59 protein-coding genes, 1 tRNA gene and 1 riboswitch (1 of these 61 running past the window's edge) are annotated in these 57,671 nt (G+C 31.5%); of the genes, 31 read left to right on the top strand and 29 right to left on the bottom strand.

Annotated features, from left to right (window positions below; translation table 11 throughout):
- From B4L98_RS00655 to B4L98_RS00675, 5 genes are all read right to left on the bottom strand, one after another.
- Positions 1–221 (bottom strand): hypothetical protein (locus B4L98_RS00655; protein ID WP_291060620.1); only part of this gene is annotated, 221 nt, incomplete at its 3' end.
- 25 nt (positions 222–246) lie between these two features.
- Entirely contained in the window at positions 247–1,497 is a 1,251-nt protein-coding gene (locus B4L98_RS00660) for a hypothetical protein (RefSeq protein WP_286495714.1), read from the bottom strand.
- Between the two features lie 178 nt (positions 1,498–1,675).
- Positions 1,676–2,770: an LptF/LptG family permease gene (locus tag B4L98_RS00665; protein WP_286495713.1), complete on the bottom strand. Its 1,095-nt coding sequence runs from the start codon at positions 2,768–2,770 to the stop codon at positions 1,676–1,678.
- 1 nt (position 2,771) lies between these two features.
- Positions 2,772–3,902, bottom strand: a complete 1,131-nt coding sequence (gene tgt, locus B4L98_RS00670) for a tRNA guanosine(34) transglycosylase Tgt (protein WP_286495712.1) — start codon at positions 3,900–3,902, stop codon at positions 2,772–2,774.
- 111 nt (positions 3,903–4,013) lie between these two features.
- Positions 4,014–5,315, bottom strand: coding sequence for an OmpA family protein (locus B4L98_RS00675; RefSeq protein ID WP_291077304.1), 1,302 nt, complete (start codon positions 5,313–5,315; stop codon positions 4,014–4,016).
- A gap of 178 nt (positions 5,316–5,493) precedes the next feature.
- Here B4L98_RS00675 and B4L98_RS00680 point away from each other — a divergent pair, with 178 nt between their 5' ends.
- Complete coding sequence (locus B4L98_RS00680) at positions 5,494–6,396, top strand: mechanosensitive ion channel family protein (RefSeq protein ID WP_291077306.1); 903 nt, start codon at positions 5,494–5,496, stop codon at positions 6,394–6,396.
- Entirely contained in the window at positions 6,396–7,652 is a 1,257-nt protein-coding gene (locus B4L98_RS00685; protein WP_291077308.1) for a D-alanyl-D-alanine carboxypeptidase, read from the top strand. The genes B4L98_RS00680 and B4L98_RS00685 overlap by 1 nt, the downstream gene beginning before the upstream one ends.
- Positions 7,653–7,701: 49 nt before the next feature.
- On the opposite strand, the gene B4L98_RS00690 is transcribed toward B4L98_RS00685, so the two are convergent.
- Positions 7,702–8,175 (bottom strand): DUF6702 family protein, encoded by a 474-nt coding sequence (locus B4L98_RS00690; RefSeq protein ID WP_291077311.1) that lies wholly within the window; start codon positions 8,173–8,175, stop codon positions 7,702–7,704.
- Positions 8,176–8,355: 180 nt separating this feature from the next.
- The gene (locus B4L98_RS00695) at positions 8,356–8,769 is read right to left on the bottom strand and encodes a hypothetical protein (protein WP_291077313.1); all 414 of its coding nucleotides are present in this window, start codon (positions 8,767–8,769) and stop codon (positions 8,356–8,358) included.
- Positions 8,770–8,904: 135 nt separating this feature from the next.
- Here B4L98_RS00695 and trmB point away from each other — a divergent pair, with 135 nt between their 5' ends.
- Both trmB and B4L98_RS00705 read left to right on the top strand, forming a co-directional pair.
- On the top strand, positions 8,905–9,582 hold the full coding sequence (gene trmB, locus B4L98_RS00700; RefSeq protein WP_286495708.1) for a tRNA (guanosine(46)-N7)-methyltransferase TrmB: 678 nt from the start codon (positions 8,905–8,907) through the stop codon (positions 9,580–9,582).
- Between the two features lie 95 nt (positions 9,583–9,677).
- Positions 9,678–11,129: a M20/M25/M40 family metallo-hydrolase gene (locus B4L98_RS00705; RefSeq protein ID WP_291071855.1), complete on the top strand. Its 1,452-nt coding sequence runs from the start codon at positions 9,678–9,680 to the stop codon at positions 11,127–11,129.
- Positions 11,130–11,202: 73 nt separating this feature from the next.
- Here the strand turns inward: B4L98_RS00705 and pyrF are convergent, their stop codons facing one another.
- Both pyrF and B4L98_RS00715 read right to left on the bottom strand, forming a co-directional pair.
- Positions 11,203–12,558: an orotidine-5'-phosphate decarboxylase gene (gene pyrF / locus B4L98_RS00710; protein WP_291071857.1), complete on the bottom strand. Its 1,356-nt coding sequence runs from the start codon at positions 12,556–12,558 to the stop codon at positions 11,203–11,205.
- Between the two features lie 159 nt (positions 12,559–12,717).
- Positions 12,718–13,182: a hypothetical protein gene (locus B4L98_RS00715; protein ID WP_291059309.1), complete on the bottom strand. Its 465-nt coding sequence runs from the start codon at positions 13,180–13,182 to the stop codon at positions 12,718–12,720.
- Between the two features lie 125 nt (positions 13,183–13,307).
- Between B4L98_RS00715 and B4L98_RS00720 the strand changes: the two genes are divergently transcribed.
- The 14 genes from B4L98_RS00720 to B4L98_RS00785 all read left to right on the top strand — a co-directional run bounded on the left by B4L98_RS00720 (position 13,308) and on the right by B4L98_RS00785 (position 27,495).
- Positions 13,308–14,426 carry a C1 family peptidase gene (locus tag B4L98_RS00720; protein WP_291059307.1) on the top strand — a complete coding sequence of 373 codons (1,119 nt, stop codon included), beginning with the start codon at positions 13,308–13,310 and terminating at the stop codon, positions 14,424–14,426.
- Between the two features lie 12 nt (positions 14,427–14,438).
- Positions 14,439–15,443, top strand: a complete 1,005-nt coding sequence (gene nadA, locus B4L98_RS00725) for a quinolinate synthase NadA (protein WP_286495703.1) — start codon at positions 14,439–14,441, stop codon at positions 15,441–15,443.
- A complete protein-coding gene (nadB, locus tag B4L98_RS00730; protein ID WP_291047823.1) occupies positions 15,443–17,008 on the top strand; it encodes an L-aspartate oxidase in 1,566 nt (521 codons plus the stop codon). The genes nadA and nadB overlap by 1 nt, the downstream gene beginning before the upstream one ends.
- Positions 17,008–17,898 (top strand): hypothetical protein, encoded by an 891-nt coding sequence (locus B4L98_RS00735; RefSeq protein WP_291053071.1) that lies wholly within the window; start codon positions 17,008–17,010, stop codon positions 17,896–17,898. The genes nadB and B4L98_RS00735 overlap by 1 nt, the downstream gene beginning before the upstream one ends.
- Positions 17,898–18,761: a carboxylating nicotinate-nucleotide diphosphorylase gene (gene nadC, locus B4L98_RS00740; RefSeq protein WP_291047819.1), complete on the top strand. Its 864-nt coding sequence runs from the start codon at positions 17,898–17,900 to the stop codon at positions 18,759–18,761. Before B4L98_RS00735 ends, nadC begins: the two co-directional genes overlap by 1 nt.
- Positions 18,762–19,226: 465 nt before the next feature.
- On the top strand, positions 19,227–21,743 hold the full coding sequence (locus tag B4L98_RS00745) for a TonB-dependent receptor (RefSeq protein ID WP_291047817.1): 2,517 nt from the start codon (positions 19,227–19,229) through the stop codon (positions 21,741–21,743).
- 81 nt (positions 21,744–21,824) lie between these two features.
- Positions 21,825–22,781: a S66 peptidase family protein gene (locus tag B4L98_RS00750; protein WP_291047815.1), complete on the top strand. Its 957-nt coding sequence runs from the start codon at positions 21,825–21,827 to the stop codon at positions 22,779–22,781.
- Complete coding sequence (gene upp, locus B4L98_RS00755; RefSeq protein WP_180905396.1) at positions 22,768–23,403, top strand: uracil phosphoribosyltransferase; 636 nt, start codon at positions 22,768–22,770, stop codon at positions 23,401–23,403. The genes B4L98_RS00750 and upp overlap by 14 nt, the downstream gene beginning before the upstream one ends.
- 9 nt (positions 23,404–23,412) lie before the next feature.
- Positions 23,413–23,778 (top strand): YraN family protein, encoded by a 366-nt coding sequence (locus B4L98_RS00760; RefSeq protein ID WP_114998692.1) that lies wholly within the window; start codon positions 23,413–23,415, stop codon positions 23,776–23,778.
- A gap of 9 nt (positions 23,779–23,787) precedes the next feature.
- The gene (locus B4L98_RS00765) at positions 23,788–24,459 is read left to right on the top strand and encodes a DedA family protein (protein ID WP_180905395.1); all 672 of its coding nucleotides are present in this window, start codon (positions 23,788–23,790) and stop codon (positions 24,457–24,459) included.
- Positions 24,460–24,509: 50 nt separating this feature from the next.
- Positions 24,510–25,148 (top strand): VTT domain-containing protein, encoded by a 639-nt coding sequence (locus B4L98_RS00770; protein ID WP_291067021.1) that lies wholly within the window; start codon positions 24,510–24,512, stop codon positions 25,146–25,148.
- Positions 25,149–25,151: 3 nt separating this feature from the next.
- The gene (locus B4L98_RS00775) at positions 25,152–25,754 is read left to right on the top strand and encodes a hypothetical protein (protein ID WP_114998695.1); all 603 of its coding nucleotides are present in this window, start codon (positions 25,152–25,154) and stop codon (positions 25,752–25,754) included.
- Between the two features lie 48 nt (positions 25,755–25,802).
- Entirely contained in the window at positions 25,803–26,324 is a 522-nt protein-coding gene (locus B4L98_RS00780) for a DUF4833 domain-containing protein (RefSeq protein ID WP_286495691.1), read from the top strand.
- 46 nt (positions 26,325–26,370) lie between these two features.
- Complete coding sequence (locus B4L98_RS00785; protein ID WP_291077316.1) at positions 26,371–27,495, top strand: GNAT family N-acetyltransferase; 1,125 nt, start codon at positions 26,371–26,373, stop codon at positions 27,493–27,495.
- 45 nt (positions 27,496–27,540) lie between these two features.
- On the opposite strand, the gene B4L98_RS00790 is transcribed toward B4L98_RS00785, so the two are convergent.
- Both B4L98_RS00790 and B4L98_RS00795 read right to left on the bottom strand, forming a co-directional pair.
- On the bottom strand, positions 27,541–27,744 hold the full coding sequence (locus B4L98_RS00790) for a CsbD family protein (RefSeq protein ID WP_038336421.1): 204 nt from the start codon (positions 27,742–27,744) through the stop codon (positions 27,541–27,543).
- 334 nt (positions 27,745–28,078) lie between these two features.
- Positions 28,079–28,160, bottom strand: a tRNA-Leu gene (locus tag B4L98_RS00795).
- Positions 28,161–28,277: 117 nt separating this feature from the next.
- Between B4L98_RS00795 and B4L98_RS00800 the strand changes: the two genes are divergently transcribed.
- Both B4L98_RS00800 and aat read left to right on the top strand, forming a co-directional pair.
- A complete protein-coding gene (locus B4L98_RS00800) occupies positions 28,278–28,649 on the top strand; it encodes a DUF3127 domain-containing protein (RefSeq protein ID WP_019976879.1) in 372 nt (123 codons plus the stop codon).
- 82 nt (positions 28,650–28,731) lie between these two features.
- Positions 28,732–29,364 carry a leucyl/phenylalanyl-tRNA--protein transferase gene (gene aat / locus B4L98_RS00805; RefSeq protein WP_114998700.1) on the top strand — a complete coding sequence of 211 codons (633 nt, stop codon included), beginning with the start codon at positions 28,732–28,734 and terminating at the stop codon, positions 29,362–29,364.
- A gap of 40 nt (positions 29,365–29,404) precedes the next feature.
- On the opposite strand, the gene B4L98_RS00810 is transcribed toward aat, so the two are convergent.
- The 3 genes from B4L98_RS00810 to B4L98_RS00820 all read right to left on the bottom strand — a co-directional run bounded on the left by B4L98_RS00810 (position 29,405) and on the right by B4L98_RS00820 (position 31,691).
- Positions 29,405–30,175, bottom strand: a complete 771-nt coding sequence (locus B4L98_RS00810) for a DUF3108 domain-containing protein (RefSeq protein ID WP_291077318.1) — start codon at positions 30,173–30,175, stop codon at positions 29,405–29,407.
- A 109-nt stretch (positions 30,176–30,284) separates the two neighbouring features.
- Positions 30,285–30,575, bottom strand: a complete 291-nt coding sequence (locus tag B4L98_RS00815; protein WP_114998704.1) for a NifU family protein — start codon at positions 30,573–30,575, stop codon at positions 30,285–30,287.
- A 15-nt stretch (positions 30,576–30,590) separates the two neighbouring features.
- Complete coding sequence (locus B4L98_RS00820; RefSeq protein WP_114998705.1) at positions 30,591–31,691, bottom strand: Mrp/NBP35 family ATP-binding protein; 1,101 nt, start codon at positions 31,689–31,691, stop codon at positions 30,591–30,593.
- 134 nt (positions 31,692–31,825) lie between these two features.
- Between B4L98_RS00820 and B4L98_RS00825 the strand changes: the two genes are divergently transcribed.
- Together B4L98_RS00825 and B4L98_RS00830 are read left to right on the top strand one after the other, a co-directional pair.
- Complete coding sequence (locus B4L98_RS00825; protein WP_038336414.1) at positions 31,826–32,287, top strand: DinB family protein; 462 nt, start codon at positions 31,826–31,828, stop codon at positions 32,285–32,287.
- A gap of 32 nt (positions 32,288–32,319) precedes the next feature.
- The gene (locus B4L98_RS00830) at positions 32,320–32,817 is read left to right on the top strand and encodes a GNAT family N-acetyltransferase (protein WP_114998707.1); all 498 of its coding nucleotides are present in this window, start codon (positions 32,320–32,322) and stop codon (positions 32,815–32,817) included.
- A 50-nt stretch (positions 32,818–32,867) separates the two neighbouring features.
- Here B4L98_RS00830 and B4L98_RS00835 read toward each other — a convergent pair whose 3' ends face one another.
- Entirely contained in the window at positions 32,868–33,701 is an 834-nt protein-coding gene (locus tag B4L98_RS00835; RefSeq protein ID WP_291077320.1) for an alpha/beta hydrolase, read from the bottom strand.
- Between the two features lie 111 nt (positions 33,702–33,812).
- On the bottom strand, positions 33,813–34,385 hold the full coding sequence (locus B4L98_RS00840) for a nitroreductase family protein (protein WP_219033807.1): 573 nt from the start codon (positions 34,383–34,385) through the stop codon (positions 33,813–33,815).
- Between the two features lie 72 nt (positions 34,386–34,457).
- On the opposite strand from B4L98_RS00840, the gene B4L98_RS00845 reads away from it, so the two are divergent.
- The 5 genes from B4L98_RS00845 to B4L98_RS00865 all read left to right on the top strand — a co-directional run bounded on the left by B4L98_RS00845 (position 34,458) and on the right by B4L98_RS00865 (position 40,737).
- Complete coding sequence (locus B4L98_RS00845) at positions 34,458–35,219, top strand: hypothetical protein (RefSeq protein ID WP_291060486.1); 762 nt, start codon at positions 34,458–34,460, stop codon at positions 35,217–35,219.
- A 15-nt stretch (positions 35,220–35,234) separates the two neighbouring features.
- The gene (locus tag B4L98_RS00850; protein ID WP_291060488.1) at positions 35,235–36,194 is read left to right on the top strand and encodes an aminodeoxychorismate synthase component I; all 960 of its coding nucleotides are present in this window, start codon (positions 35,235–35,237) and stop codon (positions 36,192–36,194) included.
- The gene (locus B4L98_RS00855; RefSeq protein ID WP_291071890.1) at positions 36,178–36,777 is read left to right on the top strand and encodes an aminotransferase class IV; all 600 of its coding nucleotides are present in this window, start codon (positions 36,178–36,180) and stop codon (positions 36,775–36,777) included. Before B4L98_RS00850 ends, B4L98_RS00855 begins: the two co-directional genes overlap by 17 nt.
- Positions 36,778–36,835: 58 nt before the next feature.
- Positions 36,836–36,939, top strand: a riboswitch (SAM riboswitch).
- Positions 36,940–36,992: 53 nt separating this feature from the next.
- The gene (locus B4L98_RS00860; RefSeq protein ID WP_291060490.1) at positions 36,993–39,380 is read left to right on the top strand and encodes a TonB-dependent receptor plug domain-containing protein; all 2,388 of its coding nucleotides are present in this window, start codon (positions 36,993–36,995) and stop codon (positions 39,378–39,380) included.
- A gap of 70 nt (positions 39,381–39,450) precedes the next feature.
- Positions 39,451–40,737 (top strand): APC family permease, encoded by a 1,287-nt coding sequence (locus B4L98_RS00865; protein WP_291071894.1) that lies wholly within the window; start codon positions 39,451–39,453, stop codon positions 40,735–40,737.
- A gap of 38 nt (positions 40,738–40,775) precedes the next feature.
- Here B4L98_RS00865 and B4L98_RS00870 read toward each other — a convergent pair whose 3' ends face one another.
- The 3 genes from B4L98_RS00870 to B4L98_RS00880 form a co-directional block, all read right to left on the bottom strand.
- On the bottom strand, positions 40,776–42,782 hold the full coding sequence (locus tag B4L98_RS00870) for a flavohemoglobin expression-modulating QEGLA motif protein (RefSeq protein ID WP_221855628.1): 2,007 nt from the start codon (positions 42,780–42,782) through the stop codon (positions 40,776–40,778).
- A complete protein-coding gene (gene gshB, locus B4L98_RS00875) occupies positions 42,779–43,759 on the bottom strand; it encodes a glutathione synthase (RefSeq protein ID WP_291060495.1) in 981 nt (326 codons plus the stop codon). The genes B4L98_RS00870 and gshB overlap by 4 nt, the downstream gene beginning before the upstream one ends.
- A gap of 184 nt (positions 43,760–43,943) precedes the next feature.
- Positions 43,944–44,459, bottom strand: coding sequence for a TlpA family protein disulfide reductase (locus B4L98_RS00880; protein WP_221855624.1), 516 nt, complete (start codon positions 44,457–44,459; stop codon positions 43,944–43,946).
- A gap of 112 nt (positions 44,460–44,571) precedes the next feature.
- Here B4L98_RS00880 and pth point away from each other — a divergent pair, with 112 nt between their 5' ends.
- From pth to B4L98_RS00895, 3 genes are read left to right on the top strand one after another with little or no spacing between them, the layout of a single operon-like run.
- On the top strand, positions 44,572–45,138 hold the full coding sequence (gene pth, locus B4L98_RS00885; RefSeq protein WP_038336392.1) for an aminoacyl-tRNA hydrolase: 567 nt from the start codon (positions 44,572–44,574) through the stop codon (positions 45,136–45,138).
- A complete protein-coding gene (locus B4L98_RS00890; RefSeq protein ID WP_052217907.1) occupies positions 45,128–45,541 on the top strand; it encodes a rhodanese-like domain-containing protein in 414 nt (137 codons plus the stop codon). Before pth ends, B4L98_RS00890 begins: the two co-directional genes overlap by 11 nt.
- Positions 45,541–45,771 carry a DUF3820 family protein gene (locus tag B4L98_RS00895; protein WP_038336390.1) on the top strand — a complete coding sequence of 77 codons (231 nt, stop codon included), beginning with the start codon at positions 45,541–45,543 and terminating at the stop codon, positions 45,769–45,771. The genes B4L98_RS00890 and B4L98_RS00895 overlap by 1 nt, the downstream gene beginning before the upstream one ends.
- On the opposite strand, the gene B4L98_RS00900 is transcribed toward B4L98_RS00895, so the two are convergent.
- From B4L98_RS00900 to B4L98_RS00925, 6 genes are all read right to left on the bottom strand, one after another.
- Entirely contained in the window at positions 45,768–46,208 is a 441-nt protein-coding gene (locus tag B4L98_RS00900) for a GNAT family N-acetyltransferase (RefSeq protein WP_286495147.1), read from the bottom strand. The genes B4L98_RS00895 and B4L98_RS00900 overlap by 4 nt on opposite strands.
- Positions 46,183–46,686, bottom strand: a complete 504-nt coding sequence (locus B4L98_RS00905; protein ID WP_291077323.1) for a hypothetical protein — start codon at positions 46,684–46,686, stop codon at positions 46,183–46,185. Before B4L98_RS00905 ends, B4L98_RS00900 begins: the two co-directional genes overlap by 26 nt.
- A 63-nt stretch (positions 46,687–46,749) precedes the next feature.
- Positions 46,750–47,316, bottom strand: a complete 567-nt coding sequence (gene nadD, locus B4L98_RS00910; RefSeq protein WP_286495146.1) for a nicotinate (nicotinamide) nucleotide adenylyltransferase — start codon at positions 47,314–47,316, stop codon at positions 46,750–46,752.
- 75 nt (positions 47,317–47,391) lie between these two features.
- On the bottom strand, positions 47,392–47,976 hold the full coding sequence (locus tag B4L98_RS00915; RefSeq protein WP_038336384.1) for a Maf family nucleotide pyrophosphatase: 585 nt from the start codon (positions 47,974–47,976) through the stop codon (positions 47,392–47,394).
- 11 nt (positions 47,977–47,987) lie between these two features.
- Complete coding sequence (locus B4L98_RS00920; protein WP_114998734.1) at positions 47,988–48,512, bottom strand: KdsC family phosphatase; 525 nt, start codon at positions 48,510–48,512, stop codon at positions 47,988–47,990.
- Positions 48,509–49,273, bottom strand: coding sequence for a Rossmann-like and DUF2520 domain-containing protein (locus B4L98_RS00925; RefSeq protein ID WP_114998736.1), 765 nt, complete (start codon positions 49,271–49,273; stop codon positions 48,509–48,511). Before B4L98_RS00925 ends, B4L98_RS00920 begins: the two co-directional genes overlap by 4 nt.
- A gap of 300 nt (positions 49,274–49,573) precedes the next feature.
- Here B4L98_RS00925 and B4L98_RS00930 point away from each other — a divergent pair, with 300 nt between their 5' ends.
- Positions 49,574–51,982 carry a TonB-dependent receptor gene (locus tag B4L98_RS00930; RefSeq protein WP_280049370.1) on the top strand — a complete coding sequence of 803 codons (2,409 nt, stop codon included), beginning with the start codon at positions 49,574–49,576 and terminating at the stop codon, positions 51,980–51,982.
- A gap of 99 nt (positions 51,983–52,081) precedes the next feature.
- Here the strand turns inward: B4L98_RS00930 and B4L98_RS00935 are convergent, their stop codons facing one another.
- The 4 genes from B4L98_RS00935 to B4L98_RS00950 form a co-directional block, all read right to left on the bottom strand.
- Entirely contained in the window at positions 52,082–53,251 is a 1,170-nt protein-coding gene (locus tag B4L98_RS00935; protein ID WP_286495141.1) for a dicarboxylate/amino acid:cation symporter, read from the bottom strand.
- Positions 53,252–53,366: 115 nt separating this feature from the next.
- Positions 53,367–55,214 carry a LysM peptidoglycan-binding domain-containing protein gene (locus tag B4L98_RS00940; protein WP_114998740.1) on the bottom strand — a complete coding sequence of 616 codons (1,848 nt, stop codon included), beginning with the start codon at positions 55,212–55,214 and terminating at the stop codon, positions 53,367–53,369.
- A 42-nt stretch (positions 55,215–55,256) separates the two neighbouring features.
- Complete coding sequence (gene bshC, locus B4L98_RS00945) at positions 55,257–56,855, bottom strand: bacillithiol biosynthesis cysteine-adding enzyme BshC (protein WP_114998742.1); 1,599 nt, start codon at positions 56,853–56,855, stop codon at positions 55,257–55,259.
- A protein-coding gene (locus B4L98_RS00950; protein WP_260509597.1) for a glycerophosphodiester phosphodiesterase family protein crosses the window boundary here: on the bottom strand, positions 56,856–57,671 show its 3' portion. It continues 39 nt past the right edge of the window; only the last 816 of its 855 coding nucleotides appear in the window; its start codon lies beyond the right edge, outside the window; the stop codon is at positions 56,856–56,858.

Raw genomic sequence — 57,671 nt, forward strand, 5'->3', positions numbered from 1 at the left:
TATTTAAAATGCACAACGGGTACTTTATAATATTTTAAAACATAATGAGCATAATCATCACCTTTTTTGATATAAAATAGGGTTTTAAAATCTTTAGAATTTATATTTCTTTTTTCGAAAAATTTTTCACTTTCTTTAATTAAATTAGAGTGAATTATCTGTTCATTTTCACAAGAATTAAATAAGAGAAATGTAAAAAGTATCAGAATAAAATATTTCATATTGGATTTATTGTTTATAAAAATATTATTTTTTTATAAACTTTAAAATTTCGTTCGATTCTTTTGTTTTTATATAATAAATTCCAGAAGCTAAGCTTTGACAATCAATCGTTATATTTGATTGATTATTAATACGAACCGATTGTACACTTTGTCCAACTGAATTGTAAATGAAAAGTATATTATTTTGAGTATTTAATTGTGTTTTATCAATACCAATTATAATTTTATCATTCGTAATATTTGCTGATTTTAACCAGATAAAAGGTTTTGATTCAATTGATTTTGTGCTCAAATTCTCATGAATTTTAAATTGCATGACAACAGGTAAATGATCACTCATATTGTACAAATTAGTTCGTAGAGTTTGAGAGTAAATGCCCGTACAATCAGGATCTTTAACGTCTTTATTCAAACAATCTCCATTATTTCCATACGCTTTATAACTATCGTTTATAAAAGAAAAACGTGAGCTGTTTTTGAAATTTTCACTCATCACAATAAAATCAAAGCGATCGTCCAAACCGCCACTTGCCCCTGCATTAGTTCCGCTTCCAAAACCTATGTTAGAAACGCGTGTACTTTGTGTATGTAAATAACTAAAAGCTGGATTGTCTTGCCAATTTCCAAGTGCATTTAATGGATCAATCATCAAAATAGCATTTGCCGGATTGATAATTTCTTGATAAGCTGGTTCTGATGAATTATAAAAATTAAAATCTCCAGCAAAAAGAACATATGTATTAGGTTGCGTTAATTTTTTCAAGGATTTTGTGACTTCTTGCACCATTTCCAAACGCATTTGACGATTTGCAGGTCCTGTACTTGATTTTAGATGCGCAACAAAAACTTCTAAATGAATGGGATCGTTTGAAGTAATATTTAATTGAAAAGAATATTGATTGATGTCGCGATAAACTGTTGGGATTTTTTGTTGATTAACCAACGTCAATTTACGTGTATTATAAAAAACCATTGTTTGTAACGGATCATCTAATTTCGTTGTATCAGCCACAAAAAGTGCGCGAGCAAATTTATCAGGTTGATTTTGCAAAGATGTATTTAAGATTAAATCAGCGCCATTTTCTGTTACTAATTCACAAATCATAAATAAATCTGGTTTGTATTCGTCTAAAATATCTCTTAAGATCAATTGACGATTTTGAGGAAGTGAATTCGGAAATTTGAACACATTATAAAACATTGTATTTAATGTTTCTTGTGAAAAAATAGAAACCGAAAGGATTAAAAATAAAAGGAGTAAATTTTTTTTCATATCAATTGATTTTAGTTTTACACTTCAACTTTTTTTAAATCTAAGAAATTAATTTAGAATATTTTAAAGTTACTTATTATCAATTGAATAAAAAAAATATTCTTTTAATTAAAAATATAATTGGTTTAATATCAAATAAAAAATCCAGTTCTTTTCGAAACTGGATTTTTGAAATATTTTATGAACGAGCTCGTCTGAAATATAAAAACAAAGTTAGTAATCCGAAGACGATGTTTGGTATCCACGAGGCGACAAGTGGCGAAACATATCCTTTTTCGGAAAACGTAGACGTTGTTTGCGAGAAGAAAATGTAGACAAACGCTAACGAAATACCAACTGCAAGATTGATTCCGATTCCTCCACGACGTTTTTTAGATGAAAGCGATAGAGCCAAAAGTGTCAAAATAATAGTTGAAAATGGACCGCTCAAACGGTTATTTAATTCATTTTCGTATGTATTTACATTGGCAGAACCTTTTGCTTTTTGTTTCTGAATAAATTCATTTAATTCGAAGGTATTCATTGTTTCGGCAACATATTCTTCTGGTAAAATTTCGTCAGGAGAAGCTGGTAACTTCAAATTTGTATTGGCTTCGTAATTTAACTTTTCAGTTTTATCCTTGTTAATTTCGCGTGTGTAAACACTCATTAATGCATAAGTAGAATCTTTATCATTCCAATTAAAACTTGAAGCGATGATTTGTTTTTTCAACTCAGTCGAATCAAATTTTTGATACATAAAAGAACTTCCTAATTTTTCAGTTCTGTCATAACTATCCACAAAAACAAACTCATCAGGAGAAATTTGCGAACCGATACGTTGTCGTTTGTAATATTCTTCCTTGTCGTTATTACTCAATAAATGGGTATATTGGTATTTATTTTTTTTAATATTTGCCCAAGGTAAAACTACATTTCCTACTAATAAAGCGGAAATTGCTAAAAATATAGCCACCCAAACATATGGAAGTGTAAATCGATAAAAACTAATACCACCCGAAAGCACACCTACAATTTCGGTTTGCATCGTCAGTCGTGATGTAAAATAGATCACGGAGATGAAAACAGCAATCGGTAAAAAGGTGTTGATAATCCAAATTGACCAATAAGGGTAAAATTCGGTTAATGCAGAATATGCAGTAGAACCACTATCATTAATACGTCCTAATTTTTGACTAAGATCGACAATTACGGCGATAGTAGATAAAATCAAAACCATAAAGATGAAGGTTCCGATAAAGTTTCGGATGATGTATTTATCAATTATTTTCAAACTACAGACGTTGTTTTAATTGTGGAACAATTTGTTCTTTCCATTGAGCGAAATCTCCTGCTAAGATATGTTCTCTTGCCACTCTTACCAAATCTAAATAAAAGGCAAGGTTATGAACTGATGCAATTTGTTTTCCTAAAGCTTCGTTGGCATTGAACAAATGACGAACATAGGCTTTTGTGTAATAACTATCCACATAGCTAGTCCCGTTTTCGTCTAATGGTTCAAAACAATCTTTCCATTTTGCATTTTTCATATTCATAACACCATTCCACGTGAACAACATGGCGTTACGCGCATTACGAGTTGGCATAACACAGTCGAACATATCAACTCCTAAAGCAATACATTCGATGATATTCCAAGGTGTTCCAACTCCCATTAAATAGCGAGGTTTGTCTTGTGGAAGAATTTCTGTTACGATATCCGTCATTTCGTACATCACAGGTTCTGGTTCACCAACAGATAATCCACCAATTGCATTTCCTTCTGCACCGAAATCTGCAATATATTTTGCTGATTCTTGACGTAAATCTTTAAAATCGTTTCCTTGTACAATTGGGAACAGCGTTTGTTTGTGATCGTAATATTCAGGATTATTGTTTAACCAAGTTCTACAACGCTCCAACCAACGATGTGTAACATGCATGGCACGTTTCGCATCATGATATTTTGCAGGAATTCCTGTTAATTCATCAAAAGCCATAAAAATATCTGCTCCGATGTAACGTTGGATTTCCATTGATTTCTCTGGTGTAAACATATGGTAAGAACCATCGATATGCGATTTGAAACGCACACCTTCTTCAGATTTTTTACGACTTGTTGCTAAAGAATACACTTGGAATCCTCCAGAATCTGTTAAGATTGGTTTTTGCCAATTCATAAATTTATGTAATCCTTCCGCTCTGTGCAAAATATCAGTTCCTGGACGCAAATACAAATGATAAGTATTTCCAAGAATGATTTGGGCCTTAATATCTTCTTCTAACTCACGTTGGTGAACAGATTTTACTGTACCAACTGTACCAACAGGCATAAAAATAGGTGTTTCGATTCTACCATGATCGGTTTCTACAACACCAGCTCTTGCCTTAGAAAATTCGTCTTTTTTATCGATTGAAAATTTCATAGTGTGCAAAGATATTAATTGTTTAGCTTGTTGCGAGTTGGTTTCGAAAAAAATAACAAAAAAATAAGGATAAAGTAGCCTTTACCCTTATTTGGAAATTTTATGAAATGATTATTTTGTGAAACGTAATGACATTTTGCGATCAGAAGCTCTTTCTGAGTCAGAAGCTGTTTCAGCTACTTTTGCAAATTCTTCTCCGTAACCTTCGGCAGCAATAACTTGCGCACCAACACCACGTTTTGTTAATTCAGCTTTTAAGTAATCTGCTCTTTTTTGAGAGATTACTTTGTTTTTCGCATCATCACCAACTTTATCTGTGTATGCTCCAAGTTTAATTTTTGCAGTTGGATATTTTTTCAAAATTGCAGCAACATTATCTAATTGAACGTCAGAACCTGGCTCTAATTGATCTGTTTTACCAAAAACGAAGTTGACATTATCAAAGTTGAACCATTTTTCTTTCAATTGATCTTCTGTCATTGTTGCAAAATCTGGCGCTTTGATAAATTTGATAATTTGATCTTCTAATCCATTTGCGTATCCTTTCAAAGCAACACCATCTAAATCGATATCAGATAATTCTTTTGGCGCAGCGTTTAGAGAATCAGTATTCAATGAATCAACTACAATTTCAGTTTCTTCTGTAACAACTGTTTTTTCTTCGTCTTTATTACATTTTTTTAATAAGAAAAAGGCTGCTAAAGCAAGTAGGATCAATGGAATTAACCATTTCCAAAAACCTCCGCCACCATTGTTGTTATGAGTTTCTGCGTAAGCATCAACTGGCGCTACATAAGGTTTTTCTTCCGGTTCTACATCAACTACTTTTCTTGTTTCTGTAATAGTTTCAGTTACATGATCTTTTGCAACATCTATTGTTTCAGTGATTTTAGGCGCATCATTAAACATTGTTCCTAAACCTAAAGCTCCAAGTCCTAAACCAGTTGGAATTAATCCTAAAATTTTATCTTTAATTCCTCCTAAAGATGAAAAGAAATCAGCTTCTGTTACATTGTTAAATTCGGCTTCTTTTCCAATGGATCCAAAGGTTGTTAAAGCTGTTAAGTCTAATAATTTTGAAGATGAACCTGTCGAAATCCCTGCATATTCAGCAATTTTAGAAACGATTGGTTGCGCATTCGAACCAAAAATAACATTGATTAATTCTTTGATCGTGTCGGGCGTTTCTTGTTCTGTCGAGATATTTGCTAATCCACGAGAAGCACCAAAAGATTTGATGGTATGGAATAAACCTGTAGTAGAATTCTTTTTTTCTAAAACACCTCCCAAAATAATTGGAACAAATGCACTGATTGCTTTAGAAATCCCCGAGTCACTTTCACCTAATTCTGATGAAGTTTTCGAGATCAAATCTGGGGTAATATACCCTTTTACTAATTCAATAATGTCCATAGATTTTAATTTTTAATTATAGCCTTTTTTTAGTTGTAATTTATTCTTAATGAATATTGTATTAATATTCACATTCATTAAAATTAGTTAAAAAAAATGATAATTTTTCTATTTTTTTGAAAAGATGTAAGATTGGAGCTAATTTTATCCTCTGAATTACAATTAAAAAAGAATAATTATGCAAGAGCAAGACAAAGTAGATAGTTTGCAAGATGTAATAACAACGCCATTTAAAGATCTGGAGGTTTTTTCGAGATGGATTATGACAAAAGGTTCTGAGATTGGTTGGAGCTTGGTTTCTGCTTTACTAACCTTAACAATAGGTTTTTGGGTAACAGGTAAACTTGTCAAGTTAATCGAAAAAAGAATGGTAGCACGAAATGTTGATTTGTCTGTCCGATCATTTTTAATCCCAATTATTAATATAATTCTAAAAACGATAGTAATTATGTTTGTAGTGGATCGATTAGGTTTTAGTGCTTCTGGTTTTGTTGCAGCTTTAGGAGGTGTTGGTTTAGCAGTTGGTTTAGCTTTGCAAGGTTCCTTGTCAAATTTTGCAGCAGGAATTTTAATTATTCTATTCAAACCTTTCAAAGTTGGAGATTACATTGTTTCACAAGGAAATGAGGGAAGTGTAGAGTCGATAAATTTACTAAATACAGTAATTGCAACTGCAAAAGGACAGATTATTACTTTGCCAAACGGAAATTTATTTAACAATCCAATTACCAATTATTCTGTAAAAGAATATCGTCGATTAGATGTAAATGTTGGTATTTCTTATGATGATGATTTTGACAAAGCGCGTGAAGTTTTGTTGAATGTTTTAGAGAAAAATGAATTGGTTGATGATACACAATCTAAAACGGTTGAGATTCTAGAATTTGCTGCAAGTTCTGTGAATTTGGCTGTGCGTTGTTATGTGAAAAATAGCGATTATTGGACAGCTTATTGGCAATTGTATCGCGCGGTAAAATATGCGTTAGACGACAACAATATCTCGATGCCTTATCCACATACAGAAATGATTATTAAAAACGAATCGAACTCGTCAACAATTCCTTTCGAGAACAAAGATTAATGAAGTATTTACTTACCATATTATCAATTTTTTTGTCTGTGCATCTTTTTGCACAGACCGAATTAATTGAGAAACATCTCAATTCAGATTTCTATTCCACTCAATTCACGGGATTTTATTTATATGATCCAATTACGAAAGAAGAAATTTATAATTATAACGGGAATAAATTTTTTATTCCAGCATCAAACACCAAAATTTTTACGTTGTATACAGCGATGAAAATGTTAAATGATTCGATTCCTGCATTCAAATATCAATTGATTGGCGACGAATTTCATATCGAAGGAACTGGAGACCCAACTTTTTTGCATCCAAAATATAAAAATACACGAACGTTAGATTTTTTGAAAAATAATGGTTCTAAAATTGTTTTTCATTGGAATAATTTCGACGAAGAATCTTTTTTACCAGGTTGGACATGGGACGATTTTAGAAAAGATTATGCACCAGAAAGAAGTCAATTTCCAATTCATGAAAATTTAGTTTCGATTTCGAAAAAAGGAAGTTCAATCAAAACATTTCCAACATATTTTGAAGAATTTACAGAAATTAAAGAAATGCTAGAGCCGAGGAATTTCTATGATAATAAATTTTATATCAGTAATAAAAAACGAACAGAAAAAGTTCCTTTTATTGTGAATGAAACGGTGATAGAAAAATTGTTGTCGCAAATTTTAGGTAAACCTGTTGATATGGTCAAAACACCAATGGTTAATAATCCGAAAGTGTTTTATAGTCAGAAATCAGATGATGTTTACCGCGAAATGATGGAAAATAGCGATAATTTTTTGGCAGAACATTTATTGATTTTAGCTTCGAGTACTTTACCAGGAAAACTGAGCGCTTCTGAAACGATTACCTTTTCGAAAAGATATTTATTGAATGATTTGAAACAACAACCAGAATGGTTTGATGGTTCGGGATTATCGCGTTACAATTTGTTTACACCGCAAATTTTTGCTCAAGTTTTGGGGAAAATGTACAACGAATTTCCCGAGCAACGTTTGTTTTCTATTTTCCCAATAGGTGGTAAAACTGGAACAATCAAAAATAGATACAAAGATTCAGTGCAACCTTATATTTACGCCAAAACAGGAACGTTGAACAATAATGTAACGTTGAGTGGTTATTTGAAAACGAAATCTGGAAGAACGTTAATTTTTAGTTTGATGAATAATAATTCAATCAAAGATTTATCTTGGATTCGAAATGAGAATGAAAAGTTATTGCGAATTATTAGAGATAATTATTAAGCATATTTGAAATAAAAAAGCCTTCCAAAATCGGAAGGCTTTTGCTTTATTAGAAAGACATCTTTACGGTGTCGTTATTTCCTGTTAATACTTTTGTGTCTTTTTTATTTTTGACATCAAAGGTTACAATGTTTTGTTGATCATTAAAAATATCTGTCAACAAAGCTACTTTTAGTTCTATCGAGTTGATATTAGAAATTTTATCAAACTTAAAAAAAACTCGTGTCGATTTATCATTTACCTGATAACCATAATAAGAAGTTCCCAAAGCTTTACCATTTACTTTGACATCAACTTTACTATTTACATACGCTTTCAACTTGTTTTCGAAGTTAGATTTGTTCGAAACATCTGCACCAACGGCTTTTTCCAACTGATTGGTAAATGAACGTGCAGTGATATTTAAAGTTCCGGTTTCTTGTTCGTAATCAACCTTGATATTTGCTGTATGAAAATCTTGGGCACTTAGGTTAAAAGCTACTAAAACCAAAAGCAAAGAGAATAGATATTTTATATATTTCATTTTATTTCTTAGTTTGTACAAGTCTATTTCAAATGGAGTGCCAAAGATTCTTAAAATTTAAAAGAAAGCTTTAGCGACTTGTTAATAACGAAATTAGAATAAAAAAATTATAAATCACATAAAAATATAAAAAGAGTATTAATAACTTAATACTCTTTTCTATGAATTTATTCTAAATTTTTAAGCAAACCAAACATGGTAAGGAATTCTACTTAAAATACAAACTAAACCAATAATTGCAAAGACTGCAACGCTCATTGGTACAGTTGTAGATCGTTTTAATTTTGCATTAGCAATTGTCATAAAAACAACACCTGCAATCATCATCATAGGGTGTTCAACAAAAGTTAATCTTAAGCCAGAGTCTTTCATTATTCCTGATGGTTCCAAAGCAGAAAACATCATAATATAGTAGACTAATCCAAGTAATAATTGAACGTGAAAAGTAATGGTTGTAAATAACCCGATTTTTTTAATTGTTGCGTTTGTATCTTTTTTAGAAATCGCATAAATTAATGTTGAAATCACAAAGATAACGCCCATCAAAATCACAAGATAAGCCCAGCCATTATGAAATTGTTTGATAAAATCCATTTTTCTAATTTTAGTTTTTCAATACAAAAATAACAAACCTTTTTACATAAATACTATTTGATGATATTTATGTGTTTTCAGAACAGTTTTTTAGATTAAGCAAAATCTCGTAATTTCGCGCAAAATATATCCGAAATGGGAAAAGATAAAATCAGAAGATTTAACGAAAATAAAACTTTTCAGAATGTTGTGCAACCAACACGAGAAGAGGCGATTAACGAGTTTGCATTAAAAGGAAATTGGAACAAAGAATTTTTCAAGAACGATAATCCAATTGTGTTAGAACTTGGATGCGGAAAAGGAGAATATACAGTTGCAATGGCACGTCGTGACAAGGATCGTAATTTTATCGGAGTAGATATTAAAGGATCAAGATTTTGGCGTGGTGCTAAGACTTGTTTGGATGAAGGAATTGAAAATGCTGGATTTCTTCGAACTCAAATCGAAATTATCGATCATCTTTTTGCTGAAAATGAAGTGAGTGAAATTTGGATTACTTTCCCAGATCCACAAATCAAATACAGAAGAACAAAACATCGTTTAACAGATCCTGAATTTTTGAGACGTTATAATACTATCTTGAAACCAGAAGGAACAGTAAACTTAAAAACGGATTCTGAATTTTTACACGGATATACACATGGTGTTATTCACATCGAAGGGCACGAAGTGATTCGTTCTACACACGATGTTTATCACCCAGATCATTCGGATATTCCAGCAATTGTAACAGCTGTACAAACATATTATGAATCGAAATTTTTGGAAGAAGGTAAAAAGATTACCTATATAAAATTTCAATTAAAATATTAATAAAAAAATCCATCTTTTGATGGATTTTTTTATTTGAAATAAATTTGATAAAAGTTTATTAATCATATATTTGTTTTACACTAATATGATTTTTTATGAAAACTAAACTTTTACTACTTACCACATTTTTATTGAATGGGCTTTATTCTTTTGCGCAATCCAGAGAAAATTTCATTTTTGCGACAATGGAGACTGAGAATGCCGCTTTTTTACAAAAAAATCATGCGGATTCTATTGAAATAATTTCTTCAAAAAATAATTTTTCTGCTATTTATTTTCATCCAGAAATTGCTGAAAGTTTACATGGGAAATTTGCCCATGGACATGGTTATATTTTTAGAAATTCGAAAGAAGATGCACTACAATCACTTCAAGAAAAGCCATCTCAGAAAAAAGCACCTTTCAATTATACAATATCAGAACAAGCTTTTATAACTACGGCATTGAATGATGTTGATGTCAAAGAAATTGAGAAAACAATTTTGATGTTAGAAGATTTCAAAACGCGTTATCATACACGACAAGAAGCAAATAATGCGGTTCTTAAATTGAAGGAAGTTTGGGTGAAAATGATTGCTGATGCAGGACGAACTGACGTATTTGTAAGAATCGTTGATCATGTGAATACGCCAATGAAGTCGTTGATTTTGACTTTTAATGGAATTGAAAAGAAAGATGAATTTGTGATTATTGGAGGTCATGCCGATTCGACTGTTGGTTGGAATGCAAATCAAACTTTTGCACCAGGAGCAGATGATAATGCATCTGGAATTGCAATAATTACAGAAGTTTTGCGTGTGTTGTTAAAAAATAATTTCAAACCGCAACGAACTACCGAAATTATGGCTTATGCAGCAGAAGAAATAGGTTTGGTAGGGTCGAAAGAAATTGCGCAGAAATACGCTTCGGAGAATAAAAATGTAATAGGTTATGTACAATTTGATATGACGAATTACAAAGGTTCTGCAAAGGATGTTATTTTGATGACGGATGCTTATTGTGATGCAAATCTCAATTCGTTTTTGATGAAATTGATGTACGAATATAACACAACTGGTTTGCATCAATTTACATATGATACGTCAAAATGTGGTTATGGATGTTCTGATCATTTTAGTTGGTACGAAAATGGTTTTGCAGCAACTTTACCTTTTGAAGCTAAAATGGGAGAAGATAATCCTTATATACATTCTGTAAACGATACCTATGCTTCAATGGGAAGTACGTCTACACACGCAGCAAAATTTACGAAATTAGGAATTGAATATGTGGTTGAAGCGGCTAAGACCTCAACTTTAGGAACAAATGATGTCGATAAAAATTCGTCTAAAATTTTTGTTTCAAATAAAATATTGAGTTATCAACTAAATTTTAATGCATCAATTTCGATAAAAATTATAGATGCAACTGGACGAACTGTTAAAATGTTTAATTCTGATCAATCAAACGGAAGTGTAAATTTGTCTAATTTATCAACAGGGTTTTATATAGCTACAATTAATGACAATCAAGGAAATTCTATTTCTCATAAATTTGTATTGAAGTAAAATTCAAACGAAATAAAAAACAAAAAGCAAGCTTAATTTAGCTTGCTTTATATTTTTAAAATTTATCTAAATCTTAGTTATTCAAACTTTGTAAGTAAGAAACCCAACCTAAAGTTTGGTATTCTTTAGCTGCAGTTTTTACATCAGCAGCTTTGTAAATTCCACGACCAACAATCATAAAGTCTGTGTGGTAATTTTTGAAAACCAATTCAGGCGTATTGTACTGTTGTCCTTTATTATCTCCAGTCGAAGAAATATTAACACCAGGTGTAAACAACAACAAGTTATCAGGAACTTGGCGTTGCGCAACAGCTCCCAAAACATTTCCAGATTGTTCCGAAACATTAATTGCTTTTGTAAAGTAATAATCGTCTGTCAATGTTCCTTTCGAAGACATTTCTACAATTGTGATTACGCCTGTATTTTCGAAAACTTTTAATGATTCTAAACCTCCAATTGGATGAACAGTTACTAAATCTGCCCAATCAGAAATTTTATAAATCGATTTCTTGAATTGTAATTCTTGTGTATTTCCGATATCACCAAATTTACGGTCTTCGAATAATAAGAATTCTTTTTCGCGTGCGATTTTTTTCAATTCAACAATTAAATTGTCCGAAAAATCTTGAATAATATCTGAATGTAATTTTAAAGCAACAACATGATCACCAACTTTACCAGCGAAATCAATAATTTCTTCAGAAGTAATTAAATCAGCAGAAGCAATCAAGTTTGATTGTTTTTTAAGTGCTAATTCAACTAAACGTTTTCCAACTGGATGTACAATTTTTTTGTTTTCCAATGCAATACGTTGTTTTGCAGGAGCCGCTTCTGGAGGTAAAGCTAAAAAGTCTTTGATTTTTTTCGCTTCATCATCACTCAAACGGTGATATTTATGTAAAATATCGATTACTTCGTGAATTGTAAATAACGTTATCACGTTGTACCCTTGTTCTTTTAATTTGTCTGAACCACCTTGTGCACGGTCTAAAACAACAACCAAATCTTTTACACGTAAACCTTCGCGTTCAACTTGATCAATTGTTTCTAATAAAGATTGTCCAGATGTAATTACATCTTCTACTAAAAGACAAGATTGTCCTTCTGCAAAAACACCTTCTACCATACGTTTAGTACCGTAACCTTTGTTTTCTTTACGTTTGATAATCAAAGGAATATTCGATGTTAAACTCATTGTAGTCGCCATTGGCAAAGCTGCGTAAGGCACACCACAAATCAAGTCATATTCTACATCTTCTACTAAATCTAATAAATTGTTTGCTAAAGTTTTTAGTAATTGTGGACTAGAAGCCAAAGGTCTTAAATCGACATAGAAAGGAGATTCTATACCACTTTTTAAAGTAAAATTTCCAAATTTTATAATTCCCAGCTCGTAAGCTTTCAATAAAAAATCTTCTCTTGGTTGCATCTGTGTAATGTTTGAGCAAAGTTAATAGGTTTTTGAGTCATTTATGGCATTTTCACGAAAATTAATTTTAAGATGAATAAAAATTGAATATTTATACTGATTTGATTTATAATTTGTTCGAAAAATGAAATATTATGTATTTAAAATAAATGAAAATTTTTAATTAATGTTATTTTTTATTGAATCAATAGTACATCTTATGTTTTCTAAATCTTCTTCGCTATTAAATGTAAAATTATCACCAAAAGGATCAATAGCTCTTGATATAAAAAAGAACTTTTTGTTATTTATTTTGATATAATTTAAATATGGAAGTACAAATTGATTAATTTCTTGAACTTCATTAAGATTAAATGTTTTTTTTGAAAATACCTTTTTAATTGTAAGTTGGTTAATGTTATTATCTAACACTATTTCATTAATCTGATAATTAATCCGAATAAAAACACATAAAATTAGTATAAATGAAATACAAAAAATCAAGACATCATATTTATTTTTTACAATTATTTCGTCTAAATAAGTGAAAATAATTACTGAAGTAAATAGAATTAATATGTTTAAAACAATTATAATAAGCACATTATAAAAACTATTATATTTTCTACTAATATATTCTTTCATTTATAAGAATTAAATATTTACGTAAAAATATAATTTTTATGTAATTCAGAAAAGAAGTTTTCGTTCTACATTTTATAATAAAACTTCATAAAATAACTTTACTTTTGAAATCTATACAAACACAAATGAAAAAATATATATTCGCTAGCATCGCTTTTGTAAGTATGTTGGTTTCGGCACAAGAAACACCTTTCAAATTTAAGGAATTAGTTAATAATTCTGCACTTCCTATTATTTCGCAAGGAAAAACGGGAACTTGTTGGTCATTTTCGACAACTTCTTTTTTAGAATCGGAAGTGAAGCGTTTGACAGGAAAAGATGTCGATTTATCGGAAATGTATAATGTGCGTTTTACTTATCCTGTAAAAGCGTATAATTATGTATATCGCCAAGGAAAAGCACAGTTTAGTCAAGGAGGTTTGTCGCATGATGTTTTAAATTCGGTTCGTAAAAATGGATTAGTTCCAAACGAAGTTTATGCAGGTTTTGCGAATGGAACAGATGTGAAGCATAACCACGAAATGTTGGTAAAAGATTTGAAAGTTGGATTAGATTCGATTGTAAAAAATCCTAAAAAATATTTAACAGCAGATTGGAAATCAAAATTTGATCAAAAATTGAATGATAAATTAGGTGTTCCTCCAACAAAATTTAAGTTCGAAGGAAAAGAATATACACCACAAGAATTTGCAAAAGCCTTGAAAATAAATCCTGATGATTATGTAACCTTGACATCTTTTCAGCAAGCGCCATATTATTCACAATTTATTTTACAAGTGCCAGATAATTTCTCAAATGGTTCATATTATAATTTACCATTAGATGAATACATGAAAGTATTGGACGAAGCGTTATATAAAGGATATACAGCGGCTTTTGATACAGATGTTTCTGAAAAAACATTTTCTAAAAAATATGGAATGGCAATTTGGCCTTCAGAAGGTTTAGAATCAGATTATTTTGTTCAGATTTTACCTGAAAAATGGGTTTCTGCTGATGAGCGTCAAGCTGCTTTTGAAGATTATTCGACAGAAGACGACCATTTAATGCATATTACGGGAATTTTGAAAGATCAATTGGGAAATCAATATTATGATGTGAAAAATTCTTGGGGAACAACAGATTTAGGAAATAATGGACATATTTATATGTCGAAACCATTTTTCAGAATGAAATCAATTGCTTTTACACTGCACAAAGATGCGTTGTCAAAAGAAGTGAAAAAGCAATTAGGTGTTAAATAAAATCACTCACAAATGAATACATTAGAACAAGCGATAGAAAAGTTAGATTATAAAGGTTATTTGGATGTTGAAATTCCAAAAGGAACTGATTTGATTGCGGAAATCAATAAATTACGCAAAGAGAAAAATGCGGTGATTTTGGCGCATTATTATCAGTCAGGAGAAATTCAGGATTTAGCAGATTATTTAGGTGATTCGTTACAATTGGCACGTGCTGCTGCAAAAACTGAAGCTGATATGATTGTTTTTTGTGGTGTTCATTTTATGGCAGAAGCTGCAAAGATTTTGAACCCTTCTAAAAAAGTTGTTTTACCCGATACAAAAGCGGGTTGTTCTTTAGCAGATTCTTGTTCGGCAGAAGGTTTACGTGGTTTGCGTGAGCAACATCCAAATGCGATTGTAGTGAGTTATATCAATTGTGATGCGGGTGTTAAAGCGGAATCAGATATTATTGTTACTTCTTCTAATGCGGAAGCGATTATTAATTCGTTGCCAGAAGAGCAAGAAATTATTTTTGCTCCAGATCGTAATTTAGGTCGATACTTAAATCAAGTTTGTAATCGCAAAATGATTTTGTGGGACGGTGCTTGTATTGTTCATGAAGCTTTTTCTTTGGAAAGAATTGCACAACAAATGGCAGATCATCCAAATGCAAAATTAATTGCGCATCCAGAAGCGCAAGAAGATTTATTGAAATTCGCACATTTTATTGGTTCAACTTCTCGTTTGTTAGATTATGTGGTAGAAAATGATGCACAAGAATTTATTGTGGCAACGGAAGAAGGAATTTTACACGAAATGCAAAAACTTGCGCCGAATAAAACATTAATTCCTGCATTAGTTCAAGATGAATCGTGTAATTGTTCTGAATGTTTTTACATGAAATTATCAACATTAGAAAAATTATATCTGTGCATGAAATATGAATTGCCAGAAATACAAATCGAAGAAGAGTTACGAGTGAAAGCTTTAGCTGCAATTAATAGAATGTTAGATTTATCAGAAAAAATCAAATAATGGCTATTCAAGATGTTTTAGTCATTGGTTCTGGAATTGCTGGACTTTCTTATGCGCTGAAAATTGCGATTCGAAATCCTGATGCAAAAATTACCATTGTAACCAAAGCAAATAAAGACGAAACCAATACCAAATATGCACAAGGTGGAGTCGCTGTTGTGAGCGATTTCGAGAAAGATAGTTTCGAGAAACATATCGAAGATACGCTTCGTGCTGGAGATGGTTTGTGTAAGTTAGAAGCGGTTGAGGTTGTCGTAAAAGAAGCACCAGAACGTATCAATGAAATTATAGATTGGGGCGTTCGTTTTGATAAAAATAACGAAGGAATTTATGACCTTGGTCGTGAAGGTGGACATACCGAAAACAGAATTGTTCATCATAAAGATGTGACAGGTTGGGAGATTGAGCGCGCGATGTTAGAAGCGATCAAAGAATATCCAAATATTCAGGTTTTTACGCATCATTTTGTAGTAGATTTGATTACAGAACATCATTTGAATCGTGATATAGCACAGAAAACAACATGTTTTGGTGCATATATTTTAGATTTGAATACAGATAAAGTTGAACAACATTTAGCCAAAGTAACTTTGTTAGCAACAGGCGGAGTTGGTCATGTTTATAAAAATACGACGAATCCAATTATTGCAACAGGAGATGGAATTGGGTTGGCTCGACGTGCAAAAGCAACCGTTTCGGGAATGCAATTTATTCAGTTTCATCCAACGGCTTTTTACAGCGAATTTGATGGACAGTTATTTCTGATTTCGGAAGCAGTTCGTGGTTTTGGTGCGAAGTTGCGTACGAAAGATGGCCAGTTGTTTATGCACAAATATGATGAACGTGAAGAATTGGCTTCTCGTGATATTGTGGCGCGTGCGATTGATAATGAAATGAAATTGCGCGGAGATGATTATGTTTATATTGATTGTCGACACTTAGAGAAAGAAAAATTCTTGGAACATTTCCCTAATATTTACGAAAAATGTAAATCCGAAGGCTACGATATGTTTACCGAATTGGTTCCGGTTGTTCCTGCTTCGCATTATTTGTGTGGTGGAATTGACGTCGATTTAGAAGGAAAAACATCTATCGAGAATTTGTTTGCGGTTGGCGAATGTTCTAATACGGGTTTACATGGTGCAAATCGTTTGGCTTCGAATTCGTTGTTAGAAGCGATGGTTTTTGGTCATCGTGCAGCGTTAAAAACGGTCGATTTATTAAATGATAATCAATTTTCGATTTATAATTTTGAGTTTCCAGAATGGAACGAAGAAGGCATGAAAGTGCAAGAAGAATTAGTATTGATTTCTTATTTACGCAAACAATTACAAGCGATGATGAGCGAATTGGTCGGAATTGTACGAAGCGATAATCGTTTGCAAATTGCACAAAATCGTATCAATGAAATTGAGATAATGGTCAACGAAATTTATTATTTTACGATTGTTTCACCTAAAATTTTAGAACTTCGAAATTTGGTTGATGTCGCACATTTAATCATTGAGCAAAGTATCAATCAAAAAGAAAATCGAGGAACTTTTTACAACAAAGATTTTAATTAATGAAGAAGTTATATCTGTTCGTTACATGTTTTGCAATGAGTTTTTCTTTTGCTCAAAATTCGAAAGAAAAACAAAACGTAAGTTTGACTTCTGGTAAAGAAGCCAAGAAAGCGGTTGTGTATTTTGGTTGTGAAAATTTAAAAGAAAATAGCGAGCTACAAGCATGTATGAACAAAAATTTGAATCAAGATATTCAAACTCAAATTTCATTCTTTTCTAATATTGCTGATTATCTTCATATCGAAACTGCTCAATCTAAATTAGGTTTTAAAATTAATGAAGATGGTAATTTTGGAGATGTCTCGACTGATGGTTCGAATCCAATTTTTAATAGTGTAGCATTGTCTAGTTTAGTTTTGTTGAATAATAAAATGGAGCGAGCTAATCTAAAAATAACTCCTGCAAAAGGAGTTGATGGAAAAGCAGTTGCAATGAAATATACAATGCCTTTACGTTACGAATCGGCAGAAAAAAATAATGATTTTGAGAAGTTCCCTTCGGAAAATCGTGTATTGTTTACTTTAAAAACTGATGAAGAAACGATTGAAGTAAGAATTGATAAAGAATTTAATTTAACAACTTTTGGTAATAACGGAAGTCGGGAATATTATTTAGGAAAGTTTTCTAATCTTTTCGAAATGGCTTCTATCGATCCTTATGCAACCGCTTTTGATGCGGCTTTCAAATCTGGAGCAATAGATATTACAAAAGGTAAAATTGATGACAAAGAATATAAACTTCAGATCAAAAATTTCTTCGAAAATGATCCTTCAGTACAAGTGTTGATTACGGTTGTGCGCGAAGAAAATGGTACTTGGGCCGAGTATTACGAATACAAAACCAAGAAAGAATTTAATCAATCAAAATTTGCATCCTTAACATATAGATAATGAATTTTCCTCCATATATCACACAAGAAAAATTACAACTTTTTATTCGTCAAGCTTTTTTAGAAGACGTTGGCGATGGCGACCATTCAACGTTAGCGTCGGTTCCGTATGATGCAATTCAAGAAGCGGAACTGAAAGTGAAAGATAACGGAATAATTGCTGGAATTGAATTAGCGAAAATTATTTTTGATACGTTTGATCCATCTTTAAAAATAGAACAATATATAAATGATGGCGATAAAGTACAATTTGGAGATGTTGCTTTCAAAGTAAAAGGATCTTCACAATCAATTTTAACTTGCGAACGATTAGCGTTGAATTGTATGCAGAGAATGTCTGGAATTGCAACTTATGCGCACGAAATGATGGAATTGGTAAGCGGTACAAATGCCAAAATTTTGGATACACGAAAAACAACACCTAATTTCCGAATGATCGAAAAATGGGCAGTTAAAATTGGAGGAGCAGAGAATCATCGTTTTGGTTTATACGATATGGTGATGTTAAAAGATAATCATGTCGATTTTTGTGGAAATATTACAAAAGCGGTTGCGCAAACCAAAGATTATTTGTCAAAACATCATTTACATTTAAAAATAGAAGTGGAAACGCGTAATATGGATGAGGTAAAAGAAGCTTTGGATGCAAATGTAGATTTTATTATGTTGGATAATTTTGATCTTGAAACGATGAAAGAAGCGGTTCAATATATAAATGGGCGAATAAAAACGGAAGCTTCGGGCGGAATTACAAAAGAATCTGTTCGAGCAATTGCCGAAACGGGTGTTGATTTTATTTCTTCTGGTGCGATTATTCATTCCGCTCCCAACTTTGACTTGAGTTTAAAAGCTGTTAAGGCTTGATTTCTTTAACATTTTAATTTTTTTGTTGTAGTAAGAATACTAAATAATAGATTTTAACGTTAGCTATATTGTATTTGAATAATTTATTTTGAAAATTTATTAGTATCAGCTTATAAATAAAAAAGTTATTGGATAATATTTTATTAATACTGATTCTAAATAGTGAAATTTTAATTACTTTTCTCTTTTTAAAATGAAAGATAACAATCTAAAACAAGAAAAAAATGTTAATTTTTAATGTTTTTATTATGTTAAATTTTGATTAAATGTTTAAAAATATTTAAAAATCTTCAATTTTTTTTCATGTAATTTAGTTTATTGTTTGTTTTTAAGGGGGGATTTTATTGATATGATAATTAATATTTAAGTTATTCAAGAAAAGTTTAAAAATTTACCATAATTTAACAATAATCTCATTTAAAGTGTAGAACTTTGCGAAAGTAAACTTTTAAACTATTTCAAAAGATGAGGTTAAACTCAACTAAGCTTTTACTTGTAGGAGCTTTTGCCTTAATGGCATCATTATCTTTCGCCCAAGTTGTTGAACCAACAGATTCTACAAAGGTTGAACAGGACGAAAACGTATCTTTAGGAGAAACATTAATCATTGGTAAAGGAGTTATTGATGTTGCGGAAAATCGTAAAACACCAGTTGCTAATACAATTATCACAAGAGAAGAAATTCAAGATAAAGCAGTTGGTAATGTTGAATTTCCTGAAATCATGAAAAATTCTCCGTCTGTTTATGTGGCTGACCAAGCTTCTGGATTTGGAGATGCTAAAATGTTTTTACGTGGTTTCGATCAGTCAAATACAGCTTACTTATTAAACGGACAGCCAATAAATGGTATGGAAGATGGTAATGTATATTGGTCAAACTGGTCTTCTATGACTGATGTTGCAAACGTTATTGACGTTCAACGTGGTTTGGGTTCTTCTAAATTAGCTATTTCTTCAGTAGGTGGAACAGTTAATATTGTAACAAAAGCAACCGAATTAAGACAAGGAGGATTTGTTCGTTATGTAGCTGGAAATGACTCTTACCAAAAAGCGACTGTAGGGTATAATACAGGAATGAAAGGTAAATGGGGAGCTTCTATTTTATTAGATTATTGGACTGCTCATCGTAAATATGCACGTGGAACAGGAGGAGAAGGACAATCATATTTTGTGTCTGTTGGGTACAAACCAAATGATCGTCACCAATTCAACTGGATGTTATTTGGAGCACCACAAGAGCATGATCAAAATTACTCTAAGCCTTTAACGACAACTTATAATAAAAATGGATCTGTAAACACTCCAGGTTATGATATGACTGGTCGTAAAGGTAATTCTAACTATGGTTTTTACAATGGAGAACCATTATCGTTAAGAACAAATTATTACCACAAACCAGTAACAAATTTAAACTGGGATTGGACAATTAATGAAAATGCATCTTTATCTACAGTTTTATATGCGTCTATGGGACGTGGTGGAGGAACAGGTAATTTAGGTAGAGGATTATTTAGTTTATCTCAAGATGGCTATAATGTATTTACTCAAGACGGGGCTATTAACTGGAATGAGGTTGAAAGATATAATAAAACTATTGCTGGAGGTATTGGTTCAGGAACATCTTCATCATCTTCTAAAGGGATGGTTTTGAGAGCTTCTGTTAATAATCATTTATGGTACGGAGGAGTAACAAACTTCAACTATGATACAAAAACAGGTTGGGCTTTTAACGTAGGAGCAGATGTGCGTTTCTATGAAGGTGATCACTTCCAGCAGGTTGTAAATTATTTAGGATTGAATGGTCGTCAAGAAAATAACAAAAATAGATCAAACAATTTAATAACTAATACATATAAAGCGAAACCATGGGCTTCTTTATTTAATTCAGCTGATAAAGAAGATCGTGTAAATTACGATAACTCGGAAAAAATTAACTATCAAGGTGGTTTTGGACAAGTAGAGTATTCTAATGACATCTTCTCTGCTTTTGTTCAAGGAGCTATTTCTAATCAGTCTTACCAAAAATTTGACCGTTGGAATTATAACGCTGACCACAAAGATGTTGTTAGTGGAGTTGTTTCTTATAAAAATGGAGAGGCAAAATCTAAAGTTCGCAATAAAACTGGATGGAACATTAAAGGAGGTATAGCATTGAATATTACTCAAGAAAACAAAATTTTTGTTAACGCTGGTAAATATTCTCGTCAAGCATTCTTAGATAATGTTTTTATGCAAAATACAGTTAGTTTCATCGATCCAGCAATTGATAACGAAGAGATCTTAGGTTTAGAGGCTGGATATAAATATATGACTCGAAACTTAAATGTTAATATTAATGCTTATTATACTAAGTGGGAAAATCGTGCAGATTCTTATACAGCAAATGGATACTATGTTGGTGAGGATTTTGTTCAACAAGATGTACGTTTCTTATTAACAGGAATTACTCAATTACATAAAGGTATAGAAATAGATTTTAATACAAAAGTTAATAGAGATTGGACTATTAGAGGATATGCTTCATATGGAGATTGGAAATATGATGGTAATGCTAATTATAGAATCCAAGATCAAAATAGTAGCTCAATTGTTATTGACAATAAACCTGTTAATTTAGATGGTGTAAAAGTTGGTAATGCTGCACAATTTACATTTGGTATGGGTACGAAAGTAAATGTAGCTAAAGGATTATCTTTTGATACTGATTTCAACTATTTCGCGAGACTATATGAAAATGTAAATGTAGTTGATATTGTAAAATCAGAACTTAAAGGCAATGATTATTTAAATGTTCCTTTAAGACCATATGCAATTGTTGATTTAGGTGCAACCTATGAATTTAAATTTGGTTCTCAAAAAATTAGATTCAGAGGTAACATTAAAAACTTATTCAATGATCAATACTTATCTCGTAAAGATGGTTATGGTTACTTCTGGGGATTAGGTAGAACTTGGAATGCAGGTGTTACATATAATTTCTAAGATAAATTTTATAAATAATAAAAAGACGAACTTTTATAGTTCGTCTTTTTTTTGTGTTTACCTTTGATGAAAATTTGTAAAATGATTCAGCCTGATTTTTTAAAAGAAGGGGATAAAATAGCAATAGTAGCTCCTGCAAAGCGAATGCTCAAAGGAGAATTAGAAGAAACAATTGAGCTCATAAAATCTTGGAAATTAGTTCCAGTTTTAGGGAAAAATATTTATGCCGAATATGATTTTGGTTATCGATATGCAGGCACAGATGAAATGAGAACAGAAGATTTTCAGTGGGCATTAGATGACCATGAGATAAAAGCGATTTGGTGTGCTAGAGGAGGTTATGGTTCTGTGAAAATTATTGATGAACTTGATTTAACGAAGTTTACTAAAAATCCAAAATGGATCATTGGTTATTCTGATATCACTGTTTTTCACAATCATTTTAATCGATTAGGATATCAAACTTTACACGCGGTTACAGCAAAAAAATTAGCAAATACCGAATATCATCCAACATCCTATCAAAGTATTTATGAAGTACTATTTGGACATGAAATTAATTACGAAATTCAATCACATGCTTACAATAATTTAGGCGAAGCAAATGGAGAATTAATAGGAGGAAATCTTTCGATTGTTTATTCACTTTTAGGGAGCGAATCTGCGATTACAAATCCTACGGATAAGATTTTATTTTTAGAAGATTGGTTTGAGAGTTGGTATGCTGTTGATCGAATGTTGATGAATCTTAAACGAAACGGAATTCTTACTCATGTAAACGCAATTATTTTAGGGAACTTTACGCACATGGATACGGAAGAAGAAAATGCTGAAAACTACAATCATCCATTCGATCCAAAAACGTATGAAGTCATTCATAGTTTTACAAAAAAAATAAATATTCCAATCGCTTTCGGATTTCCTGCAGGACATACAGGACACAATGTTGCGCTAAAAATGGGTGCAAAAGTTCAGTTAAATGTTACTTCAAATAATGTAACTTTGCATCATTATACAAACATATATGAAACAAGATAATTTAACAGTCATTTCTCACCCGTTGGTAAAAGCAAAAATTACGCAAATGCGTGATAAAAACACAACAACGAAAGAATTTGGTGAATTAGTAGACGAAATTTCAGGTTTGATGTGTTACGAAATTACACGTAACATCGAGCTTGAAGAAGTAGAAGTTGAAACGCCAATTACCAAAACAATCGGTTACAAATTAAAAGGAAATGATATGGTTATCGTTCCAATTTTACGTGCAGGATTGGGAATGGTAAAAGGAATTCATCAATTAATTCCTACCGCTAAAGTTGGTCATATTGGGCTTTACCGCGATCATGATACATTACAACCAGTTGAATACTTGTGTAAACTCCCAACAGATTTAGATTCTCGCGATGTGATTTTGGTTGATCCAATGTTAGCAACAGGAGGTTCTGCAATCAAAGCAATCGAAATTCTAAAAGAGAAAGGAGCGAAATCTGTTCGTTTGGCTTGTTTAGTTGGTTGTCCAGAAGGAGTGGAGGCAGTACAAAATGTTTATCCAGAAGTTCCAATTTTCTTGGCTGCTTTGGATGAAAAATTGAATGAAAATGGATACATCGTTCCAGGTTTAGGTGATGCTGGAGATCGTTTGTACGGAACAAAATAATTTTTTTGAATGAGTATTAGTTACGATTTCGGAAAAGAAGCAGAAGATTTTGCCGTTAATTATTTAATCCAAAATGGATACAAAATATTGGCTCGAAATTATTTTTACAGAAAAGCCGAAATCGATATTATTGCTCAATTTGAAAATGAGATTGTTATTATAGAGGTTAAGAGTCGTACTTCAAATTATGTTGCGGAGCCAGAAAGTTCTATTAACACAAAGAAGAAGAAATTGTTAATTCTTGCCGCAGATGATTTTATTCAGAAAAATAATTTTATTTCTGAGGTAAGATTTGATATTTTAGCACTTTTAAAAAAACAACAATCTTGGAGCGTAAATCATATCAAAAATGCATTTAATGCTTCGGAAATTTAATCAACTTTTATGGAAGTATTTATGAGTCTTTTTGACTTTATTATGCATATCGACCAACATTTAGCAGAGTTTGCAAATGAATATGGTTTGTGGTTGTATGCAATTTTATTTTTAATCATTTTCGTGGAAACAGGTGTAGTTGTGATGCCTTTTTTACCTGGAGATTCATTGTTGTTTGCGGCAGGGATGTTAGCTGCACAAGAAACAAATGATATGAATGTGTGGATTATGATTGCAATTCTTTTGGTGGCCGCGATACTCGGTGATACATTGAATTATACCATCGGAAAGAAAGTTGGTTACAAAGCAACTAAAGTTAAGATTTTTGGTAAAAATTTCATCCAAGAAGAACATATCAATAAAACGCACGAATTCTACGAAAAATACGGTTCAAAAACCATTGTAATTGCACGTTTTGTACCAATTGTAAGAACTTTAGCGCCTTTCGTTGCAGGAATTGGGAGAATGGGATACTCTATTTTCATTACATATAATGTGATTGGAGCCGTGTTATGGGTTGTTGGTTTAACACTTATTGGATACTTTTTAGGAAATATAGAATGGGTTCAAAATAATTTTTCTAAAGTAATTTTAGGAATAACAATCGCTTCTGTACTTCCAATTTTAGTGGAAATTATCAAAGAAAAGTTCGGCAAAAAAAAGGTAGCTGAACAAGAATAACTATAAAAACTTAACTCGACTTCGGTCGAGTTTTTTTATACCTTTAAATCATGGAAATTTTAGATTATATTCTACATATCGATAAATATTTAGAAACCATTTTGAATGATTATCAACATTGGTTTTACTTGATTTTATTTCTCTTAATCTTTATCGAAACAGGTTTGGTTGTCATGCCTTTTTTACCTGGCGATTCGCTTTTATTTGCAGCAGGGATGTTAGCTGCGGCTTTTCCAGCTCAACTCAATATTTATATCGTATTAGGTTTACTTTGGATCGCGGCAATTGCAGGCGACACAGTCAATTATACGATTGGGAAAACCTTAGGAACGAAATTAGTCACAGCTAAAATTTTCGGTAAACGAATTATTAAAGATTCTGCGATACTAAAGACCGAAGATTTCTTTACAAAATATGGTTCAAAAACCATTGTAATTGCACGTTTTGTTCCGATTGTAAGAACGCTTGCACCTTTCGTTGCAGGGATTTCTAAAATGCATTATGTCACATTTATCAAATATAATTTTATCGGAGGAACAATTTGGGTTTTCGGGATTACATTGGCTGGCTATTTCCTTGGAACAATTCCATTTATCAAAAACAATTTCGAAATTGTCGTAATGGCAATTATTGTGTTTTCTTTGGTTCCAATTATTGTAGAATTCGTCAAAGAGAAAATAAAAAAATAAAAAATGAGTACAGAAAATTCGATTTTCATCATCTTACTTTTGTTGATAATCTTTTTACCAATTATTTTATTTATCATTGAGTCTCAAAAAGAATATAAACACGAAAATGATGAAGTTATTCGCGTCAAAATTGGTTTTTTAAGCTATATTTCAGTTTTTAATATGATTCTTTTTGCAATTCTTTGTCTTACTTTTTTATTTATAGCTTATCAATTATTGTTTGTGACAGATTTCATTTTAACTAACATAATTATTGGAATGATTTTTTTGATACTATTCTTTGTTTTTACCATTCCAGTTGCCAATACTTACAATCATCTCTTACATGAATCTAAGCGAGAAATTTATTTTTTCAGGAATAAAAAGGTTTTGTTCGTTGTAGAAAAAGAATCAGAAATTACTATTGATTTAGAAGATGAAATGATTGAAATCAATCACGAAGTTTCTAATAAAAGTTCTAAATATCAAACTGGTCATGGTAAATATAATTTTATTCAGAATGATGAAATTATTCCAATTTCAGATTTAATCAAATTTCCGCAAGATTTTCTTGATCAAAATAATATTGAACAAGTTAAAGTTTCGAAACTTTTTATTTGGATTTAGATAATCATTCAAATAATTCCTATCTTCTATTTTTAAAAATATCAATCAATGAAAAACCTATTAATTATTTGTTCTATCCTTTTTTCTTTTGTTGTAAATGCACAACAAGGTTATCCTGTTCCTCCAAAATCAGAAAATAGATTATTTTACATTCAACACAACGACAATAAAAATACGTTTGTTTACGATGCACTTTTTTCGAGCAAAGGAATTTTAGATGCTAACAATCCAGTTGATATTTATCGCATTCTTTATGCTGAAGATGGTTCAAAAAAGCCCTTGACTTCTATACAAAAGAAATTGGCATATGGTTTAGATATTAAGAAAATTGAAAAGAATGTTTTTCAGTTGACATTGGTTTCTTATCCAACTCAAAAATTAACGCTTAAGCTTGATTCTCAAAAAAATCCAATTGTTCAAACAACTGTTAATAACAAGTTGATAACACTGAATCGTGTTTTCTTAAAACAGAAGAAAGGAACGGCTGGAATCTCCGTAAAGCTTGATTATATTTTATTTTACGGAAAAGATAAAAACGGAAAATCTGTAGAAGAGAAAATTGTTCTCTAAAAAAATCTCCCTAAATTAGAATCTGTAAGACGCAATTTAATAGCATATGATCGAAGTAAGAGAGGTGAATACGCCAAGTGAAATGAAGAAATTTGTCGATTTACCTTTTGAAGTGTATAAAGATAATCCGTATTGGGTGCCTTCTTTAAAGAAAGATGAACTCGCAAGTTTTGATAAAAATAATGCAATTTTTGAGACGGTTGAAGCTAACTATTTTTTAGCTTACAAAGGAAAAGAAGTAGTTGGACGAATTGTTTCGATTATTAATTGGACCGAAGTAAAAGAACTTGGAAAGACTAAAATTCGGTTTGGTTGGTTAGTTTTTAAAGATGATATCAACATTTTAAAAGCTTTATTAACAACTGTTGAAAACATTGCTAAAAATAATAAACTGAGTTATATAGAAGGTCCGATGGGATTTTCGAATATGGATAAAGCTGGATTATTAACAGAAGGATTTGATAAAGTTGCTACTTTAATCGGTTTGTATAATTACGAATATTATCCAACATATTTACAAGAATTAGGTTATCAAACAAAAGCCGAATGGTTAGAATATTCTATTGATATTGCGAATTTGGGTAAGGTAAAGCAAATGGATAAATTGTGCGAAATGCTCAAAAAACGTTACGAAATTGATACGTACAAATTTGATACAATTGACGAAATGTTACCTTACGTAGATGAGATGTTCGATTTGTTGAATGTGACGTATGCAGAATTGCAAAGTTTTGTTCCGATAGAAAAATTTCAGGTTGAACATTACAAAAAGAAATATCTCAAATTTATTCATCCCGATTTTATTTCGTGTGTAAAAGATAAAAACAACAAAATGATTGCTTTTGCGATTACGATGCCTTCATTTTCGAAAGCTTTCCAGAAAACGAAAGGAAAATTGTTCCCATTTGGTTGGTGGCATTTGATGCAAGCCCAAAAAAAGAACGATCATGTCGAATTTTATTTGATTGGAATTGATCCTCATTATCAAAATAAAGGTGTAAATGCCTTGATTTTTAAAGAACTTTATGATCGATTTATAGCAAGAGGAATTAAAACTTTAGAAACGAATCCTTTGCTTGAGGAAAATACAAAAGTGCAACAATTGTGGAAAAACTTTGATCCTGTTGTTCACAAGAGACGAAAAACATTTTATAAAAATATAGAAGCATAAAAAAAGGTTAGGATTTTGTCCTAACCTTTTTGATTGAAATAATGATTAATCTTGATTGTCTTCTTTCCAATCTTTGATTGTACTTTCAATTTCTTCTCTAGATTTTCCTGTTTTTTCCTGAATTTTACCTACAACTTCATCGTATTTTCCTTCAGCATAAACTTTGTCATCATCAAACCAATCACCATATTTTTGTTTTACAGCACCTTTGATTCGATTCCATTTTCCTTCTAATTCTAATTTGTCCATAATTTTTTGTTTTATAAGTTGTAAATAGATTTATACTATATGTTGAACAAATATTAAACCATAGATTTCGAAAGACTTATAAAAAAATGTTAAATAAAATATAGGAATATTGGTTTAGAATACTGCGAAGTATATCAAAACAATGATGATAATTACAACCACTATAAATTCAAAAATGGGGATAGTTCTCCCTCCAGATTTCAAATTTCTTTTTCTTTTCGAATACATACCAAACAACTTGTAACCAAATAATGACCTAAATTTATAAAAAATATTATAAAGTAATAAGTCATAAAAAAAGACTTTGAAATATTTTTCAAAGTCTTTGCTGTTGTACGGGCGGGGAGACTCGAACTCCCACACCTTGCGGCACTAGATCCTAAGTCTAGCGTGTCTACCAATTCCACCACGCCCGCTAAAATCTCACCGATTTGGATTGCAAATATACACAAGTTTTCTTTCTAACAAAATTTCGAAATAAAATTTTTTTAATCTTTTTTTACATTCTAAATTTGTACAAAGCTTTTACAAAAATGGAAATTACAGGAAGAATTAAGAAAGTATTTGAAACTCAAAATATTACTGCAAGTTTCAAGAAAAGAGAATTTGTTGTTACAACGCAAGAACAATATCCACAAGATATTTTAATTGAGCTTACACAAGATAAGACTGATGTGTTGAATGCTTACAAACCTGGTGATGAAGTGAAAGTTTCTATCAATATTCGTGGTCGTGAGTGGATTAATCCAGAAGGAGTAGCAAGATATTTTAATACAATCCAAGCGTGGAGAATTGAGAATATGGCGAATGCAGCTGCACAAGCACCTCAAGGTTACGATAATTTTGCACCAGCGCCTCCAGTTGATACTTTTTCTAATGGAGATGATGATGATTTACCATTCTAAGTAAAAAAACATCAATTAATACTAAACGTGTTCTTTATTGGACACGTTTTTTTAATTTTATATAAATTATACACAAAACGATATGTATTGGTTAAGTTCTGATTTAATCTTTCCTGATTACGATGAAGTGAATAGCGAGGGAATTATAGCTGTTGGAGGAGATCTTTCGCCAGAACGCCTAATTTTGGCTTATCAGAAAGGAATTTTTCCTTGGTTTAATGAAGAAGATCCAATTATTTGGTGGTTTCCACAAGATCGATTTGTTTTATTTCCAGAAAATTTACATGTTTCGAAATCGATGAAGAAAGTTTTTCGAGATCAAATATTTACGTATTCAGAAAATAAAGCGTTTCGAGAAGTGATTACAAATTGTTCGCAAGCGTATAGAAAAGATCAGGACGGAACGTGGATTACAAATGATATGATCGAAGCATATTGTACGTTACATGAAATGGGAATCGCTAAAAGTATTGAAGTTTGGCAAAACGACGAATTGGTTGGTGGTTTTTATGGAATTGATATGGGCGATGTTTTTTGTGGAGAAAGTATGTTTGCGAAAGTGAGCAATGCTTCCAAAGCTGGTTTTATACAATTTGTTGCAAAATACCACAAGAAATATAAATTGATCGATTGTCAAGTTTATACCGAACATTTAGCGAGTTTGGGTGCAATGGAAATTCCGAGTGATGTTTTTTTGGAATATTTGGAGAAATAAAAAAAAGCGAAATTCGGATTTCGAACTTCGCTTTTTCAATTTACTTCGTAAAAGTAATAGGATATTTTAAATTTTTATATTCATTTAGATCTGCATTTAACGATCCAACTAATAAACCCGCTTTTATTTTTAGCGGAACTAAGTTATCATCGTCAGAAATCCACATTGTAACCGATTCTGATTCTTTGAAAACACGACCAGATTGTACATACGGACGAATTTTGATTGCTGCAATTTTTCCGAATTTTGTTTTTAGGGTTTCACGTCCCAAAACTTTCAATCGAAATTTAAGCGTTTCGTCACCAAGAAAAATATTTTCGTTCAAATAATCTCCTGTTTTAAGAGTGGCATGATTGGCATTACGTAAGCTATAAAAAGCAGAAAGTAAATCTTGCGCATCGTACGGAATCGTTTCTGTAGTAACTTTTCCATCTCGTTTATTTTCGACTTTTGCTTTTCTATTGGCATGATCAAAATAATAAATTTGATGACGTTTGTAACTTCCTTCTACAATATTTCGAACAAATTTTGTTGGTTTCAAATCTGTTTTATCAATATACGATTCGTAATTATCATCTACCTTAAAAAAAGCACGCACAGCACCAGTAGAAGTTCCTTTTCCTATGATGTGATAATGGCTTTTTCCATTCAATGTAGCTTCTCTTACATCAATGGAAGCAAAACCTGCATTCAATCCAGAATAATGAACTCTAAATTTTAGATTTTCGCCAACTTTGTAGTTGTTTTGAGCATTTAAAGGCAATGCAAATGAAAGGACAATAAAAGTAAAAAATAAAATATATTTTTTCATTTTGAATTTTTGGTTTTGAGGTTAAGATTCAAATTGTTTGCCAAAAATAATAAAACGCCTTTATAAATTGATATAAAGGCGTTTTAATTTATGAGAATCTAATGATATTCTAATTTTCTTCTTTTAAGGAAGATATTTGATCTGCTTCAGTTGAAGTTTCAAAATCTGAAACATTGATAACCGAAACTATTTCTGGAACATATTTTTTGATGGTCATTTCAACACCAGACTTTAAGGTCATTTGGTTGACAGAACATGCTATACATGCACCTGTAAGGCGAACTTTTACAATATTATCTTCTACAGATACTAATTCGATATCGCCTCCATCTGAATTTAAGAATGGTCTAATTTCAGTTAAGGCCTTTTCAACTTCTGAATATTTTTCTTCTGGAGTCATGATCTTTTACTTTTTTTAATTTTTTGCCGAACAACCTGCCATCGTTGTAATACGAACGGCTTCTGTTGGAGGCAAAGTATTGTTACGTTCTACTAAACTTTGTACTGCGTTACGTGCAATTTCTTTGTAAACATTAGCTACAACAGTATCTTCTTGCATTGCAGCTGGACGACCAACGTCAGCAGCTTCGCGAATAGATTGTACAATTGGAATTTCGCCTAAGAAAGGAACACCAATTTGTTCTGCTAAGTTCTTTGCACCATTTTGTCCAAAGATATAATATTTGTTGTTAGGTAATTCTTCTGGTGTAAAATACGCCATATTTTCTACAATTCCTAAAACTGGAACATTAATCGCTTCCATTTGGAACATTCCAACTCCTTTTTTTGCATCTGCTAATGCAATATTTTGAGGCGTAGAAACTACAACAGCTCCTGTAATTGGAACTTGTTGAACGATAGATAAATGAATGTCACCTGTTCCTGGAGGTAAGTCGATTAATAAGAAATCTAATTCTCCCCAATGTGCATCACGAATCATTTGATTCAATGCTTTTGCAGCCATCGGTCCTCTCCAAACAATTGCTTGATCTGTATCAGCAAAGAATCCAATTGATAATAATTTAATTCCGTAAGCTTCTACTGGTTTTATTTTCGTTTTTCCATTAACTTCTACAGAATATGGACGAGCATCTTGACAATCGAACATAATTGGCATAGAAGGTCCGTAGATATCAGCATCTAATAAACCTACCTTGAATCCCATGTTTGCTAAACTTATTGCTAAGTTTGATGAAACAGTAGATTTACCAACACCACCTTTACCTGATGCTACAGCGATAATATTTTTAACACCTGGCAATTCAGAACCTTTGATTTCGTTCGGATTTTTTTCTTCAACTTCAACAGAAATGTTAAGTTTAAGATTTGACTCAGGTAAATTTTCTTTAAATGCATTTTTCAACGCAATTTCCAAACGCTTGCGTTCGTGCATTGCAGGCGAAGGAGAAACAATATCCAATATAATATCATTTCCCATCACTTGAGCGTTACGCATCCAATTGCGAATACCTAATTCTTCTAATACTTGATATATTTGATCTCTTGTGTAAGCCATCTTTTAATTTTAATGAGACAAAATTACGAAGAATCAAAGACTTTAAATAATCTAAAAACGTGATTTTAATTGTTTTGCTTTATAATTTGATAAATAGACTTAATTTGATGTATATTTAAACTTTAAATCTGACTATGGAAGAGCATATTATTTATCTGACGAATATAAGAAAACAGATTATTGATGAGCTTGAACAACACTCTCTGAAACAACTACTTTATATACCTGTTGGCTATAAAAACAATTTGTTTTGGAATGCGGCTCACGTTTTGGCAACACAGCAATTGATCCATTATTATTTAACCGATAATAGGATGTTGGTCGATATTCAGTTTATTCAGAAGTATAAAAAAGGAACAATCGGAAATACGGAAGTAACGGAAGAAGATGTGACAGAATTGAAGGAAATGTTGGAAAGTACACCAATGCAGATGTTCAAGGATTATCGTTCGGAAAAACTATCGTATTATCGATCATATAAAACAAGTTTTGGTATGACGTTAGAATCGATTGAAGATGCAATTTTGTACAACAATATTCACGAAGCAATGCATTTGGGCTATATGATGGCGATGAAAAAGAATATTCCTTTTTAAAATCAAAAAGAGAATAAAATTTAAAAATTTAGATGTTAACATACAGAGATGCTAAACGAAGCGATTTAGAAAAAATAACAGAAATTTATAATTCTACAATAGCTTCGCGATTAGTAACTGCCGATACAGAACCAGTTTCAGTTGAAAGTAAAGCAAAATGGTTCGAAGAACATTCACCTGAAAAAAGACCACTTTGGGTTGTAGAAAATGAATTGAAAGACATTGTAGGTTGGGTAAGTTTTCAATCTTTTTATGGAAGACCAGCTTATGATGCAACTGTAGAAATTAGCATTTATTTAGATGCTATGCAACGTGGAAAAGGTTTAGGAAAACAAGTGTTGGAATATAGCATTACGAAAGCAGCAGAATTTGGAATTAAAACGATTTTAGGTTTTATTTTTTCGCATAATGAACCAAGTTTAAAACTATTCAAACATTTTGGTTTCGAAGATTGGGGAAATTATCCCAATATTGCAATTTTAGACGGAATAGAAAGAAGTTTAACTATTTTAGGAAAACGAATCGCATAAAAAACCCTCACTTCATTTGAAGTGAGGGTTTTTTGTTTATCAGATAAATTTTATTTACCAATACTCCAAATCAGTGCTTTTTCTTTAGTTGCTCTGTAAATTGTAGCATGTTCTTCTTTCGGTTCTGGAGAATAATTCCATTTTAGGTTTGGAAGTTTTTCTTGTGTTAAAATATTCTTCAAATCATCTGTATAAGGCAAAATATCACTTGCTCCAGATCCTGCAAACCATAACTTTTTTGGAGTTAAAGGAAATTTAGCTAAATCATTTTTTGCATTTAATAGCATTTTGTGATCGTTCCACCAAAGTGAAGGATCAATTGCAATATAATAATCAAACATATCTGGTTGTTTCAGAAAAGTTTCCATGATAAATAATCCAGCCAACGATTCGCCAATAATTCCTTTTTGGGATTGAGTGCGATACTTTTTCGTGATTTCAGGAAATAATTCATCCTTGATAAAACTTCTAAATTCATTCGAACCTCCCACAACATCGGCTATTTTTTTATCTTCTTCGTTTTCGGTTGGCGGACTCAAATCTTTGCGACGTTGTATGTTTTCTATTCCAACTAAAATAACCGGTTTTATTTTTTTCGAAGTAATTAAGCTATCCAATGTGTTTGCAATATGTGGAAAATCCTCTTTTGTTCCGCCATCTGGCATATACAAAACGGATAATGAATCCTGAGAAGTTGAATATTCTTTTGGAACCCAAACATTAATAATTCGTTTTTCATTTAGAATTTTAGAATCAATTGTAAATGTTTCGTGTTTCGGAATAGGATCGTCATAAACAACGGGATTAGAGTTTTTGCAGGATGTCAAAAAACTAATAGAGATTACAACTAATAAGTAGTTAAAAATCGATTTCATATATTTCATATTAAAGTGTTTTATCAAATATACAAAAATCATAAAGAGTTGATTTTCTATTTAATAAAAAAGACCACTAAAAAATTAGTAGTCTTTTTCAAATTATTTTCTAAAGAGTTTTTAATACTCTAAAAATCTCACTTTATCTTCGATTGGTTGACGAACAGCTTCTGGAGAATCTCCTTCAATTTTTCCCATATAGAAAACACCAACACATTTTTCGCCTTCTTCCATAGTTGTAAACTCATCAACATTGGCGATAATGTTTGCTGGAGAAGACCAATATGCACCAATCTTTAGCGCACTTGCCATTAACCACATATTCTGAACAGCCATAGAAGTTGCAGCTAATTCTTCCCATTCAGGATTTTTTTCTGTGTTGATAAAATTGATTAATACAATTTTATTCGACTTATCACATTTCTCAATTAATGCATTTATTTTTCTGTCGCTCAATTGATCTGTTGGCGTTCCTTGCACATAAACACGCTTTACGTATTCGCGGAAACGGTCTTTTGCAGGTCCTTCTAAAACAACAAAACGCCAAGGTTCTGTTTTTTTATGAGATGGCGCCCAATTTGCTGCCTCAAAAATTTGATTCAATTCTTCGCGCGTAATTTCTTCTTGATTGTATTGCGGAGGAAATATAGAGCGTCTATTTTTTATGATTGATAATAAATCGTTTGCATTCATGTTGTAACAATTATTAATTTTATTCTACTAATCAAGCAAATTTACATTAATTTCAATTAAACCAACGTTAAGATGAAAACATTAGATTACAACAAAATTGAGTATTACAAAAACAATAAATTCCAATTTGATATCGGAAAATATTTCAATCAATCATTAGAACTTTTCCAAAATAATTGGCAGCCATTTGTTATTTATGCTCTTGTTGCAGCTATTGTTTATATGTTTACTTCCTTCACTATAATCGGATTGCTTTTTGTGATGTATCCACTTATAATGGGATTTATGATTGGAGCAGAACGTGCCGAAAACAAAATGTCATTAGAACTAGGTGACTTTTTTGGAGGTTTCAAAAATATAGGAAGCTATTTCCTTTTAACACTTATCGTAATGGGAGTTGCAATAGTTGTAATGTTACCATACATTATTTTTTCTTTTTTACCACTTATGTTTAATGATCCCGAAAATGTAAACTCAGCATTAATGATTGGTTCATCGCTTTTTGGTATGTTATACATCTTAGTGGCGACAGTATTTTTATTGTTCTTACAAGCGTGTATTTATCTGGCTCCGTATCTTATTCATTATGGAAATATGAGCGCTATTGACGCAATGAAAACTTCTTATGCAATCGTAAAAAAGAATTTTTGGTGGATGGTTCTAATAGCTATTGTTGTTAGTCTGGTTGCTTCAATAGGAGCTATTGCTTGTTATGTGGGTGTGTTAGCAACTTATCCAATTGGCTATATGATGGTTTATTTTATGTTAAAAGATATGATTTTGACAGATGATGAAAAAACAGAAATTGATCTACTTGGTACAAACCAAGAATAATATTAATTTTATCGAATGTTAGCAAAGCATTCGATTTTTACGAAAATGAATGAATTGGGAGCTGCAAAAGTTCCCTTTTTTTTTATGATCGATTTTTTGAAAGAAAATGGAGAAGTAATTCCGTTAAATGAATTACCTGATGAGATAAAATTTGAAATAGATTCGCCAAAAAAAGAATCTTTTCAGAAAGATTTTAAATTCAATAAATTCCCGATTTCCTTTGACGAATATTTGCCAAAATTCAATTATGTTCACGATAATCTTTTGTTTGGAAATTCATATTTAACGAATTTAACGCTTCCAACAAAAATTGAAACTGATTTGTCTTTGAATGAAATTTTTCAGTTTTCTGAAGCAAAATATAAATTGAAATATAAAGACGAATTTGTTTGTTTTTCTCCCGAACGTTTTGTGAAAATTGAAGATCAAAAAATCTTTTCAAATCCAATGAAAGGAACCATTGATGCTTCGATTCCAAATGCAAAACAACTCATTTTGAATGATGAAAAAGAAGCTGCCGAACATGCTACAATTGTCGATTTAATTAGAAATGATTTGAGTCTTGTTTCAGAAAATGTTGAGGTAACAAATTATCGCTACATGGATGAGGTGAAGACAAATGATGCAACACTTTTGCAAGTAAGTTCTGAGATAAAAGGTGATTTGAATGATGATTATTACCAAAACTTAGGAACGATTTTCGATAAACTTTTACCTGCTGGTTCTATTTGCGGTGCGCCCAAAAAGAAAACCGTTGAAATTATTTTAGAAGCCGAGAAGTATCATCGAAATTTTTATACAGGAGTTTTTGGTGTTTTTGATGGCGAAAATCTTGATAGTGCTGTGATGATTCGTTTCATCGAAAATAATCAAGGTGAATTATTTTTCAAGAGTGGAGGAGGAGTAACAGCAAAAAGTAAGGCAAAAGCAGAGTACGAAGAATTAATACAAAAAGTATATGTTCCAATTTATTGAATCGATTTGTTGTGTAAACAAACAACTTCGAAATTTAGAATTTCATCAAGCGAGATTTGATCGAACAAGAAATGATAATTTTACTGAAATCAATCCGATTTTATTAGACGAAATTATTAAGTTTCCAACAGATTTAACGGTTGAAAAATATAAAGTTAAAATTGTATATGATCGAGAAATTCAATCGGTAGAATTTCAACCGTATCAAATCAAACCAATTGAAAGTATTCAACTTTTTGAAATCGAAAATAAAATTGATTATTCATACAAATATTTAGATCGTTGGTTTTTTGATGAATATTTAAAAGAATCAAAAACAGATGATTTGGTCTTGGTGAAATCAAATTATATTACCGATTGTATTTATTCGAATATTGTTTTTTTTGACGGTTCTCAATGGATCACGCCACGAACTTTTCTATTGAAAGGAACAATGCGAGAAGTTTTGTTACAATCAAGCGAGATCATTCAGAAAAATATAAAAGTTTCAGATTTAGTTAATTTTAAATCATTCAAACGAATCAATGCGATGATGAATTTAGACGAAAGCCAAGAATTGGATATTTCGTTGTTAATTCAATAACTCTATAAAATTGATAGAGTATTAATTGCATTTTCATTTTTTAACATTACCTTTGCATAACTTATCAAGAAAGGTGGAGGGATTGGCCCTGTGAAACCTTAGCAACCAGATGACTTATAATCTAAGGTGCTAAATCCAACCTATTAGAGGGAAAGATGAGTAAAAGTATTTCACTTTAATCTGTTGGTTTCTTGAAAGTTTTATGAAAATTAAAAATGAAAAGAAACAAATTTTTACTTGCTTCATTCGCATTTATTTGCGCAGCTACACTTTTCGCTCAAGAAGTTGAAAAGGAGGAAACAAACCTTAACGAAGTTATTTTAATTGGTGGTCGTACATCAGAAAGAACGGTGGTTAATTCGTCTGTTCCTGTCGATATTATTGATGTTGAGAAATTAAAAACGTCTTCTCCTCAATTGAGTGTGAATGATATTTTGAATGTGGTTATTCCTTCTTTTAATTCTGTTCGTCAATCATCTGCAGATGGAACGGAGCATATCGATCCTGTAACATTGCGTGGAATGGGACCAGATCAGGTTTTGGTTTTGATTAATGGAAAACGTCGTCACACAACTTCCTTAGTGAATTATCAAAATACAGTAGGAAATGGTTCTGTTGGAACAGATTTAGGCGCAATTCCGATTTCTGCAATTGATAAAATTGAAGTTTTACGTGATGGTGCGGCTGCGCAATATGGTTCTGATGCGATTTCGGGAGTTGTAAATATTGTTTTGAAATCTAAACCAGGTGGAGACGCTTCTTTGACGTATGGTCAGACCTCTCGAAATGATGGAGAAACGTATAATTTTAACGGAAGTTATGCAACGAAATTAGGACAATCAGGCTCAATTGTTTTTTCGGCAGTTGTAAGTGAGCGTAAGAAAACAAATCGTTCAAAAGATCATAATTTAGATATTTTTGGAGATAATTTTGCATACGATTTTGCAGATGATCCAGATGCAGCAAGAGCTGCAGATGACGCTAAAATTGCTTCTTTAGGACTTACGAGAAAAGATTTTAGATTTCAAATTGGAGATGCGGCAATCAAAAATCAACAATTTTTTATAAATGCTGAAACGGCGATTAATGATCGATTAGATTTTTATTCATTTGGAGGCGTTTCGTTGCGCCAAGGTAATGGATTTGGTTTTAGAAGATTACCAAGCGAATTGTCGGAAGATGCGTTAAAAATTTATCCAAATGGTTTTCAAGCAACGTTAAAATCTAATATAAATGATTATTCAAATTCGACAGGATTGCGTTATTCATATGATGGATGGAAAGTTGACTTGAGCAATACTTTTGGTTTAAATTCATTCAAATATGATTTAGAAAATTCAATTAATCAATCTTTGGGCTTAAATTCTCCAACCGATTTTTACGCAGGGAAACATCAATTTTTGCAAAATACAGTCAATTTAGATTTTTCAAAACGAATCAACCAAAATGTTAGTTTAGCGTTTGGTGGAGAATATCGTTTTGAACAATATAAAATAGAAGCTGGAGATGAAGCTTCTTACGCAGGTTCTGGATCTGAATCTTTTGTAGGATTTTCTCAATTAAATGCTGTAAAAGGTGATCGTCACTCAGTTGCGGTTTATGTAGATGGAGAATTGAAATTTGGAGATTTTATGGCTGATTTAGCTGGACGATTTGAAAATTACTCAGATTTTGGAAGTACAGTCAACGGAAAATTAGCGATGCGATATGAATACGCAAAAGGATATTCGGTTCGTGGAGCGATTTCGACAGGATTTAGAGCACCTTCTTTACAACAAAAATATTTCAGTAATTCGTATACCGATTTATTCTTGAATGATAATGGAGATCAAGTTTTGGTTACAAAAGGAATTATCCAAAATGAGTCTGAATTGTCGAGAGAAATTGGTTTGGATAAATTGAAAGAAGAAAAATCAATCAATGCAAGTTTAGGTTTAACATTTCGTCCGACTTCAAAATTATTCATCACATTGGATGGATATTTTATAAAAGTTGATGACCGAATTGTCTTAACTTCTGATATCACAGATCCTGCTTTAGAAAAATATAATGTAGCGACAGCGCGTATTTTTACGAATGCAATTGATACAGAAACCAAAGGTTTGGATTTAGTGATTTCCTATGATACACGTTTAGGTCGAGGAAAATTGAATGCAAGTTTATCAGGAAATATCAATGAAACAAAGATTGTCGGTTATCATTTTCCAACAGCTTTAACAATTCCAACGGAAGAATTTTTTGGCCCTGATCAAGTCAATATTATCGAATCATTAAGTCCAAAAACAAAAGCAACTTTAGGATTGAATTATGCAATTTCTGGATTCAATTTTATGGTGCGTAACACGTATTTCGGAAAAGTGACAAAAGATGGATATCCTTGGGGAAGTATCCAAGAACACACGGGAAAAGTGGTGACGGATGCTTCAATTGGTTATGATATTACAAAGAATTTCAACTTTACAATTGGTGCAAATAATTTGTTTGATGTTTTCCCAGACAAGCAAGTTTACGAGAATTCTTATTATGGAGTTTTTCCGTATGCGCCAGTTCAAATGGGGATGACAGGAGCGTATTATTTTGCGCGTGCAAGTTTTAAATTTTAATCAATAATAAAATATTCTAAGTGTCAATTTTAATGTAAATTCAAACATTCAATTGACACTTTTTTTGTGTATGGCACATTCAAAAATTGGTTGGAAAACCGCAACAGCTTTAGTGATTTCGAATATGATCGGAACAGGTGTTTTTACCAGTTTGGGTTATCAAATTTCTGATTTAAAAAATACAACTTCTATCTTATTATTGTGGGCAATAGGAGGATTGTTAGCGTTGATTGGCGCATTTATTTATTCGGAGTTAGCTTCAAAATTTAAACAATCAGGAGGAGATTATATTTACTTATCTCGCACATTTCATCCTGTTTTTGGTTATTTATCAAGTTGGATTTCTTTATTCGTTGGTTTCTCAGCGCCGATTTCTTTAGCGGCCTTGGCAATGGGGAAATACTTGAATGTTTTCGGGTTTGATTTAGGAAAAGAATTTGCAATAGCCATGATTTTGATAGTCGCAGTTTTTCAATCATTCAGTCTAAATTTGAGTAGTAAATTTCAGAATATTTTTACTATTCTAAAAGTTGTATTTATTGTTGTTTTAATTGCTTTAGGTTTTTATTTTGCTTCAGCAATTGAGCCAAATGCGGTAGTTTTTGATACGACTTGGAAAAATGAATTGTTACTTCCAGCATTTGCGACTTCTTTGGTTTATGTCACTTTCGCATATACAGGTTGGAATTCGGCTTCATATATCGTAGAAGAAATTGAACAACTAAAACGAAACTTACCAAAAGCATTATTTATAGGCGTTATTTTTGTAACGATTTCTTATGTTTTGCTAAATTATGTTTTCTTAAAACATGCATCATCAGTAGCTTTGGCTGGACAAGAAAATGTGGCGAATATTTCGTTCGGCAATATACTTGGAAATAATGTGAAATGGGTGAGTTGTTTTATTGCTTTGCAATTGATTGCGACGATTAGCGGTTATTTATGGATTGGTTCTCGCTTGACGCAAGCCACAGCGCGCGAAAATAAATTGTGGAATTTTATGGCGAAAGAGAACAAAAATAGAATTCCGGTTCGTGCAATTTGGGTGCATTCAGCAATTAGTATTTTGCTTATTTTTTCAGGAGATTTTGAAGTAATTTTTACCTATACATCGTTTGTTTTACAAATTTTAGCAACATTAGCAGTTTGTACAGCGTTCTTTATCAAACAAGATCAATTAACCATTATCAAAAGTAAATTCTTTTATGTTTTACCTGCGATATTTTTAGCATTTAGTTTATACATCTGTTATTTCGTTTTGATGCAAAAACCAAAAGAAAGTTTATTTGGTTTAGGTATTATTGCATTAGGAATTGTATTATTCTATTTTGATAAAAGAATTGAGAAAGAGAATTAATCACAAAACCCACTCAAATTTGAGTGGGTTTTTATTTTTTAATCTTTTATTCCGTTAAAAATATATTGTAAAATAGGGTTGATTTCTGGATTTTCAAGATGTTTTTTGAAAATTTTGGTATGATATTTTGGTTTATTAATCATTTTACGCTCAACTAATTCGTCAATTGTATCAATGTATTCAACTGAAGTTTTTCCAATCAATAAATTATCCAAAGAACGTCCTTGATCAACATAATTCAAAATCGTTTTCAAACCTTTCAAGTAAAGTGCATCTTTTGTAAAACCACCACCACGATAAACGCGAGTTGTCAGATAAAATGCATCTTCTGGTTTCATTTTGTATTCTTCCATCAAAACCATAAACGTTTCATTGAACGATTTTCCGCTTGTTAACATATGAACTGCCATAACGCGTAAACCAAGTTCTCTTAGTCGGCTATGATTAATAGAATCAGAATAATATTCACTTAAAATCGCTAAACCTTCTTGCGTTAATGTATTTACAGGTAAACCAATACTAAAGATTTTTAATGGTTGATCCAACGCGTTCATCGTTGTCACCATGTGAACTCCAATTTCGTGCTCAATTAAACCATTTGTAAAACGTTTATCAAACTTAACGCCACGTTTAATCACAACTTTTCTCTTGCTATTGATTACAAGTGCTTTTGATGCGATATCATCCGAAACTTCGATGTCAAATTTGAAACCATAATCATTCGTAGCATTTCTAAAAAGATTAACCACTTCTTCCTCTGTATAATTTCCTTGTTTATCCATTCTAAATTCAGGACAATAAAGGATAAAGTTCGCATTTTCGATATCTTTTTTAGATGGTTCGCCAAAATAACGCAACGAATTGTATAAAAATTTATCCGTACCAAGATTGGCTAATAAATCGACCTTATCAAAATAAGCGTTAATCGTGTTAACATACATATTTTGAATACTAATATCATTGATTTTTTCGACTTTAATATTCGATAATTTTCGTTTAAATTCAAATGGATCAATGTTAAGCGGATTGTACTTAAATTGTGGTTCGTATGTATATTTTGAAGCTAAGAATTTCTTCTTTTCAAATTCTAAATTAATCGGATTGATAACACTTAACAATTCAAAATTCTGAACCAATTGATACAATTGTTTATCAATTTTAACCAAGTCAGATTCTAATTCATTGTGCAAAATATTTACTTGCTTAGAACCTACTTTGTACGTCGTTTCTGTTTTTACAAACTCATAAGCATGGTTAAGAATTGCCGATTTGAAACCTTCTTTTATTTGGTTAATAATCTCCGGAAAAGATTCTCCAGTTAATTCATCACAATAAATTTTCGAAACTTCTGTCGCTAAAACCAACGTATTTTTGAATCGATTTGTAACAAATTCTAACAAATATCCTCGTCCATAAAATACATCGTTAATCGCCGAATAATTGTGAATATTTTCTAACTCAATATTTGCCAATTCATCGCGCCAACTTTCTACATAATTTCCGTAACGTTCGTTATCAACTCGTTCCGCACCAATGTTGAACACAGGAACCGGACGATCCCAGCGTTTCCAATTGTACGAATGAATATCATAAACCAAGCATGACTTAAATTTAGTTTCAAGCTTGTTGATTAAAGCTTCTAAAACTTCATAAAAAGCGTGATGTTTTGCAATACTTTTTTGTTTTTGAGAAACCGACAAAGGCTCTTTCCAAACCTGTTTTCCCCAAGCTTCTTCGTACACAGCAGTTTCTGGACCACGATTTAGATCGTATTCAAATCGAGAATCACAACCTTGAATTAAGATTGGAAAAGTTTCTACAAACTCAGCAGTATGCGGATCTTCCTCGTACCAACGTTCATAATTGCTTAATAAACATTTTTCGCGAATATCTTCGCGCATTTGTCCACCATCATGAATGGCAGCACAAACGTAAGGAATGTATTCGTCGATTTTTATTTTGAATGATTCGTCTTCTGCATAAGCTTCAAATACAATTTCGTTCTCAATATTCTCTAAAATTTGCTGTATACTTATGGATTTCATGCTTTAAATTCTTTATATTTCTCCAATAACATCGACACGATTTGTTTCTGAATTTTGTTGTTATTGTTTACATTATTGTGAGGAACAATTCCTCCAGGACTTACTACATTTAGCTCAACCATTTTTCCGTTAATCAAATCGATACCACAAAAATAAATTCCATCTTCATTTAATTGTTTTCCTATTTTACGGCATAAATCTAACTCATGTTCACTCATATCATGTCTAATCGCAGAACCACCAGCCGAAATATTAGAACGGTGGTCACCTTCTGCAGGAACACGCATAATTGCACCAATCGGTTCACCATTAATCACAATGGCGCGAACATCACCTTTTTCTGCACCTTCTATATAATTTTGACAAATAATAGGCTGAGAATATCCGGTATGATTGATATAAAAATCGCAAATCGAGCTTAAGTTACCAATATTTTTTCGTTCGAAAAGTATAACACCTTTACCACCCATTCCGTCTAAAGGTTTGATGATAAATTTCTCGAAATTATTTTCTTCTACAAACGATTTTATCAAATCAATATCTTTTGTAATAAGTGTTTGAGGAACAATTGTTTCTAGACCATCATCAAAAGATGCGGCGTATATTTTATTATTTGCTTTACGTAATCCCGAAATTTTATTCACGAAGAAAACTTTATCTTCGATTAATTCTAACATATTCAACAAAAGCGGATCAATTGGTGGATCGGCTCTCATAAAAATTATGTCAAATTCGGTCAAATCTTTTATACTACTTTCAAATTTCATGGTGTGATAAAATTCAACACAATCATTTGTTTCTGTAGTTATCATCTTTTTGCAGTTTCCTACAACTTTGCCTTTGGCAATAGAGATATCTTTTTTTGTTAAATAGGATACTTCAAATCCACGATCTACGCATTCTTTAATAATTCGCATAGTGGTGTCTTTTCCTGGTTCAACCTTGTCCCAAGGATACATTACGAAGCATATTTTCATATAAATAAAAAGGGTATTAAAATCAATGCAATAATAACTAAAAGTTTGATACAAAAAATGATCTATAAAAAATTATAGAATATTTATTTTTATTCTATGAAAGATATTGATTTCTAATGATTAATAAAAGAAAATGGTGATTGATTTTTTAATTTCAATCACCATTTGGTTGGTAAACTATAAACTATTTATTTCTTAAACGATCAATTGTTTCTTGAACTTTAGGATCATCAGCTTTCACACTGTAATAATCTGCAATTTTTCCATTTTGATCAAGAACCAAATATCTTGGTATCCAATTTAAATCAATCCCTGTGCCAAAATTGCCTTTCCAGTTGTTTCCTAAGTAAAAGTGTTGACCTTCAATCTGATATTTTTTAATACCATTTTTCCAAGCTTCCTCATTCTTGTCCATTGAAAGGTAAACAAAGGTTACGTCAGGATTTTTTTCGTGCAAAGATTTCAAAGCTGGCATGTTTTTGATACAATCTCCACACCAAGTTGCCCATAAATCCAACAAGACAATTTTTCCTTTATAGTTCGAAAAAACTTTTTCGATGGTTGCCGAATTTCCTTCTAAATCAACTACGCTATCTTGCAAAGCTGTTGCGGGAAATTCAGTTTTCATTACTGACGGAATTTTTTGCGAAAATGCATTAATTCCGACAAATAATATTAAAACGCTAATTATTTTTCTCATGATAATTTTTTATCGATTTCATGTATTTACAAAATCTATACCAATTCAGTAGACTTTAAAGCAAAGGTAAATATTTATTTCTAATCATTGCAAAAAGATGTAATTTTGTTTCATGCAAAAATATCTGATTATTGGGCTTGGTAATATTGGTGCTCAATACGAAAATACTCGTCATAATATTGGTTTCAAGGTTGTTGAAGAAGTTGCTAAAAAAGTTGATGCTAAATTTTCACCATCAAATTTTGGTGAAGTAGCACAGTTTAAATATAAAGCGCGTCCAGTTACGTTGTTAAAACCAAATACATACATGAATTTGAGTGGGGATGCGGTTCGTTTTTGGATGAAAAAAGAAAATATTTCGCTAGAAAATATTTTTGTCATTACAGATGATTTGAACTTGCCTTTCGGAACAATTCGTATGCGTGGAAAAGGTAGCGATGGAGGACACAATGGTTTGAAGGATATTCAGAATAAAGTTGGCGGACAAAATTATGCGCGATTACGCTTTGGTGTAGGAAACGAGTTTTCGGAAGGAAAACAAGTGGATTATGTGTTAGGCGATTGGTCGGCAGAAGAAAATGAAAAAATGAATGAACGATTAAATTTGGCTGCTGATGCAGTTTTGTCGTTTATTTTTCAAGGATTAGGTAATACAATGAATCAATATAATGGTAAATAAAATTTTAGGAGTTGCAATGATTGCAGGAACACTTTTTTTAGGTTCTTGTGCAAGCAATTCGTCAAGCTCAGAAGGAAAAGAAGCGAAAATAGAAGAAATAACTTCGACATTAGACAATGTAAATGAAATTAATTTCAAGAGTAATAAGAATGTTTTGTTAGACGTTCGTACACCTGAAGAGTTTGCTGAAGGTCATGTTCCTGGAGCGGTAAATATAGACGTGAAAAATCCAAATTTCGAAGAAGAAATTCAGAAATTAGATACAAAAAAGAATTATTTCATTTATTGCAAATCTGGTGTTAGAGCAAAATTAGCAACAGAAAAAATGCAAGAAAAAGGTTTCAAAAATGCGAAGAATTTCAAAGATGGAATGTCAACGTACAAAGGAACTGTAACAAAATAATGGAAGGATTTCGTCCCGAAATATTAAAAGAAATTGTCACAACTAAAATGCCTTTCGGTAAATACGAAGGGCGATTGTTGTGCGATTTACCTGTTTCTTATTTGGAATGGTTTGTTGGTAAAGGTGGTTTTCCGAAAGGGAAATTAGGAATTCTTTTATCCACTGTTTATGAAATAAAATTAAATGGATTAGAAGATATTATCTACGAATTGAAACGTCAATTTGGTTAAACTTCCCATTCATAAAAATTTGCATCATCACGCAATTGAAATCCAGCACTTGGATATAATGAATTTCCAATATCATTCGTAACACTTGTTTCTAACAACATTGCACAAGCATCTGTTTTGCGACACAGATTTTTTGCTTCTTCTATCAATTCTCTTGAAAAACCTTGTCCGCGAAATTCTGGTGAAACAAATAAATCATTCAAAATCCAGAAACGTTTCATTCGAGTAGATGAAAATGAAGGAAATAATTGTACGAAACCAACTGCTTTTTCGTCTTTATTATAGGCTAAAAAGATAACCGATTCGTCATTTACAATTCTTGCTTCTAGAAATTTTTCCGCTGCTTTTACATCAGATTCCTTATCATAAAATTGACGATACGCATCAAATAAATGAACTAATTCTTCTAAATTATTTATAGTAGCTTGTTTTGTCATGGTGTTGAATTAAATTATTGTTGGAGTCAAAAATTATTGCATTTATTTTGAAGACTTTTTTATTTCCAAAATCAAAAATATAGAAGTAAGATCCCATCTCAGCACTAATAAAAGAATCTTGTAAAGATTGCAAATATTCAATATTCCCATTTAAATAATTTTCTAATATGAAGTCAAATTCTTTGAAATTTGTTAATTCAATATTAGAAGTTTCAAATTTTTTTCGATTATATTTTTCTGTTTTAATGTATGTTTTTTCTTTTGTTGAATAATTATAGGTAAGACTTTTAAATCCATTTACCTTTTTTTTAACTACATTATTATAAAATGAACGAATATAAATTATATTTTGATATTTACTTGATGCGTTTTTTTCAAATGAATTTGTATTGAGTTTATAAAAATTATAATATAATTTATCTTGAGTTTGACAAGATGATAAAAATATGAGTAATAAAATCGAAATGAATTTAGACATATAGTTTTATACCAAATTACTAAAATTAATCCAAATCATAATCTTCAAATTTCCAAATTAAAATCATCCATACAAATTACTTCCATCCAAATATTCCCAAACTTTTGGAGGTAACATAGGTTTTATATTTTTTTCATCTTTTATTGCATTTCGAATAAATGTAGAAGAAATTTCCATCAAAGGCGCTTCAACCATTTCTACATTATCCAAATTTTCTTTTTGCGAATAACCAGGACGCGGATAAACATACAATTGATAATCGCGCATTAAAATCTCAGCGTTTTTCCATTTCGAAATTCCATCCAAATTATCAGAACCCATAATCAACGCAAAGTCATGCTCAGGAAATTTTTCGTTCAGATGAATTAAGGTATCAATCGTGTAAGAAGGTTTCGGTAACGTAAATTCGATGTTAGAAGCACGAAGATTAGGATAATCTTTAATCGCTAATTCTACCATTTCTAATCGATCATATTCATTTGCTAAAGAACTTTTTTTCTTCAATGGATTTTGAGGCGAAACCACAAACCAAACCTGATCTAAATCGGTGAATTGTTGAAAATGATTGGCAATAATTAAATGTCCGACATGAATAGGATTGAATGATCCAAAATATAAACCGACCTTCATAAAATTGATTTTTTAGAAAAACAAAAATACGATAATTGTAGAATAAAAAAATCCAGCCGGAGCTGGATTATATGTTTAGAATTTTACTAATTCTTTATATAGTTTGTGCGTTGGAAGTCCCATTACATTGAAATAACTTCCATTCATATTCTCCACACCAATGTAACCAATCCATTCCTGAACTCCATAAGCGCCCGCTTTATCGAAAGGTTTGTAATTATCAATGTAGAAATAAATTTCTTCATCTGTTAAATCTGCGAAAGTAACTTGCGTTTCGTCTGAAAAAGTAACTTCTTTTTCTAAAGAACGAATTGTAACTGATGTATAAACAGAATGTGTTTTTCCGCTTAATTTTTTAATCATTTCGTACGCTTCTTCTCTATTCGAAGCTTTTTCTAACGAATCATCATCCACCCAAACAGTTGTATCCGACGTAATAATCAAATCATTTGGTTGAATATCTGTATAAGCTTTTGCTTTTTTAGCGGAAAGATATTCGGTGATTTGTTCTTTCTTGAATTCGTTGCGATCAAATGTTTCGTCAATATCCAATGAAATTGTCGAAAATTGCAATCCTAATCCAGCTAAAAGTTCTTTTCTTCTTGGCGATTGTGATGCCAAAATGATATTGGTATCTTTTAGTTTTTCTGTTAATAACATTTCAAATTCTTTTATACAGAAGCAATTTCTTCTGCATTATACCACTTGTTTTGAACTTTCAAAATTTGTTCTAATAAATCGCGAACGCAACCTTTCCCTCCATTTTCTGGCGAAATATATTCTGAAGCTTTGCGTACATCCATACAAGCATCGTTAGGACAAGCTGATAATCCAACTAAATTCATCACAGCTAAATCTGGATAATCATCGCCCATATAAGCAATTTCATCAGGATCTAATCCATAAGAAAAAAGTAAATCTTCGAAAGCTTCTACTTTATCACGTTTGTTTACATAAATATCAGTTAAGCCTAAATATTTTAAACGATTTACAACAGCTTCATCTCTTCCGCCTGTAATCACCGCAATACGAATTCCTTGTTTGATGGCTAATTGCATCGCATAACCATCACGCGTATTCATTGTTCTCACCATTTCGCCAGTTGGTAATAAAATTAAATTTCCATCTGTCAAAACTCCATCTACATCTAAAATAACGGTTTTAATGTTATTTAGTTTTTCTTTATAACTTATCATTTTTCGTAAACTCGTTTGATTGAATCTGTCAATATTTGGTAAATCTGTAATAATCTCGAATCATCTTGTAAGGCCTCTAAATGACGATCAATAATGACTTGATCTCCACGTTTTGCTGGACCAGTTTGCGCATCTTTAGGACTCATTTCGATCACTTTATTTGCTGTTTCTTGTATAAGAGGCAACAAAACATCGAACGGAACATTGTTTTGTTCACAAATATTTCCAGCGATATAATATAAATGATTGACAAAATTATTTGCCCAAACACCTGTCATATGAACTTGCATTCTACTTGCAAAATTTAGTTTGTGAACTTCGTTTGAAATACGATTTCCTAATTCATTCAATTTTTTCAAATCTTCAGGATTTTCTGCTTCGATGAAAAATGGAATATTATCATAACGCATTGTTCTTTCTTTCGAAAAAGTTTGCAATGGATAAAAAACGCCTTTTCGGTAATCGCCTTTCAGAACAGACATAGGAGACGATCCAGAAGTATGAACAACCAAAACATCATCATACGGAATATAATGAGAGAATTCTTCGATTCCAGAATCGGCACTTGCAATAATATAAATGTCTGCTTTTTCTATTTCAGAAATTTTATCAGTATACGAAATTCTATTTGCTTCTCCGATTTCTCTAGCATGTTCTAATGTTCTATTGAAAATTTGTCGAACATTGCAAGTGTTTTCGATTAATGCACGAGTTAAGTGAAACGCAACATTTCCTGCACCTAATATGACAATTGAACTCAATGTTTTAGCAATTTTTTGATTAATATTAATTGAATGATAAATGTAAGTTTTTCAGCCGAGGAAAAAAATTTTAAAAAAAAATTAAAAATTCTTGTAACATTTTTGAAGTTGTTGCGTCTTATTAATAAAATCATCCAACAATTGGGTTTACCTATTATGTAAAACATAGTACTTTAAAATTTAAAAAAAAGTTTAAAAATTTTGTAACAAAACATTTTTTAAAACGTCTAATTAGGAAAAAGTACGGACAACTCTTACTATGTATTATGTAAAACATAGTACTGTTAAAAAATATTAACTATGAAATTAAACAAATTTACTTTAGCTATTCTTTTCTCCGTTTGCTCTATTTACGGATTCTCGCAGGAACAACATCCTGTGAAAGGAAAGATTGAAAATGCAAAAAATGAAGCGGTTGGTATGGCTGCGATTCAGATTTATAAAGCAGATTCAAAAGAATTATTCGATGAAGTGTATGCGAACGCAGACGGAACATTCGAGATTCCAGATTTAGAAGACGGAAGTTATCGTTTGGTGATTACAGAATTTGGTTATCAACAATCTGTAACAACTGCAGAAGTAAAAGGAGGTGAGTTAAATTTAGGTAACATCATTTTAGAAACTGCTAAAACTGAAACTGTAGAATTGAAAGGTGCTTTCGTTCGTGCAGAAGTTTCTCAATATCGTAACGAAATAGACAAACGTGTTGTAGAAGTAGGAAATGATTTAATTTCTTCTGGAGCGGATGCTGCTGCGGTTTTGAATAACATTCCGTCTGTAAATGTTGATCAACAAACAGGAGAATTATCGTTACGTGGAAATGAAAATGTGAAAATTTATATTGATGGAAAGCCTTCATCTTTATCAGCATCGCAAGTATTGAAGCAAATTCCTTCGAATCAAATTCAGCGTGTAGAAATTATTACTAATCCTTCTGCAAAATATGAGGCGGACGGAAAATCTGGAATCATCAATATAGTGATGGTAAAAGGAAAGAAAAAAGGATACAATGTTGCATTGAGTACAGGTTATGAGCAAGGGAAGAAAAGTCGTTTCAATAATTCGTTAACAGCAAATGTAAATACAGGTTCTTTCAATTTTTTCGGAAATTATAGTTACAATAAACGTCCAAGTGAATTTCATGGCTCTTTAAATAATTTTGACACAAATTTCAAAAGTGCAATTGATATTTTAAACAATGACGAAAGCCAAGCAGGTAAAATTGGTTTCGATTGGTTCATCAACGACAAAACAGCTTTGACGATTTATACAAATCAATGGTTTGGAAAAGGAAATGGATTAATTGGATCGGATATGGTGAATACCAAAACACAAGAGTTTTATCCCAATAATTCGAATTTTGATGGAGATTGGAGAAGTCAAGATTATAGTTTGAATTTCAAACGTGATTTTGATAAAGCAGATCACAACATTGTTTTGGACGCATTTTTCTCTAGAGCTAAAAGTGTAGATTTACGAAACATGCATAATTTTTATCCAGATGAAGTAAAATATTATGAAGATCGTGATGATAGAACAAATAACATTCGTGTTAATTTAGATTATACGAATCAAATCAAAGATGGTGGAAAAATAGAGGCTGGATTACAATTTAGAAGAGAAGATAACGATAATATTTTATTAACAGACCGAAGAATAATTGTAAAAGGTGAAACATACAATCCAAGTACAGATTTTAATTTTACACGAGATTTCTTTTCTGCATATGTAAATTATGGTCAAAAATTTGGGAAATTTGGAATGCAGTTAGGCTTACGTGCAGAACAGTTTAGAGACAAAGGAGATTTCGTTGTTAATGTAAATGAAGAAGGAAAAATTGAACAAGATAAATTAGATTTCTTTCCATCAGCTTTCTTAACATATGATGTTACCGAAAAAGGACAAGTGTCATTAAATTATAGCCGTAGAATTGATCGCCCAGGAATTGGGCAATTATCTCCAGTGCCAGAATGGTCGACACCAATGATGTCAAGTATCGGAAATCCAGCATTAAGACCAGAATATACAGATAATTTCGAAGTTGGATATTTACAACGAATTGGTAAAAATTCTATTTCTGCGAATGTGTTTTACAGACATATTAAAGACAATATTTTTAGAAATGTTTTACGAAACGAAGAAGTTTATGGAGCATATATTCAGAATTATCTAAACTATGATAAAGTAGATGCATATGGTTTTGAATTAGCATTTAATCTTGTGCCAACAAAATGGTGGTCATCTAATATCAGTGGAGATTATACACATAACACAATGGTTGTTCAACAAGAGAAAGAAGAAAATGGGGTTAAAGTTCCATACTTTGTCGAGATTGATGCAAATCGTTTAACAGCTCGTATGAATAATACATTCAAAGTTTCGAAAGCTATCAGTTTACAACATTTCTTTATGTATCAAGGGAAATACAAATTTATCCAAGGAGAAATGCGCGATATGTGGCGTATGGATTTAGGAGCGCGTTACACATTTATGGGAGGAAAAGCAAGTTTGAGTGCACGTGTAAGTGATATTTTCAGAACATTTTATGGACGTTTAGAAATGTATAATCCAGATAGAGCAACAGGAAAATTCCGTTGGGAAGCACATACAATGAACATCGGATTTACGTATAATTTCGGTGGAAAAGTACGAAATCGTGCAGAAGCTCAACAAAACAAATCTGAGCAATCAGGAGGAGTTGGTTTCTAATTAATAAAATGTATTCTTCATTTATTTAAATATTCTTAAAACGAAAAAGAGTTCCAATATTTTTTGGAACTCTTTTTTTTTGAATTAATATTTTATTTTTTATTGAACTTCTTTCTTGAATAATTTATTCAACGTTACAGCAATTGCACCGTCTCCAGTTACATTTCCTGCTGTTCCAAAACTATCCATTGCGATATAAAGTGCAATCATCAAAGCTTGATTTTCTGCATTAAATCCTAACATAGAAGCAATAATACCAATTGCTGCCATAATCGCTCCACCAGGAACTCCAGGAGCTGCAACCATTGCAATTCCAAGCATCATGATAAATCCTAAAAATTGAACAAAATCAATTTCCATTCCTTGGATTAACATCAATGCTAAACAACAACAAACGATTTTTAACATCGAACCAGATAAATGAATTGTCGCACACAACGGCACAGCGAAATTAGCAATTTCGTCACGAACACCAATTTTCTTTACTTGCGCAATTGTTATAGGTATTGTTGCAGCAGAAGATTGTGTTCCTAATGCTGTGAAATAAGCTGGTAACATCAATTTCATCATGGTAAATGGATTTTTTTTTGTAATAATTCCAGCAATTGTAAATTGAAGCACTAATAAGAAAACATGAAGCACGAAAATTACACCAATTATTTTAAGGAATACGTTCATAATTGTTACAACTTGTCCTGAATATGACATGTTCAAGAAGATTCCGAAAATGAAAATTGGTAATAATGGAATGATTAAATTTTGAATTAAATACGTAATAATTTCTTCGAAATCATCTGCAAATTTTCCAAAAGTCGAATCTTTTAATCGTGATAATCCAATTCCGAAAAGAAATGAAAATACCAAAGCTGGCATTACATCAAATAACGGAGGAAACTCTATCGAAAAGTATGGTGTAAATTCTTTGGCTTTTTCTGCTAAATTAATTTGCCCAGTTTGATGTTCTAATAATTGTGGAAAAATAGACATACTCGCTGAGTAGCCTAGTAATCCTGAAAAAATGGTTGATCCGTAAGCAATTAAAACGGTTGCTAATAATAATTTTCCGGCTGTTTGTCCTAATCTTCCAATTGATGGAACGATTAATCCAACAATGATTAATGGGATTAAAAAGTTAAGTAATTCGCTAAAAAAATCATTGAAAGTCATAAAAATACGACCAACAGCTTCTGGGATAATTCCACCGAGTACAATTCCGAGTACAATGGCTAGAATAACTTTTACGAGTAAATTGTCTTTAAGTTTGTGCATAGTCAAATTTAGAAAAAATCCGTTCAATTCAAGGTTTTAATTCTAAATGTTGATAAAAAGAAAAAAGCGATACTAAAATTTAGCATCGCTTTTTGGTATATAATTTTTGATAAAATTATTTTTTAGGTAAACGTACAATTCGGCTCGCATCGTTCGTATAAGCTTTACTTCCGCTTATTTTTTTGTAAGCAAATTTTGACGCCAAACGTGTGTTTTCTGTCGTAATATTGTTGGTAACATCACCTTTATTATTCATTCTGTCCACAATATCATACGTTACATCGTAACCTAATTGCTCGTAACGCGTCGGAAATTCACAATAAACTTCTTTGAAATCTTTGATCACACTTTGCACTTCCGTATCTCTTGTATTGATTAAACGCGCAGTACTAAACACAAAACCAAATTCGCGGAATGCATCGATATTTTTTGCATTATCTGCGTTATAAACATCATAAACCGAAACCGATTTTATTCCGTAAGCTTTGATATTGTCTTTGTTAAATGTTTTTAATTTTTCTAAATATTGTTTTCCCAAATTATCATCATCACCAACTAAAACCGTAATAATTGGCGTATAATAATCTTCACCGTTAACTTTATCGTGTGGTTGAACAATTTTTGCAACACTATCTACAATGACAACATTTGCTTTCAACTGTTTTTCTAATTGTTTTTTCGTATAACTTGCTAACTCTTGATCGTCACGATTTGTTAATAAATAAACTTGTTCTCCAGCAAAGTTTTTCCCAATTTCTTCGATGATTTGATCTGCAATTACTTCATCTTTTGGATTAGAAATCAATAAATCATTGAAAGAATTTAACGAATCGTCATTTGCATAAGGCGAAATCACAGCGATACCAGAATTACTGAAGAAGTTGGCAACTTCTGTAATATCAGACGTGTTCAACGGGCCGATAACAGCATCCGTTTTACTAAAATCTGTTGTTGATAAAATATCTTGCAAGTTTCCGTTTTTCGTATCGATCACTTTCACATTTACATTTTTACCTTTTTTCGCCAAATGAGTCAACGCTAATTTAGCTCCAGTAAAAAATTGCATTGCTTGCGAATTTTTTAATTGCGGATTATTTGCAACATCAAAAGGTAGCATAATAGCAACATTAATTTCATTGTCATTAGCACGTTTCAACTTTCCTGCAGTTCCGTATTTGATGATTTTAGCATTTTTTTGCAATGGAATTTTAAGTGTCATTCCAGCTTTTAAACCATTGATTAAATCAGGATTTAAACGCAATAACTCATCTAAATTCGTGTTGTATTTTTCTAAAATTCCGTAAGCCGAATCTCCATTCTGAACAACATAGTTGATCGTGTTTTCTTCGATTACAACAGAACCAGATTTTTTAGGAATCGTTATCACCATTCCTTCTTTTACACCTGTTTGTAAAGCTGGATTTTCTGCATATAAATCGTCAACACTTACATTATACTGTTTTGCTAAAGTGTATAAAGTTTCTCCTTTTTTGATTAAATGCGTTCCTTTTGGAACAGAAAAAACTTTATTTGTCACATCTTTTGGAAGCTTGATTACGTCACCAATTTCTAAACCTCTTTCTTTGATTTGAGGGTTTAATGAGTTCAATGTTTCTTCCGAAATTTTATATTTTTTTGTCAAATTGTAAACCGTTTCTTTCGGCTCAATTGTAATATATTGATAATTATCGTCCGAAATTTTTACGTTTGACGTAGTCGTTTGTGTATTGGTTTCAGTTGGTTTGGTTGTCGTAGTTCCTTTACCTGGAATCACAATCAAATCACCTGGATGAATCCCATTTTTTTCAATTTTAGGATTGGCTTTATACAATTCTTCTTGCGAAACACCATATTGCTTCGAAATTCCGTAAACGGTTTCTTTTGCTTGAACTGTATGCGTTTTTTGTTGAGCATAAAGTGCTGATGCACCAACAAATAACAATAAAGCTAATATTTTTTTCATTTAGATGAATTTTCGTGGTCAAATATACAAATTATGTTTTGTTTAGAGTTCCTCTTTCAATGTATTTATGATGAACTCAAATTCAAAAGGTCGAAGACTATCTTCAATAAAATCAATGAAATACTGAATATTAATGTAATCAAAATCAGCAAAATTTTTCACACGTTCTTGCAAACCATTTTGTTGAGAAAGATCATTTAATAATTGCTCGATTCTCTTCAATAAATCTTCATTTTTTTTCACTTCTGCATGCACCAAACGTTGTTTTATTTTCTCAAAACCTTTCAATTGTTTTGTACGCTGCGCTTGTATCATATCGGCAAAAGAAGATTCTGTTAACGAACTCAAATGTTCCAAACGTTCAAAAATGCTTTTTAATTCTTCTTCCAATTCAGGAAGTTTTGGAGCAATTTCTGATGAATTTATCGAACGTTTTTTTGTGATTGCTAAACTATTCGAAAATAAATCTTCGTTTGATAGATCTAATTTTTGTTGTTTTTCGTATTGTTTTTCAGTTCGGATTAACAATGAATTTCTCAAAACTAAAAGTGGAAAATCAACTTCAAATTGATTGAACATTTCTTTCAGTTGTAACCAATAAGCCATTTCGCCACCGCCGCCAACATAGGCAACATTTGGTAAAATTGTTTCTTGGTACAATGGTCTCAAAATCACATTTGGGCTAAATTTATCTGGATTTTGATGTAAATCGGCAATAATTTCTTCTTTCGAAAATTTGATTGAAGTGTTATTGACAAAATACGTTCCATTTTGTTCAACAATACGTTCGCGCGAATTATTTTGATTGATATAAAACAAATTTATCTCACGAGGATTCACTTGAATAGAATACCCCAATTGTTCTAATTTCTCATTTTGAGGTATTACTTTTTTGAACGATATTGACTGAATTAATTCTTCTTCAAAAGTTGGAATCATCAATTTTTTCAATTCTTTATCATCTCCATCAATCATCAACAATCCAAGATCTTTGAATAATAAATGAACCAATTTTCGTGTTGCGTCTGTCAAATTATCATTCGATAAATAAGATGCTTCAATCAAATTTTGCAATTCAGTTTTCTTTTTTCCATTTGGAATTAATGACAAAAATGAATCAAAAACTTTTTGTAAACCGTTTGTTGATAAACGACCAACTGGTCCACCAAATTCTTTTTCCCAATGAATAATTCGATCTCCAAATTTGAAATGATTAATTTCTTCGAAATCGTGATCTTCTGTCGCCATCCAAAACATCGGAACAAAATTGATTTCACTTTGTTCATTATTCAATTCTTCGCATGCTTTGATAACTTGCAAAATTTTATAAAAAAAGAAAATTGGACCTGTAAATAAATTTAATTGATGTCCAGTCGTAATTGTTACTGTATTCTTTTCTCTTAATTTTTGTAGATTATTTTGTTGCTTTTCCGATAAATCTAAATGACCTAATTGTTTCGAAATTTGTTCAACAAGAATTGCTCTATTTTTATAATGTCCAAGCTTATTTTTCGCTTGTTTTATATAGTTTTCTTTGGTTGGAAATAGGTTGTAGAAGTTTTTCAAATCCTCGTCTTGATTGATATAATTTAGCATCAATTTTGAAAAATAATTTGAATCCTTAAGTGATATTGTTTCCATTTAATTTTTATTAATCGTTTGATGTACATCCATTGCTCTGTCTGTTGCAAAAATGTCGACACCATCTTTTTCTAAATCGCGGTAAAGTTGTCCATTTCTCGCCGAAACACTTTTGTCTAAGTTTCCTAACGTCCCAAAAATGACCAAAATATCCTTGTCATGAATTTTGTTTAAAAATGATTTGTCATTGCGTCGAGTTCCTGTAAAGGCAACCATTTTGTCAGTCGGAATTCCGCTGTTCATCATTTCATTAAATTCGCGTTCGTTTCGCATCGAAACAGACAATAGCATATCTGGCGCAAGTTGATGCAACTTTTTCGCTTGACCAACTGTATACGTCACCAAAACAACCTGTTTTTGCATGTTTACATGTTCTATTGTCTTCACAATATCACGATAATCAACACCTTTTTTGATGTCAACCATAAAATAAATCGGTTTACTTTTCCCCCAATTTAGCGCTTCTGCAAAAGTCGGAATTTTGTATGACGTTTGTTGTCCAAAATCATCTACCAAAAAGTATTCCTTAATGGTTTTTAAGTCAACTTGATTGACATCTTGTCGCCCTGTGCTTGTTCGTTGCAACGAATTATCGTGCATTAAAATAAGTTGATTATCCTTTGTTTCGGCAACATCAATCTCAAAAATTTGTATTCCTTTTTGATAAAGATGTTCAAAAGTTTCGACACAATTTTCGGGAAAACCATGTATTCCACTTCCTCCACGATGCGCGCTGACAAAATTTTTGTTTTTGGTCGAATATTTGAAGGATATTTCTTCGGATGAAGTATTTTGATGTGTTTTGGATTGATTTTT

The sequence above is a fragment of the Empedobacter sp. UBA5528 genome (assembly GCF_002426075.1).
Lineage (GTDB): Bacteria > Bacteroidota > Bacteroidia > Flavobacteriales > Weeksellaceae > Empedobacter > Empedobacter falsenii_B.

What these genes read in the sequence shown, in the direction of transcription:
- trmB (WP_286495708.1), top strand. Translation starts at nt 8,905, where the DNA reads ATGGGAAAAGATAAAATCAGAAGATTTAACGAAAATAAAACTTTTCAG.
- B4L98_RS00890 (WP_052217907.1), top strand. Translation starts at nt 45,128, where the DNA reads ATGGTAAATAAAATTTTAGGAGTTGCAATGATTGCAGGAACACTTTTT.
- B4L98_RS00735 (WP_291053071.1), top strand. Translation starts at nt 17,008, where the DNA reads ATGAAGAAGTTATATCTGTTCGTTACATGTTTTGCAATGAGTTTTTCT.
- B4L98_RS00720 (WP_291059307.1), top strand. Translation starts at nt 13,308, where the DNA reads ATGAAAAAATATATATTCGCTAGCATCGCTTTTGTAAGTATGTTGGTT.
- B4L98_RS00760 (WP_114998692.1), top strand. Translation starts at nt 23,413, where the DNA reads ATGAGTATTAGTTACGATTTCGGAAAAGAAGCAGAAGATTTTGCCGTT.
- B4L98_RS00785 (WP_291077316.1), top strand. Translation starts at nt 26,371, where the DNA reads ATGATCGAAGTAAGAGAGGTGAATACGCCAAGTGAAATGAAGAAATTT.
- B4L98_RS00935 (WP_286495141.1), bottom strand. Translation starts at nt 53,251, where the DNA reads ATGCACAAACTTAAAGACAATTTACTCGTAAAAGTTATTCTAGCCATT.
- B4L98_RS00940 (WP_114998740.1), bottom strand. Translation starts at nt 55,214, where the DNA reads ATGAAAAAAATATTAGCTTTATTGTTATTTGTTGGTGCATCAGCACTT.
- B4L98_RS00790 (WP_038336421.1), bottom strand. Translation starts at nt 27,744, where the DNA reads ATGGACAAATTAGAATTAGAAGGAAAATGGAATCGAATCAAAGGTGCT.
- B4L98_RS00895 (WP_038336390.1), top strand. Translation starts at nt 45,541, where the DNA reads ATGGAAGGATTTCGTCCCGAAATATTAAAAGAAATTGTCACAACTAAA.
- B4L98_RS00865 (WP_291071894.1), top strand. Translation starts at nt 39,451, where the DNA reads ATGGCACATTCAAAAATTGGTTGGAAAACCGCAACAGCTTTAGTGATT.
- nadB (WP_291047823.1), top strand. Translation starts at nt 15,443, where the DNA reads ATGGCTATTCAAGATGTTTTAGTCATTGGTTCTGGAATTGCTGGACTT.
- B4L98_RS00915 (WP_038336384.1), bottom strand. Translation starts at nt 47,976, where the DNA reads ATGTTATTAACAGAAAAACTAAAAGATACCAATATCATTTTGGCATCA.
- B4L98_RS00810 (WP_291077318.1), bottom strand. Translation starts at nt 30,175, where the DNA reads ATGAAAAAATATATTTTATTTTTTACTTTTATTGTCCTTTCATTTGCA.
- upp (WP_180905396.1), top strand. Translation starts at nt 22,768, where the DNA reads ATGAAACAAGATAATTTAACAGTCATTTCTCACCCGTTGGTAAAAGCA.
- B4L98_RS00860 (WP_291060490.1), top strand. Translation starts at nt 36,993, where the DNA reads ATGAAAAGAAACAAATTTTTACTTGCTTCATTCGCATTTATTTGCGCA.
- nadC (WP_291047819.1), top strand. Translation starts at nt 17,898, where the DNA reads ATGAATTTTCCTCCATATATCACACAAGAAAAATTACAACTTTTTATT.
- B4L98_RS00660 (WP_286495714.1), bottom strand. Translation starts at nt 1,497, where the DNA reads ATGAAAAAAAATTTACTCCTTTTATTTTTAATCCTTTCGGTTTCTATT.
- pyrF (WP_291071857.1), bottom strand. Translation starts at nt 12,558, where the DNA reads ATGCAACCAAGAGAAGATTTTTTATTGAAAGCTTACGAGCTGGGAATT.
- B4L98_RS00745 (WP_291047817.1), top strand. Translation starts at nt 19,227, where the DNA reads ATGAGGTTAAACTCAACTAAGCTTTTACTTGTAGGAGCTTTTGCCTTA.
- B4L98_RS00820 (WP_114998705.1), bottom strand. Translation starts at nt 31,691, where the DNA reads ATGGCTTACACAAGAGATCAAATATATCAAGTATTAGAAGAATTAGGT.
- B4L98_RS00920 (WP_114998734.1), bottom strand. Translation starts at nt 48,512, where the DNA reads ATGATAAGTTATAAAGAAAAACTAAATAACATTAAAACCGTTATTTTA.
- B4L98_RS00685 (WP_291077308.1), top strand. Translation starts at nt 6,396, where the DNA reads ATGAAGTATTTACTTACCATATTATCAATTTTTTTGTCTGTGCATCTT.
- B4L98_RS00680 (WP_291077306.1), top strand. Translation starts at nt 5,494, where the DNA reads ATGCAAGAGCAAGACAAAGTAGATAGTTTGCAAGATGTAATAACAACG.
- B4L98_RS00715 (WP_291059309.1), bottom strand. Translation starts at nt 13,182, where the DNA reads ATGAAAGAATATATTAGTAGAAAATATAATAGTTTTTATAATGTGCTT.
- B4L98_RS00775 (WP_114998695.1), top strand. Translation starts at nt 25,152, where the DNA reads ATGAGTACAGAAAATTCGATTTTCATCATCTTACTTTTGTTGATAATC.
- B4L98_RS00770 (WP_291067021.1), top strand. Translation starts at nt 24,510, where the DNA reads ATGGAAATTTTAGATTATATTCTACATATCGATAAATATTTAGAAACC.
- B4L98_RS00905 (WP_291077323.1), bottom strand. Translation starts at nt 46,686, where the DNA reads ATGTCTAAATTCATTTCGATTTTATTACTCATATTTTTATCATCTTGT.
- B4L98_RS00835 (WP_291077320.1), bottom strand. Translation starts at nt 33,701, where the DNA reads ATGAAATATATGAAATCGATTTTTAACTACTTATTAGTTGTAATCTCT.
- B4L98_RS00705 (WP_291071855.1), top strand. Translation starts at nt 9,678, where the DNA reads ATGAAAACTAAACTTTTACTACTTACCACATTTTTATTGAATGGGCTT.
- B4L98_RS00855 (WP_291071890.1), top strand. Translation starts at nt 36,178, where the DNA reads ATGTTCCAATTTATTGAATCGATTTGTTGTGTAAACAAACAACTTCGA.
- B4L98_RS00800 (WP_019976879.1), top strand. Translation starts at nt 28,278, where the DNA reads ATGGAAATTACAGGAAGAATTAAGAAAGTATTTGAAACTCAAAATATT.
- B4L98_RS00850 (WP_291060488.1), top strand. Translation starts at nt 35,235, where the DNA reads ATGTTAGCAAAGCATTCGATTTTTACGAAAATGAATGAATTGGGAGCT.
- B4L98_RS00765 (WP_180905395.1), top strand. Translation starts at nt 23,788, where the DNA reads ATGGAAGTATTTATGAGTCTTTTTGACTTTATTATGCATATCGACCAA.
- nadD (WP_286495146.1), bottom strand. Translation starts at nt 47,316, where the DNA reads ATGAAGGTCGGTTTATATTTTGGATCATTCAATCCTATTCATGTCGGA.
- B4L98_RS00840 (WP_219033807.1), bottom strand. Translation starts at nt 34,385, where the DNA reads ATGAATGCAAACGATTTATTATCAATCATAAAAAATAGACGCTCTATA.
- B4L98_RS00830 (WP_114998707.1), top strand. Translation starts at nt 32,320, where the DNA reads ATGTTAACATACAGAGATGCTAAACGAAGCGATTTAGAAAAAATAACA.
- B4L98_RS00845 (WP_291060486.1), top strand. Translation starts at nt 34,458, where the DNA reads ATGAAAACATTAGATTACAACAAAATTGAGTATTACAAAAACAATAAA.
- B4L98_RS00900 (WP_286495147.1), bottom strand. Translation starts at nt 46,208, where the DNA reads ATGACAAAACAAGCTACTATAAATAATTTAGAAGAATTAGTTCATTTA.
- B4L98_RS00780 (WP_286495691.1), top strand. Translation starts at nt 25,803, where the DNA reads ATGAAAAACCTATTAATTATTTGTTCTATCCTTTTTTCTTTTGTTGTA.
- B4L98_RS00690 (WP_291077311.1), bottom strand. Translation starts at nt 8,175, where the DNA reads ATGAAATATATAAAATATCTATTCTCTTTGCTTTTGGTTTTAGTAGCT.
- tgt (WP_286495712.1), bottom strand. Translation starts at nt 3,902, where the DNA reads ATGAAATTTTCAATCGATAAAAAAGACGAATTTTCTAAGGCAAGAGCT.
- B4L98_RS00750 (WP_291047815.1), top strand. Translation starts at nt 21,825, where the DNA reads ATGATTCAGCCTGATTTTTTAAAAGAAGGGGATAAAATAGCAATAGTA.
- B4L98_RS00675 (WP_291077304.1), bottom strand. Translation starts at nt 5,315, where the DNA reads ATGGACATTATTGAATTAGTAAAAGGGTATATTACCCCAGATTTGATC.
- aat (WP_114998700.1), top strand. Translation starts at nt 28,732, where the DNA reads ATGTATTGGTTAAGTTCTGATTTAATCTTTCCTGATTACGATGAAGTG.
- B4L98_RS00930 (WP_280049370.1), top strand. Translation starts at nt 49,574, where the DNA reads ATGAAATTAAACAAATTTACTTTAGCTATTCTTTTCTCCGTTTGCTCT.
- B4L98_RS00870 (WP_221855628.1), bottom strand. Translation starts at nt 42,782, where the DNA reads ATGAAATCCATAAGTATACAGCAAATTTTAGAGAATATTGAGAACGAA.
- B4L98_RS00880 (WP_221855624.1), bottom strand. Translation starts at nt 44,459, where the DNA reads ATGAGAAAAATAATTAGCGTTTTAATATTATTTGTCGGAATTAATGCA.
- nadA (WP_286495703.1), top strand. Translation starts at nt 14,439, where the DNA reads ATGAATACATTAGAACAAGCGATAGAAAAGTTAGATTATAAAGGTTAT.
- gshB (WP_291060495.1), bottom strand. Translation starts at nt 43,759, where the DNA reads ATGAAAATATGCTTCGTAATGTATCCTTGGGACAAGGTTGAACCAGGA.
- B4L98_RS00815 (WP_114998704.1), bottom strand. Translation starts at nt 30,575, where the DNA reads ATGACTCCAGAAGAAAAATATTCAGAAGTTGAAAAGGCCTTAACTGAA.
- bshC (WP_114998742.1), bottom strand. Translation starts at nt 56,855, where the DNA reads ATGGAAACAATATCACTTAAGGATTCAAATTATTTTTCAAAATTGATG.
- B4L98_RS00825 (WP_038336414.1), top strand. Translation starts at nt 31,826, where the DNA reads ATGGAAGAGCATATTATTTATCTGACGAATATAAGAAAACAGATTATT.
- pth (WP_038336392.1), top strand. Translation starts at nt 44,572, where the DNA reads ATGCAAAAATATCTGATTATTGGGCTTGGTAATATTGGTGCTCAATAC.
- B4L98_RS00695 (WP_291077313.1), bottom strand. Translation starts at nt 8,769, where the DNA reads ATGGATTTTATCAAACAATTTCATAATGGCTGGGCTTATCTTGTGATT.